At 71.5% G+C, this 57,671-nt stretch carries 43 protein-coding genes, 1 tRNA gene and 1 pseudogene (1 of these 45 running past the window's edge); 20 read left to right on the top strand and 25 right to left on the bottom strand.

All coding sequences use genetic code 11. From position 1 onward, the window contains the following. Together FHU34_RS12015 and FHU34_RS12010 are read left to right on the top strand one after the other, a co-directional pair. Positions 1-1,301 carry the 3' portion of an acyclic terpene utilization AtuA family protein gene (locus FHU34_RS12015; protein ID WP_208744967.1) on the top strand. It extends 73 nt beyond the left edge of the window, so 1,301 of the gene's 1,374 nt are visible here — the last part of the coding sequence; the start codon falls outside the window, past its left edge; its stop codon occupies positions 1,299-1,301. Continuing rightward, positions 1,291-1,626, top strand: a complete 336-nt coding sequence (locus FHU34_RS12010; RefSeq protein ID WP_145780027.1) for a DUF4387 domain-containing protein — start codon at positions 1,291-1,293, stop codon at positions 1,624-1,626. The genes FHU34_RS12015 and FHU34_RS12010 overlap by 11 nt, the downstream gene beginning before the upstream one ends. A 192-nt stretch (positions 1,627-1,818) precedes the next feature. Here FHU34_RS12010 and FHU34_RS12005 read toward each other — a convergent pair whose 3' ends face one another. From FHU34_RS12005 to FHU34_RS11980, 5 genes are all read right to left on the bottom strand, one after another. Then, complete coding sequence (locus tag FHU34_RS12005; protein WP_145780026.1) at positions 1,819-2,124, bottom strand: EthD family reductase; 306 nt, start codon at positions 2,122-2,124, stop codon at positions 1,819-1,821. A gap of 46 nt (positions 2,125-2,170) precedes the next feature. Next, complete coding sequence (locus tag FHU34_RS12000; RefSeq protein WP_145780025.1) at positions 2,171-3,592, bottom strand: dihydrolipoyl dehydrogenase family protein; 1,422 nt, start codon at positions 3,590-3,592, stop codon at positions 2,171-2,173. Between the two features lies 1 nt (position 3,593). Continuing rightward, entirely contained in the window at positions 3,594-4,151 is a 558-nt protein-coding gene (locus FHU34_RS11995; RefSeq protein WP_145780024.1) for a hypothetical protein, read from the bottom strand. Positions 4,152-4,560: 409 nt separating this feature from the next. Further along, on the bottom strand, positions 4,561-5,241 hold the full coding sequence (locus tag FHU34_RS11985; RefSeq protein ID WP_145780023.1) for a helix-turn-helix domain-containing protein: 681 nt from the start codon (positions 5,239-5,241) through the stop codon (positions 4,561-4,563). A gap of 36 nt (positions 5,242-5,277) precedes the next feature. Continuing rightward, positions 5,278-6,183, bottom strand: coding sequence for an oxidoreductase (locus tag FHU34_RS11980; protein WP_145780022.1), 906 nt, complete (start codon positions 6,181-6,183; stop codon positions 5,278-5,280). Between the two features lie 132 nt (positions 6,184-6,315). Between FHU34_RS11980 and FHU34_RS11975 the strand changes: the two genes are divergently transcribed. Beyond that, positions 6,316-7,185: a helix-turn-helix transcriptional regulator gene (locus FHU34_RS11975; RefSeq protein ID WP_145780021.1), complete on the top strand. Its 870-nt coding sequence runs from the start codon at positions 6,316-6,318 to the stop codon at positions 7,183-7,185. A gap of 114 nt (positions 7,186-7,299) precedes the next feature. On the opposite strand, the gene FHU34_RS11970 is transcribed toward FHU34_RS11975, so the two are convergent. From FHU34_RS11970 to FHU34_RS11935, 8 genes are all read right to left on the bottom strand, one after another. Further along, complete coding sequence (locus FHU34_RS11970) at positions 7,300-9,291, bottom strand: amino acid adenylation domain-containing protein (protein WP_145780020.1); 1,992 nt, start codon at positions 9,289-9,291, stop codon at positions 7,300-7,302. Then, positions 9,288-12,170: a type I polyketide synthase gene (locus FHU34_RS11965; RefSeq protein ID WP_145780019.1), complete on the bottom strand. Its 2,883-nt coding sequence runs from the start codon at positions 12,168-12,170 to the stop codon at positions 9,288-9,290. The genes FHU34_RS11970 and FHU34_RS11965 overlap by 4 nt, the downstream gene beginning before the upstream one ends. Continuing rightward, complete coding sequence (locus FHU34_RS11960) at positions 12,167-15,580, bottom strand: non-ribosomal peptide synthetase (RefSeq protein ID WP_145780018.1); 3,414 nt, start codon at positions 15,578-15,580, stop codon at positions 12,167-12,169. Before FHU34_RS11960 ends, FHU34_RS11965 begins: the two co-directional genes overlap by 4 nt. Further along, on the bottom strand, positions 15,580-15,846 hold the full coding sequence (locus FHU34_RS11955; RefSeq protein WP_145780017.1) for a phosphopantetheine-binding protein: 267 nt from the start codon (positions 15,844-15,846) through the stop codon (positions 15,580-15,582). The genes FHU34_RS11960 and FHU34_RS11955 overlap by 1 nt, the downstream gene beginning before the upstream one ends. Beyond that, a complete protein-coding gene (locus FHU34_RS11950) occupies positions 15,846-18,101 on the bottom strand; it encodes a beta-ketoacyl synthase N-terminal-like domain-containing protein (RefSeq protein ID WP_167524805.1) in 2,256 nt (751 codons plus the stop codon). The genes FHU34_RS11955 and FHU34_RS11950 overlap by 1 nt, the downstream gene beginning before the upstream one ends. Continuing rightward, the gene (locus FHU34_RS11945; protein ID WP_145780015.1) at positions 18,094-21,321 is read right to left on the bottom strand and encodes a non-ribosomal peptide synthetase; all 3,228 of its coding nucleotides are present in this window, start codon (positions 21,319-21,321) and stop codon (positions 18,094-18,096) included. The genes FHU34_RS11950 and FHU34_RS11945 overlap by 8 nt, the downstream gene beginning before the upstream one ends. A 165-nt stretch (positions 21,322-21,486) precedes the next feature. Then, entirely contained in the window at positions 21,487-22,326 is an 840-nt protein-coding gene (locus FHU34_RS11940) for an aminoglycoside phosphotransferase family protein (RefSeq protein ID WP_145780014.1), read from the bottom strand. Positions 22,327-22,331: 5 nt separating this feature from the next. Next, on the bottom strand, positions 22,332-23,129 hold the full coding sequence (locus FHU34_RS11935; RefSeq protein WP_145780013.1) for a LuxR C-terminal-related transcriptional regulator: 798 nt from the start codon (positions 23,127-23,129) through the stop codon (positions 22,332-22,334). A 388-nt stretch (positions 23,130-23,517) separates the two neighbouring features. On the opposite strand from FHU34_RS11935, the gene FHU34_RS11930 reads away from it, so the two are divergent. Together FHU34_RS11930 and FHU34_RS11925 are read left to right on the top strand one after the other, a co-directional pair. Next, positions 23,518-24,765 carry an MFS transporter gene (locus FHU34_RS11930; RefSeq protein ID WP_145780012.1) on the top strand — a complete coding sequence of 416 codons (1,248 nt, stop codon included), beginning with the start codon at positions 23,518-23,520 and terminating at the stop codon, positions 24,763-24,765. 542 nt (positions 24,766-25,307) lie between these two features. Further along, complete coding sequence (locus FHU34_RS11925) at positions 25,308-26,567, top strand: glycoside hydrolase domain-containing protein (protein ID WP_244311622.1); 1,260 nt, start codon at positions 25,308-25,310, stop codon at positions 26,565-26,567. A gap of 27 nt (positions 26,568-26,594) precedes the next feature. Here the strand turns inward: FHU34_RS11925 and FHU34_RS34225 are convergent. Continuing rightward, positions 26,595-27,017: pseudogene (locus tag FHU34_RS34225) on the bottom strand (DUF7002 family protein). Between the two features lie 36 nt (positions 27,018-27,053). Here FHU34_RS34225 and FHU34_RS11915 point away from each other — a divergent pair. Both FHU34_RS11915 and FHU34_RS33230 read left to right on the top strand, forming a co-directional pair. Then, entirely contained in the window at positions 27,054-27,650 is a 597-nt protein-coding gene (locus tag FHU34_RS11915; protein ID WP_145780010.1) for a DUF4240 domain-containing protein, read from the top strand. 45 nt (positions 27,651-27,695) lie between these two features. Further along, the gene (locus FHU34_RS33230; RefSeq protein WP_208744965.1) at positions 27,696-28,586 is read left to right on the top strand and encodes a hypothetical protein; all 891 of its coding nucleotides are present in this window, start codon (positions 27,696-27,698) and stop codon (positions 28,584-28,586) included. A 349-nt stretch (positions 28,587-28,935) separates the two neighbouring features. On the opposite strand, the gene FHU34_RS11905 is transcribed toward FHU34_RS33230, so the two are convergent. Further along, a complete protein-coding gene (locus FHU34_RS11905; RefSeq protein ID WP_145780009.1) occupies positions 28,936-29,973 on the bottom strand; it encodes a DUF808 domain-containing protein in 1,038 nt (345 codons plus the stop codon). Between the two features lie 846 nt (positions 29,974-30,819). Here FHU34_RS11905 and FHU34_RS32945 point away from each other — a divergent pair. Both FHU34_RS32945 and FHU34_RS11900 read left to right on the top strand, forming a co-directional pair. Continuing rightward, a complete protein-coding gene (locus FHU34_RS32945) occupies positions 30,820-31,407 on the top strand; it encodes a winged helix-turn-helix domain-containing protein (protein ID WP_167524804.1) in 588 nt (195 codons plus the stop codon). Positions 31,408-31,445: 38 nt separating this feature from the next. Beyond that, on the top strand, positions 31,446-32,675 hold the full coding sequence (locus FHU34_RS11900) for an MFS transporter (protein ID WP_167524803.1): 1,230 nt from the start codon (positions 31,446-31,448) through the stop codon (positions 32,673-32,675). 447 nt (positions 32,676-33,122) lie between these two features. Here the strand turns inward: FHU34_RS11900 and FHU34_RS11895 are convergent, their stop codons facing one another. Then, the gene (locus tag FHU34_RS11895; RefSeq protein WP_145780007.1) at positions 33,123-33,641 is read right to left on the bottom strand and encodes a hypothetical protein; all 519 of its coding nucleotides are present in this window, start codon (positions 33,639-33,641) and stop codon (positions 33,123-33,125) included. A gap of 475 nt (positions 33,642-34,116) precedes the next feature. On the opposite strand from FHU34_RS11895, the gene FHU34_RS11890 reads away from it, so the two are divergent. Then, entirely contained in the window at positions 34,117-34,656 is a 540-nt protein-coding gene (locus FHU34_RS11890; RefSeq protein WP_145780006.1) for an RNA 2'-phosphotransferase, read from the top strand. 544 nt (positions 34,657-35,200) lie between these two features. Further along, positions 35,201-36,025, top strand: coding sequence for a hypothetical protein (locus FHU34_RS11885; RefSeq protein WP_145780005.1), 825 nt, complete (start codon positions 35,201-35,203; stop codon positions 36,023-36,025). 326 nt (positions 36,026-36,351) lie between these two features. On the opposite strand, the gene FHU34_RS11880 is transcribed toward FHU34_RS11885, so the two are convergent. Continuing rightward, positions 36,352-36,897, bottom strand: coding sequence for a TetR/AcrR family transcriptional regulator (locus FHU34_RS11880; protein WP_145780004.1), 546 nt, complete (start codon positions 36,895-36,897; stop codon positions 36,352-36,354). An 81-nt stretch (positions 36,898-36,978) separates the two neighbouring features. Here FHU34_RS11880 and FHU34_RS11875 point away from each other — a divergent pair, with 81 nt between their 5' ends. Together FHU34_RS11875 and FHU34_RS11870 are read left to right on the top strand one after the other, a co-directional pair. Further along, positions 36,979-37,845 (top strand): SDR family oxidoreductase, encoded by an 867-nt coding sequence (locus FHU34_RS11875; RefSeq protein ID WP_244311621.1) that lies wholly within the window; start codon positions 36,979-36,981, stop codon positions 37,843-37,845. Positions 37,846-38,129: 284 nt separating this feature from the next. After that, positions 38,130-38,513 carry an alpha/beta fold hydrolase gene (locus FHU34_RS11870; protein ID WP_167524802.1) on the top strand — a complete coding sequence of 128 codons (384 nt, stop codon included), beginning with the start codon at positions 38,130-38,132 and terminating at the stop codon, positions 38,511-38,513. A 194-nt stretch (positions 38,514-38,707) separates the two neighbouring features. Here FHU34_RS11870 and FHU34_RS11865 read toward each other — a convergent pair whose 3' ends face one another. Both FHU34_RS11865 and FHU34_RS11860 read right to left on the bottom strand, forming a co-directional pair. Then, complete coding sequence (locus tag FHU34_RS11865) at positions 38,708-38,908, bottom strand: hypothetical protein (protein WP_145780002.1); 201 nt, start codon at positions 38,906-38,908, stop codon at positions 38,708-38,710. 688 nt (positions 38,909-39,596) lie between these two features. Further along, positions 39,597-39,680 (bottom strand) — tRNA-Leu (locus tag FHU34_RS11860). A gap of 231 nt (positions 39,681-39,911) precedes the next feature. On the opposite strand from FHU34_RS11860, the gene FHU34_RS34155 reads away from it, so the two are divergent. The 5 genes from FHU34_RS34155 to FHU34_RS11835 all read left to right on the top strand — a co-directional run bounded on the left by FHU34_RS34155 (position 39,912) and on the right by FHU34_RS11835 (position 49,946). Continuing rightward, the gene (locus tag FHU34_RS34155) at positions 39,912-42,569 is read left to right on the top strand and encodes a fibronectin type III domain-containing protein (RefSeq protein WP_341874433.1); all 2,658 of its coding nucleotides are present in this window, start codon (positions 39,912-39,914) and stop codon (positions 42,567-42,569) included. 173 nt (positions 42,570-42,742) lie between these two features. Continuing rightward, positions 42,743-45,367, top strand: a complete 2,625-nt coding sequence (locus FHU34_RS11850) for a fibronectin type III domain-containing protein (protein WP_244311620.1) — start codon at positions 42,743-42,745, stop codon at positions 45,365-45,367. A gap of 27 nt (positions 45,368-45,394) precedes the next feature. After that, positions 45,395-46,390 (top strand): AAA family ATPase, encoded by a 996-nt coding sequence (locus FHU34_RS11845; RefSeq protein WP_088988698.1) that lies wholly within the window; start codon positions 45,395-45,397, stop codon positions 46,388-46,390. Between the two features lie 14 nt (positions 46,391-46,404). After that, the gene (locus FHU34_RS11840; protein ID WP_145780001.1) at positions 46,405-47,574 is read left to right on the top strand and encodes a DUF58 domain-containing protein; all 1,170 of its coding nucleotides are present in this window, start codon (positions 46,405-46,407) and stop codon (positions 47,572-47,574) included. Next, complete coding sequence (locus tag FHU34_RS11835) at positions 47,568-49,946, top strand: transglutaminase TgpA family protein (RefSeq protein ID WP_244311619.1); 2,379 nt, start codon at positions 47,568-47,570, stop codon at positions 49,944-49,946. The genes FHU34_RS11840 and FHU34_RS11835 overlap by 7 nt, the downstream gene beginning before the upstream one ends. 50 nt (positions 49,947-49,996) lie before the next feature. On the opposite strand, the gene FHU34_RS11830 is transcribed toward FHU34_RS11835, so the two are convergent. The 4 genes from FHU34_RS11830 to FHU34_RS11815 form a co-directional block, all read right to left on the bottom strand. Further along, a complete protein-coding gene (locus FHU34_RS11830) occupies positions 49,997-50,533 on the bottom strand; it encodes a hypothetical protein (RefSeq protein ID WP_145779999.1) in 537 nt (178 codons plus the stop codon). Next, positions 50,530-51,609: a hypothetical protein gene (locus FHU34_RS11825; protein WP_145779998.1), complete on the bottom strand. Its 1,080-nt coding sequence runs from the start codon at positions 51,607-51,609 to the stop codon at positions 50,530-50,532. Before FHU34_RS11825 ends, FHU34_RS11830 begins: the two co-directional genes overlap by 4 nt. Positions 51,610-51,838: 229 nt before the next feature. Further along, positions 51,839-52,630: an SDR family oxidoreductase gene (locus FHU34_RS11820; RefSeq protein ID WP_145779997.1), complete on the bottom strand. Its 792-nt coding sequence runs from the start codon at positions 52,628-52,630 to the stop codon at positions 51,839-51,841. Continuing rightward, the gene (locus FHU34_RS11815; protein WP_145785549.1) at positions 52,627-53,610 is read right to left on the bottom strand and encodes an LLM class F420-dependent oxidoreductase; all 984 of its coding nucleotides are present in this window, start codon (positions 53,608-53,610) and stop codon (positions 52,627-52,629) included. Before FHU34_RS11815 ends, FHU34_RS11820 begins: the two co-directional genes overlap by 4 nt. 154 nt (positions 53,611-53,764) lie before the next feature. Between FHU34_RS11815 and FHU34_RS11810 the strand changes: the two genes are divergently transcribed. After that, complete coding sequence (locus tag FHU34_RS11810; protein ID WP_145779996.1) at positions 53,765-54,985, top strand: low temperature requirement protein A; 1,221 nt, start codon at positions 53,765-53,767, stop codon at positions 54,983-54,985. 51 nt (positions 54,986-55,036) lie between these two features. After that, positions 55,037-55,900, top strand: coding sequence for a DUF1028 domain-containing protein (locus FHU34_RS11805; RefSeq protein WP_145779995.1), 864 nt, complete (start codon positions 55,037-55,039; stop codon positions 55,898-55,900). 124 nt (positions 55,901-56,024) lie between these two features. Here FHU34_RS11805 and FHU34_RS11800 read toward each other — a convergent pair whose 3' ends face one another. Continuing rightward, positions 56,025-56,693 (bottom strand): maleylpyruvate isomerase N-terminal domain-containing protein, encoded by a 669-nt coding sequence (locus FHU34_RS11800; protein ID WP_145779994.1) that lies wholly within the window; start codon positions 56,691-56,693, stop codon positions 56,025-56,027. A gap of 7 nt (positions 56,694-56,700) precedes the next feature. After that, positions 56,701-57,588 carry a phosphatase PAP2 family protein gene (locus tag FHU34_RS11795; RefSeq protein ID WP_208745144.1) on the bottom strand — a complete coding sequence of 296 codons (888 nt, stop codon included), beginning with the start codon at positions 57,586-57,588 and terminating at the stop codon, positions 56,701-56,703. Between the last annotated feature and the right edge of the window lie 83 nt (positions 57,589-57,671).

Here is a 57,671-nt window from a genome sequence, read left to right as displayed (position 1 = left end):
ACCGTGGACTGGAGCTCGGTGCCGACGTCATCGCCGTGGACGGAGGGTCCACCGACTCCGGCCCGTACTATCTGGGCACCGGCACGGCCAAGACCACCGCCGCGGCCGTGGCCCGCGACCTGCGCCTCCTGCTCCGGGCGGCGGCGAAGGCGCGCATTCCGCTGATCGTCGGCTCGTGCGGTACCAGCGGCACCGACTCCGGCGTGGACTGGGTCGCCGGGATCGCCCGCGGCATCCTGGCTGAGGAAGCGCTGGACCTGCGGGTCGCCACCATCTACAGCGAGCAGCGCGCCATCGACCTCAAGGACCATCTCGACAAGGGCCGGATCCACCCGCTCCCGCCGGCCGGCGACCTCGACCCGGCGACCTTGGACAGCTGCCAGCACATCGTCGCGATGATGGGCCATGAGCCGATTGCCGAGGCGCTGGCGGGCGGAGCCGACGTGGTACTGGCCGGGCGCGCCACCGACACCGCCCTGGCCGCCGCCTTCCCGCTGATGGCCGGCATGCCGGCCGGCCCGACCTGGCACGCCGCAAAGATCATCGAGTGCGGCGCGCAGTGCACCACGAACCCGCGCTCCAGCGGGGTCTTCGCCACCATCGACGCCACCGGCTTCACCGTCGAGCCGCTCGACCCGGCCGTCGCCTGCACGCCCACCTCGGTCGCCGCGCACATGCTCTACGAGACCGCCGACCCGTTCTCGATGCGGGAACCGGCCGGCACGCTGATGGTCGCCGACGCCACCTACCGGGCCCTGGACGAGCGGCGGGTACGGGTGGAGGGCTCCCGGTTCGAGCCGGCCCCGTACACGAACAAGCTTGAGGGGGCCCGGATCACCGGCTACGAGACGATGTCGTTCACCGCCATCCGCGACCCGCACATCCTCGGCCAGATCACCACCTGGGCACAGCTGCTGCGCCGGGTCACGACGGATCGGGTCGCCCAGACGCTCGGGCTCAGCGCCGACGACTACGCCTTCGACATTCGCCTGTACGGCTACGACGCCGTGCTGGAGGCAAAGGACCCGGACACCCGGACACCCCGTGAGGTCGGCGTGATGCTCCTGGTCAGCGCCGTGGATCAGCAGACGGCCACCGCCGTCGCGAAGATCGCCAATCCGCTCATGCTGCACCTGCCCACACCCGACATGGACTACCTGCCCAGCCTCGCATTTCCCTACTCCCCCGCAGAGACCGAGCGCGGGGCAGCGTACGAGTTCGTCCTCAACCACGTCGTCGACGTGGACTCGCCCACCAGCCTCTTCCGCATCCACCTCCCGGAGGACAGCGATGTCCGATAACGCCCACCCCCGCACCGTCGCCGACCTCGCGCTGGAGGTGCGGTCGAAGAACGCCGGCCCGTTCTGGGTGACGATGGAGCTGTTCATGCGCGACACTGCCGGGTACGCCCTGGTAGCCGACCCAGGCTTCCTGGACGCGCCGCTGATCGCCCGCCTCTACGGCGTACCGGCTGACGCCATCCGCATCTTCCGGATACCGGCGCTGAACGTCGTCAAGATTTCGTTCCCGCGCCCCGTGGCGCAGGGCAGCCTGCGCGACCGCGACATCCACGCCGGGCAGCACCATGTGCCCCTGGCCATGCTCCCGCTGCCGGAGTCGCACTGAGACCAGTGCCAACCGGATCAGCGGGAGCACCTCGGGACTCGCGGGCAGCGGCACTGCCGCGCGCATTCCACTGAGGTTGCGGCAACCACGACGGTGCAAAAGCCGGGCGATTCTGGGCCCGAACAAGCCCGCTGCAGCTGAGGAACCGGGCGTAGGCGTCGTTTCTGCCTACGCCCGGGGATCTTGTAACCCTTAAGCCTGCTCGATGTCCGAGAACAGCCCCTTGAACGTGACCTGCGTCCCCACGAGGGCGCCGAAGACATCAGCTGCAACGGTTGTCGCGACTGCTGCGGAGGCGTCTTCGTAGCTGTCGAAGTAGAGGTCGAGCGTCCGGTACGCGGGGGTGGCGGTGCCATCCTCCTTCGGCCACACCTTCGCAGACTCGAGTCGCTGCAGCTTCGGGAACGTCGCTGCCGCAGCCTTCACGTCCGCGTAAGCCCGCTCGAAGTCGTCGGGGCTCGCAGGGTTGTCGATGATGATTGTGATCTTGGTGGGCATGGGACTCTCCTCGAATTGGGACGGAACTAACGCTGCAGATCTGAATTCAGCGGCCGTAGGTCTCCAACAGCCGCAGCCACACCTCACTGACGGTCGGGTAGGCAGGAACCGCGTGCCAGAGTCGGTCCAGCGGGACCTCGCCGACGATGGCGATGGTCGCGGCGTGGATCAGTTCCGCGACGTCCGGGCCTGCGAGAGTGAGGCCGACGATCACCTTTCGGTCCTCGTCGACCACCATGCGGGCGTGTCCCCGGTAGCCATCGGCGTGCAGGGAAGCTCCGGCCACGGCCCCAAGGTCGTAGTCCACGACGCGGATCCGTAGCCCAGCCGCCTCGGCCGCAGCCGCGGTCAGGCCCACCGACGCGATTTCCGGGTCGGTGAAGACCACCTGTGGCACCGCACGTTCGTCGGCCGTCGCCACGTGCCGGCCCCACCGGCCGTCCTCGACCGTCGCACCCTTCGCGCGGGCCACGATCACGTCGCCCACCGCCCGGGCCTGGTACTTGCCCTGATGGGTCAGCAGCACCCGCCGGTTGACATCGCCCGCCGCATAGAGCCACTCGCCGCCGCCGACGACGCGCAAGGTGTCGTCGACCGCCAGCCAGGCACCCGGCGCCAGCCCGACCCGGTCGAGGCCGATGTCTTGAGTGTTTGGTGTGCGACCCACCGCCACCAGCACCTCGTCAGCTTCGATCCGCTCGCCGGCGGCGGTCTTGATGTGGACGGCTCCGCTGTCGTCGCGGTTGACGGCAACGGCCTCCGCGCCGAGGCGTACGGACACACCGGCCTCGCGCAACGACTCGGTGACCAGTTCACCGGCGAACGGCTCCGCCGACGGCAGCAGGCCGTCGCGGGCCAGCACCGTCACCGACGATCCGAGTGCGGCGAACGCTGTCGCCATCTCGGCTGCCACGACGCCACCACCGATGATGGCGAGCCGACGGGGAACCGAACTGGCCGAAGCCGCCTCGCGGCTGGACCACGGCGCCGACTCGCGCAGCCCCGGGATATCCGGTAGCAGGGCGCTGCTGCCGGTCGCGACGACCACGGCGTGCCGCGCGGTCAACCTGGCCGTGGCCCCGTCGGCGTCGGTCACCTCGACGGCCCGGGTCGACACGATCCGTCCCTGGCCGCGGTGCAGCGCGATCCCCGCCGACTCGAGCCAGGACACCTGCCCGTCGTCCTTCCAGTGCGACGCGAAGGAGTCCCGCCGGCCCAGCACCGCAGCCGCGTCCAGGTCTCCCGTCACCGCCTCCCGCGCACCCGGCAGGTGACGTGCCGCCCGCAACGCGGAGGCGCTGCGCAGCAACGCCTTCGTCGGCATGCAGGCCCAGTACGAGCACTCACCGCCAACCAACTCCCGCTCGACGATCGCGGCGCTCAGCCCGCCCCGCACGACCCGATCGGCCACGTTCTCTCCAACCGGACCGGCGCCGATCACGATGACGTCGTACTCCATGGTGGTCATGTCAGTTGGCCTTCGCGGCGCGACCGAGGCGGACGGCGGCGATGAGGAAGAAGATGGCGCCGGGGATGGCGTAGCCGGCGGCGTTTGTCAGCGACGGGTTGGCCGCCGCAGCGCTGGCGATGAAGGACCCACCAGCCAGAGTCGAGATGCCGCCACTGATGATCATCGGCCACTGGCCGCCCATCCTGCGGCGGGTGACACCCACGACCAACTGGACCAGACCGGCCACGACCGCCCAGGCGCCCCACACCCGCAGGACGGCGGGGATACCGGACGAGCTGGCGACGCCCACTCCGGCGGCGGCGAGCAGGCTGACCGCGATGTTGACGTACAGCAGGGCCGGCGAGCCGGTGGCCCGCGACGAACGAAGGTCGTAGATCGCGGCGCCCACGTCGAACAGCGGGTAGAGCACGAACAGCGCTACCGCGAGCGGACTGATCTCCTTGGCGGTGGCGATCGTCACGAGCGCCCAGACGATGGCGAATGCGAAGCGGGTGAAGTACAGCCGCCGCAGCGCGGAAGCCGTCTGGGAAATACCGGGCGAAGCAATGGTGGTCACGGGTGACCCTTTCAGCGGAGGGGCTGGGTAGACCGATCGTTCTGTCTCATCCAGCATGACAGACCCTCCCCGGATCGTCAAGACCGAACGTTCTATCCGGCGCGATGACGATATGACGTCCACCGCACCCGGGGCCCGGCCCTCCGAGGCGCGCCAGCGGCTCCTCACCACGGCCACCAGGATCTTCTACTCGGAGGGCATCCATTCCGTCGGCGTAGATCGGATCATCGCCGAGGCGCCGCCGCGCGTCACTTCGTCATGCTCCGCGACGGTGCCATGGCAGCCGGATGCCTCTTCGACCCCGTGTTGGTGTCCGAGACCTTCCTCCGTGGCGTGGAAGGACTTCTCCAGATCACTGCCGAGCGGCAGTCGACCGAATGCGCGGGCTAGTACTGCAACGTCGATCGGCTCAAGCTGGCTGGGTGGCGCTGCGGAAGCGGCCAGGTGCCTGCCCATAGGCGCGTGTGAAGGCGCGGCTGAAGGCCGGTACCGAGAGATAGCCGACAGACGCGGCGACCGCCTCGACCGATCCGGAGCCGCCCCGCAGGCGGGCGGCAGCGAGGTCCATCCGCCACTGGGTCAGGTAGGCGACCGGGCTCTGGCCGATGGCGGCCGGGAAACGCCGGGCAAGCGTCGCCCGCGACACCGCGAGGGTGGCGGCCAGCTTCGCGGTCGTCCAAGGGTGCGCAGGATCAGCGTGGAGGTGCTGGAGGGCTTGATGGACGACCGGGTCGGTCAGCATGCCGAGCCAGGTGCCGCGCTGGTCGCCGGGCCGGCCGGGCAGCCAGGCGCGTAGCAACTGGATCAGCATGATGTCGACGAGGTTGTCGAGCACCGCCGTACCGGCGAACTGGGGGTGGGCCAGTTCCCGGGTGAGAAGGCGAACTATGTCGTCGACCCCTTCGGTGCCGTCGCCACCAGGGATGTGAAGCAGGTCCGGCAGGGCAGGGAGAACCTGGGTGCGCGCGGTGTGGTCGCAGTCGTAGAAGATGGTGACCAAGCGCGTCCGAACGGGTGTGGTGCCGAGCCGGGTCACCGTGCCGGGCTCTGGGACTTCGAATTTCGATCGGGCGAATGGGCCTCGACACACGCGACGTGGACCAGGGAGCCCGGTGACCGCCGTAGGTCAGAGATAGCGGACGCCGGTCAGTTCCTCCGCCGCCGCCCACAGCCGCGTGCCGACGGCCGGATCGGCGGCCTCCCGGCTGAGCCGGGCCTCGGTGACCCTGCCTCGCGTCTCCCAGAGCCCGGCCGGGCCGAAGAACTGGCCGCCCCGCACACCGGGATCGGTCGCGGCACGCAACTGCGGCAGTGCGCCCTGCGCCACCGGCTGGGTTGCCAACAAACCGGCCCACGCGATCAGCCGCCCGAACCGGCCACGGTGCTCCCAGGCGCGCGGAGTCAGGTTGGTGCGGGTGAGACCGGGGTGGGCCAGCGCGCTGACGATCGGCGCCCCGGCGGCACGCAGGCGACGGTCCAGTTCGATGCCGAAGATCGTGGTGGCGAGCTTGGATCGGCCGTAGGCGGAGGCTGCCCGGTAGCCGCGTTCGAACATCAGGTCATCGAAGTCCAGGTGCGCGTTCTTGTGGGTGATCGAGCTGAGAGTGACCACGCGGGCTTCCCTCGCAGCGGCCAGGTTGCCAAGCAGCAGGCCGGTCAGCGCGAAGTGGCCCAGCATGTTGGTGGCGAGCTGCAGCTCGAATCCGTCGGCGGAGGTGCGGCGCGGGCCAAGCAGCACTACACCGGCGTTGTTGACCAGCATGTCGATCGCCGGGTGGTCGTCGGCCAGCGTCGCCGCGAAGGCTCGCACGGAGGCGAGGGAGGCCAGATCCAGCTCGCGCACCTCGACGTCGCCGCCGATCCGGCGGGCGGCCTTCTCGCCGGCGGGGGTGTCGCGAACGGCGAGCACGACGTGGGCGCCGTGGCTGGCCAGTTCGGCTGCCGTGACCAGGCCGAGGCCTGAGTTCGCGCCGGTCACGACGGCAACGCGACCCCGCTGGTCGGGAATGCGGTCGGCGGTCCATCCGGTCATCTGCTGCTCCTGGAGGTGTCGGTGTCGCTGGCCCACTGACGTTAGGAGCGATCCGGGCCGGTTCTATCGTTCTCGGTTCCCTAGGTCTGAGGGACCTACCTTCGGCGGTCCGGACCGCTGCACACTTGCGGCATGAACAGCCCTCATCCGTACGCTCGTGAGCTCGGCGACTTCCTACGCGCTCGGCGTAGCCGGTTGCGTCCCCACGACGTCGGGCTGGAGCCGGGCGGGCGGCGCAAGGTCACCGGACTGCGGCGCGAGGAGCTGGCCCTGCTGGCCGGGCTGAGCACTGACTACTATCAGCGGATCGAGCAGGGCCGGGAGGTACGCCCGTCCGACGACGTCCTGGACGCGCTTGCCGGTGCGCTCAACCTCGACGACAAGGAACGCCGGCACCTGTTCGCCCTGGCCCACGCCGCCCGCCGATCGATGCCCGCCCGGGTCAACCGCGATCCGGAGCGGGTGCCGGAGGGCACACAGCGCCTGCTGCGGGTGATGGACACCCCTGCGGTCGTACTCGGCAGGCATCTCGATCTGCTCGACTGGAACCCGATGGCGCAGGCGCTGCTCGGCGACCCGGATACCTACCCGACCGGCCGGCTCAACATGCTCCTGTTGCTGTTCGACGACACGCTGACGGGAGAGCGCGGCTGTCCGGACTGGGAGCGGCAGGCTCTGGACTACATCGGAATGATGCGCGCCGCCGTCGCCACCGACCCCACCCACCCGCGCGCCACCGCGATCGTTGGCGAGCTGAGCATCCGCAGCGCCCAGTTCCGGCGGCTGTGGGCCCAGCACGACGTACGCGACTCGGTCAGCGGCACCAAGACCTTCCGGGTGCCCGAGGTAGGAGACATCGTCCTGGACTGGGACACCTACCCCCTGCCGGGAAGTCCCGGCGCCGTCATGCTCGTCTTCACCGCCGAGCCGGGCAGCGCCCACGCGGACCGGCTGCGGCTCCTGGCGTCATTGCACGCGACCCGCTCAGCACTCGCTCGATGATAGAGGGATGGTCAGTTGTCCCGGAGCGGGCGGCAGTGGATGCGCCGGGGTAGCAGCGCGTCGCCAAATCCCTCGGACCCGTTGCGGACTCCCCCGCTCCCGACGCCCTACGCCCTACGCCCCCGAGGCTGACCCGACCCGTACCGGCCGGCGGACCCGGGCCGGCGGGGCGGGCAGAGCCCTGCGGTCGACCTTGCCGTTGGCGGTGGCGGGCAACTCGGGCAGCACCACGTGGCGCAGCGGCACCATGTGGTCGGGAAGCTGCTCGGCCAGGAACGCCCGCAGCGCCGCCTCGCTCACGTCGCCCGCGTCGGCGTGCCGCTCGGTCACCACGTACGCCACCAGGGTCGGGGCCGCACCCAGGTCGTCGCGGAGCAGCACCACGCTGTTCGCGACGAGCGGGTGACTGTTCAGCACCGACTCGATCTCGCCGAGTTCCACCCGCTGCCCACGGATCTTCACCTGCGTGTCGATGCGCCCGCCGTAGTTCAGGTAACCCTGCGGTGACCACCAGGCCAGGTCGCCGGTGCGGTACACCCGCTGGGGACGCCCGGCGACGTGCACGGTGCCGAACCGCTCGGCGGTCAGGTCGGGCCGTCCGGCGTACCCCCGGGCCAGGCAGTCGCCGCCGACCACCAGTTCCCCGGGTACGCCCAGCGGGGCCAGCGCACCGTCGTCGTCCAGCACGTAGGCCGTGACGTTGGTGATCGGCCTGCCGATCGGGACGGTGGGGTCCGGTTCGGGTCGGCGGCACGGCCAGGCGGTGACATCGATGGCGGCCTCGGTGGGGCCGTACAGGTTGTCCACCCGCACCGTCGGCAGGGTGGCGGTGAGCTTGTTGACGAGCTTCGGCGGCAGGGCCTCCCCGCTACAGATCACCCGGCGCAGGGCTGCGCACGCGGCGACCCCGGGCTCCTCGACGAACAGGGCGAGCATCGACGGCACGAAGTGCACTGTGGTCACCGCCTCGCGCGCGATGACGGCGGCCATCTCCTGCGGGTCGCGGTGCGCCTGGGCCTCGGCCGTGACCAGCGTCGCGCCGGCCAGGAAGGCCCAGAGCAGTTCCCACACCGACACGTCAAAGGTGTACGGCGTCTTCTGCAGCACCACGTCGTCGGGCCCGATGCGGTACTCCTCCTGCATCCACGCCAGCCGGTTGGCCAGCGACAGGTGGGTCATCTGCACACCCTTCGGCGCCCCGGTCGACCCGGAGGTGAAGATGACGTACGACAGCCCGTCCACCACCTCCTCCGGCGCGCGGTAGCCACGCCAGTCGACGGGCACGGCGGGCAGGTCGGCGCCGGCCAGTGGTCGCACCGGAACGGCCGGGGCTCCGCCGGTGCCGAGCGCGGCCCGTCCCTCCTCGTCGGCGAGCGCCAGCGCGGCGTCGGCGGTGGTGAGCATCAGGTCCAGCCGGGCCCTCGGGTGGGACGGGTCCAGCGGCAGGTACGCCGCTCCGGCCAGCAGGACACCGAGCACCGCGACGACCATCTCCGGGCTCCGCTCGGTGCACAGGGCGACGACCGAGCCGGGGCCCACGCCCTCGGCGCGCAGTCGCCCGGCCAGCGCCGCCGCCTCGTCGAGCAGGTCCCGGTAGCTGCGGTCGCGTCCCCCGCCGCGCAGCGCGACGGCGTCCGGGGTGCGCTCAGCCTGCCGGCAGATCGCCTCGTGCACGGGTGTCCGGGGGGCCGGGGTCGGCGCGGGGTTGAAGCCGAGCAGCGTGGCCCGCTCCCGGGGACCGACGAGCACCGCCTCGCGCACCGGGCGGCCGGGATGGGCGGTGAGCCATCCGCTCAGGGCGTCCAGTCGTTCCTGAAGGTGGGTGGGATGACAGTGGTCGCCGGCGAACCAGACCGGCACCGGGCCCACCGTTCCCGCCGCCCCGCCCGGTGGGCCGGGTGTCACCAGCACCACGTCCACCGGGGACAGCTCGGGTGACGGTGTCCGCGTCTGCGCGCGTACCCCGGTCAGTGTCGTGTCCGGGTGCACGCGCAGCGTGTGGTCGCCGTGCGGGCCGCGCACCGTTACCGACGTCGCGCCGGAGAGGCGGTGGACGAGCACGGCCGCCACCGCTGCCGCGTGTGCCAGGTCGGTGTGGTCGGTCATGCCGCCACCAGCTCGGCCAGGACGCGCGGCGTGGGTCGCGCGGACAGTTTTTCCATCGGGATGCGGACGGCGAAGCGGCGCTGCACCTGGTTGACCATGCGGATGAACAGCAGGGACTCGCCGCCGACGGTGAAGAAGTCGGTGTCCGGCCCGATGTCGGGCGAGCCGAGCAGCCGACCCCACAGCTCCACGATCTCGCCCACCACAGTGCTTTCCCCGTTAGCCGCGGGAGGCGGTGACGGTTCGGCGGTGTCCGGGGCCGGTGGCGGTGTCGCCTCCAGCCAGTGCCGGGTACGGGCGAACGGGTACGTCGGCAGCGCCACCCGCCGCGCCGGGGTGTCGCCGCGCACCGCCGCCCAGTCCACCGTCACCCCGGCCGTCCACAGTCCACCGAGCCCGGCGAGGACGTCGGCGGCGTCGGCCCGGGGTGTCGGTCGCGGCTGTACGGCGAACCCGGGCACCCCCCGACCCTGCGGCGTCTGCCGTGCCATGCTGGTCAGCGCGGTGCCGGGACCGACCTCGACGAGCACGGGGTCGGGTAGCTCCAGCGCGGTCAGCAGGGCGTCGTGGTAGCGCACCGGGCTGCGCAACTGTGCCGCCCAGTAGCCCTCGGCACGCGCCTGGCCGGTGTCGAGCAGGGTGCCGTCGACACTGCTGACGACCGGGATGGTGCGGGGTCGATGGGGCACCCGGTCGGCCTCGACGCCGAGCAGCCGGGCCGCGGCGGCCATCATCCGGGTGTGGAAGGCGCGCTGCGCGGGCAGCGCCCGACAGGGCACCCCGGCCGCGTCCAGGCGTTCGCGGAACGCGGCGAGCGGGGCCGGCGGCCCGGCCACGACGGTGACCTCCGGCGCGTTGCGCGCGGCGATGTCGAGGTCGTCCAGGCCCGCGAGGTGTTCCTCCACGGTGCGCGGCCCGGCCAGCACGACCAGCAGGTTGCCCTCCGGGGCGTCCTGCATGAGCCGGCCCCGGGTGGCGACCAGGCGCAGCATGTCGTCGTCGGCCAGCTCACCGGCGAGCGCGGCGGCCGGGAACTCACCGACCGAGTGGCCGATCATCGCCGCCGGGCGGATCCCCCACGACAGAAGCAGCCGGCCGAGCGCCACCTCGTACAGGGCCAGGGCCGGCTGGGTGACGTCCGTGCGGTGCACGACCCCGTGCGGGTCGTCGTCGACGAGGACGTCCCGCAGGTCCAGTCCGAGGACCGGGGACAGCAGCTCCGCCCCGTGGTCGAGGTCGGCCCGCACCGACGGGTAGTGGTCGTAGAGGCCCCGCGCCATGGCCGGGAACTCGGCGCCCTGCCCCGGGAACAGGAAGACCACCCGGGGTCGGCGGGCCGCCGCGCGCACCCGCGCCCGGCGCAGCCCGGCGAGCGCCGCCGGGACGTCCCGCGCGGCCACCGCCAACCGGTGCGGGAAGTGCCGGCGGTACGTCTGCGCCGTCACCGCGACGTCCCGCACGGACAGGTCGGGGCGCTGCCGCACGTACTCGTGCACCTGCTCGGCGGCCTCGCGGACCGCCTCCGGGGTCCGCCCGGACAGCACGATCAGCTCGGCAGGGCCGTCGGCGGCCGATGGCTCCGGCGGGATCGGGCCGTCGGCCTCCTCCAGCACCACGTGCGCGTTGGTGCCACCCAGACCGAAGGCGCTGACCGCAGCGCGGCGCGGACCACCGGCGGCCTCCCACCGACGGGCGACGGTGTCCACTGTGAACGGTGTCGACCCGTCCAGCAGCTCGGGCCGGGCCTGCTTCAGGCCGGCGAGCGGCGGGATCTGCCGGAAGTGCAGGGCCAGCGCGGCCTTGATGAGACCGGCGACACCGGCGGCGGCGTCGAGGTGCCCGACGTTGGCCTTGACCGAGCCGATCGAGCACTGTCGCTCGCCGCGACGGAACACCTCGGTCAGCGCAGCCAGCTCGATGGCGTCGCCGACCTCGGTCGCCGTGCCGTGCGCCTCGAGGTAGCCCACGGTCGCCGGGTCGACAGCGGCGGAGGCGTACGCGCGGGTCAGCACGTCGACCTGCCCGGCGATGCCCGGCGCGGTGTAGCCGACCTTCATCCCACCGTCGTTGTTCACCGCCGACCCCTTGATCACCGCGTACACGGTGTCCCCGTCCCGGCGGGCGTCCGCGACGCGTTTCAGCACCACCAGGGCGACCCCGTTGCCGGGCACGGTGCCGTCGGCCGAGGCGTCGAAGGGCCGGCACGTGCCGTCCGGCGACATGATGCCCTTCGTCTCGTAGAGGTACCCGGCCTGCTGCGGCACCGCCACGCAGGCGCCACCGGCGAGCGCCACGTCCGAGTCGCCGCCGCGCAGACTCTGGCAGGCCAGGTGCACCGCCACCAGCGACGTCGAGCAGGCGGTCTGCACGGTGATGGCGGGCCCGCCCAGGTCCAGCCGGTACGCGATCTTCGCGGCCAGGTGGTCCTTCTCGTTGCCCAGCACGACCGACAGCAGCCCCTGCGACTCGACGACGTCGGGCTGGGCGAACACGTGGTGCAGCGCGTAGTAGTTGAACCCGGCCCCGGCGAAGACGCCGACCCGACCGAACGGCCGCTCGGTGGCGAGCCCCGCCGACTCCAGCGCGGCCCACGCCGTCTGCATCAGCAGCCGGTGCTGCGGGTCCATCGTCTCCGCCTCCCTCGGAGTGATGCCGAAGAAGGCCGCGTCGAACAGGTCCGGGTCGGCCAGGACACCGCGCGCCGGCACGTACGCCGGGTCGTCGAGCCGGTCGGCGGGCACCCCGGCGGCCAGCAGCTCGCCCCGGGTCAGCGCACTGACAGTGGTCTTCCCGGCGACCAGGTTCGACCAGTACTCCCAGACGTCGGCGGCGCCGGGGAACCGACCGGCCAGGCCAACGATCGCGATGTCGTCGTTCATGAGGGTGCGCCTGCTCTCTCGGTCTGCGCGTGCAGATGCCGGGCCAGCGTCTGGACGGTCGGGAAGCGGTAGAGGTCGGTGAGCGGGATGGTCCGGCCGGCCAGCCGCTCCTGGAGCAGCCGACGCACGATCGCCAGGCGCAGCGACTCACCGCCGACGTCGAAGAACGCCTCGTCGACGTCGAAGTCGTCGGTGCCCAGCGCCTCCACCCAGGCGCCCGTCACCAGCTCCTCGAACTCGGCCAGCGACGCCGAGCGCTGGGCGGGAACCCGGGCCAACCCGGCCGAGGTCTCCGGCGGCGCGGCCGAGGTCTCCGACGGCACCGTCGGTTGGGCCAGCGCGCCCAGCGCCCGCAGGTCGACCTTGCCGTTGCGGTCCAGCGGGAACTCAGTCACCGTCACCCACTGCTGTGGCCGGGCGTACGGGGCCAGGTCGGGCTCCACCGCGCGGCGCACGGCGGCCACGTCGACGCCGTCCGGGTCGGGCTTGAGCGCCGCGCAGAGGCGTACCCCGCTCCCCGGGTCACCGGTGAGGAAGACCACGGCGTCGCGGACGCCCGGCTGCGCCCGCAATCGGCGCTCGACGTCGACCGGCTCCACCCGGTGCCCGGCGATCTTCACCTGGCGGTCGTTGCGGCCAAGGAAGCGCAGTTGGCCGTCGGTGCCCCAGCGCACCAGGTCCCCGGTGCGGTAACAGCGTTCCCCGTCGTGGCGCACGAAGGAAGCGTCCGTCCTCGTCGGGTCGCCCAGGTACCCGTCGGCCAGACCGGTGCCGCCGGCCAGCAGTTCGCCGACGGCGCCCGGTGGGACGAGGCGACCCGACGCGTCGACGACGGACAGGTCGGTGCCGTGTACCGGAGCACCGATCGGCAGCGGGTCGGGGGTCGCGTCGGCATGCTCGACGGAGTACGTGGTGGTGAAGGTGGTGTTCTCGGTGGGGCCGTACCCGTTGGTCAGGCGCAGGCCCCGGCAGGCCCGCAACACCTGGCGCACGTGCGGCGGTGACACCACTCCCCCGCCGGTGAACAGCTGCCGCAGCCCGGCGAACGCGTCCGGACGGTGGTCGGCGACCAGGTGGAAAACGCCCGAGGTGAGCCAGGCGTGGGTGACCCCGGCGGCGCTCAGCACGTCGGCCAGCCCGCGTGGCGTCGGGTCCTCCGGCGGGAAGACCACCACCGTGTCACCAGTGGCCAGGGGCACCAACAGCTCCAGGGTGGACGCGTCGAACGCCAGCGGGGACAGCCGCAGCATCCGCATACCCGGCCGCTCGGCGAACATCCCCGGGTCGTCGGCCAGTCGCAGCACCGCCCGGTGCGGCACGACGACGCCCTTGGGCACGCCCGTCGAACCGGACGTGAAGGAGACGTACGCGGTGCGCGCCGGGTCGCTCGGCACCGCCTCGACCGGGTCTGCCCCGACGGGCGTCCGCGGATCGACGAGCGGGCAGTCGACGACTCCCGGCCAGGGCTCGCCCACACCGAGGCGGGCCCGCGCCGCGACGGTCGCCGCCAGATGGGTACGCCACTCGGCGGTGGCGTGCTGGTCCACGGCCACGTAGTGCGCGCCGAGTCGCAGCACGCCCAGCACCGCTACCGCCTCGGCGGCCGAGCGGGGCACCTCCAGGAGAACCGCGTCGCCGGCACGCACCCCGTGGCCGTGCAGCAGGCGGGACTGCTCGACCGCGGCGTCGTGCAGGTCCCGGTAGGTGAGCGTCAGCCCGGTGTGCGCGTCGACGAGCGCGGTCCGCTCGCCCGCGGACTCCGCGTACGCCGCGAACCGGTGCCACACGTCGTCGGCGGTGTCGTACGTCCCGCCCGTGCCCAGCTCGCGTAACCGGGCGCGCTGACCCGCCGAGAGCGTGGTGACGTCCCGCACCGTCGCGTCCGGGTCGGCGGCCAGTTCCCGCACCGCCGCCTGGAACGACTCGACCAGTTCCCCCGCGTCGGCGGCGGTCAGCAGGGCTGTCGCGTACTCCAGCGCGAACCGGGGACGATCCGACCACGACTGGAGGTAGAGCAGGGCGTCGAACACCGAGCCGGCGCAGTGGCCCTCGTGCACCCGCCAGGTACGGTCGCCCGCCACCAGCTCGTCGGGCACCAGCTCGTGGTGGGCGGCGAAGCCGAGCTGGGCCAGCGGGTTGCGGCCCGGGTCGGTGCCGGCGCCCAGCGCGGAGACGACAGTCTCGAACGGCACGTCGGCGTCGGCGACCGCCGCGGCCAGGGCGTCGGCGATCCCGCGGACGAACTCCCGGACGGTGCTGTCGTCGGTCGCCGCGCAGCGTACCGGGACGACCCGGGTGCAGAGGCCCACCAGGCGGTCCATGCCCGCCTCGAACCGGCCCGCCGCCGGCACCCCGAGCACCAGGTCGTCCAGACCGGCGCGGCGGGACACTGTCAACGCCCAGGCTGCCAGGGCCACCGACGTGACGGTCACCCCGCACTCTCGGGCCAACCCGGTCGTCGCCTCCGCCGCCGTCTCGTCCAGGTGGAAGCGCAGCCGGGCGCCCCGCCCGTCGGCCTCGGCGACCGGCGGCAGGTCGGTGGGGAGCGTCACCGTCCACGGTGCCCCGTCCAGCCGCGCGGTGACCCGGGTCAGGGCGGCCTCCAGCGCTCCGGACGACTCCTGCGCGGCGAGCCGGGTGCCGACCCAGTCCGGCGACGGGGCTGCCTCGGCCGGGCCGTCCCCGGTGTAGAACTCGGCGAACTCCCGTGCGAACAGTCCGACGCTCCAGCCGTCGCTGACCGTGTGGTGCACCAGCATGGTGAGCAGGTCGCGCCGGCCGGTTCGGGTCAGGACGAACACGACGGGTGGCTGCGCGAAGGGGCGCAGTAGACGCGCGGCGGCCGGGCCGTACAGGTCGTGCACGGCGCGTACCGCGTCGTCGTCGGGCAGCGTCTGGTGCAGTAGGCGCGGCTCGTAGGGCGCGGGCAGCACGACCCGGGCCTGGCGGGGGTCGCGGACGAAGCGTGTCCGCAGCGCCTCGTGTCGGGTGGTCAGCTCGCGCAGCGCCCACCGGACCCGGCCCGCGTCGAGGGGCCCGTCCGCCTCAACGGTGAACATCAGGTGGTACGGCGCGTCCTGGTCCAGCAGGTGCGCGGCCAGCATGGACCGCTGACCCGGCAGCAACTCCCGCTCGGCAGGCCGTCGTGCGACGACGGGTGGCGCGGTGTCGACGAAGTCCACGGCGCCGGCGAGGGCCTGGGCCAGCGGCAGCGCCGACAGCAGGCGGGCGCTGTCCACGTCCGCCCGCAGCTCGCGTTGGCCCAGCGCGACGAGGGCGATGGCCTGCAGCGAGGTGCCGCCCAGGGCGACGAACGACTCGGTGGCGGCCACCGCGTGGACCTGCTCGGGGGTGCCGCCGAGCACCCGTGCGGCGAGCGGCGCCCAGGCGGCGAGGTCGGGGGCGACCATCAGGCGGTCTCCGCCGCCGGACGCTCCAGCGGCACCTCGCTCGCGACCTTACGCAGGTCGGCGAGGCGGGGGTTTTCCAGCACGTGGCCGAACATGACCGCGAGGTTGAGTTCCTGGCGGATCAGGGTGCTCAGGCGCAGCGCGCTGAGCGAGTGGCCGCCGAGGTCGAAGAAGTCGTCGTCGTCGTCGACAGTGTCGACGCCGAGGACCTCCATCCACAGCTCTTCGAACTCGGCCACCCAGGTCCGGTCTTGTACGTCGCGCATCAGTGTCGCCTCTCTGTGGTCGGGTCGGCTCCGGGTGCGTCCAGGTAGTGCCGGGTGGCCGCGAAGGGGTAGGTGGGGGCGGGCAGCCGGTGGCGGCCGGTGTCGTGCACGGGGTCCCAGGCGTCGGTGAGACCCAGCTGCCACAGCGCGCCGACGGTCGCCAGCAGGCGGGCATGCCGGTTGGCGGGAAGTGCTGGCTGATCGGCGTCCAGGTGCGGGGTGACGCTGGTGCCGACCTCGATCCAGAGCACCGGGTCGGGCACGTCGGGGGGCGGCGTCGACGTCGGGGGGCGGAGGGCCGCGGCCCGCCAGAAGGCGCTGTCGTCGGGCCGCCCGTCGATGAGCAGGGGCAGAGCGGCGGGGTGCAGGCGTACCCCGGGGTCGTCGGTGTCGCGCAGCAGCGCCAGCGCGTCGGCGAGCGACATCACCTCGGCCACGACGGCGGCGGCCACCGCGCCGACACCGTCACCGGCCAGGGCGCGCGGGGTGACGCCCCGGCTGCGCAGCGACCGGGTCAGGCCGACGCAGGCCAGCAGCCGGTCACCGCGTTCCCGGACCGAATCGTCCAGGTCGTGGCCACGCAGCAGCGCGACGCCCTCGTCGACGGTCCGCCGGTACACCGGGTCGGCGTCGTAGTTGGGCCGGTTGCCGGTCACCTCACCGGCCCCGGTGAGGTGCAGCGCCACCCCGCGCGCCCGAGCCGTCGCGTCGACCTTGCGGACCCGGGCCACCCCGTCGGTCACGCCGGTCAGGACGGCGGCCCGCCAGGGCAGCTCGGCGCGGCCGGTCCGCAGTGTGTACGCGAGGTCGGCCAGGTCCCCGGGGGCGGTTCCCGCCGCGAACGCGGTGACCCGGTCCAGGCTGTCCTGCGCCACCGCGGCGGTCTTCGCGGAGACCAGGACGAGCTGCGGGACGTGCCGGCGGGGTCGGGCCGGGATTGGCGGGGCCTCCTCCAGCACCACGTGGGCGTTGGTGCCGCCGATGCCGAAGGCGCTCACCCCGGCCCGGCGTACGCCATCGACAGGCGCCCAGGGTCGGGCGGTCGTCGGCAGCTCGAACACCGAGCCGTCCAGTCGGATCGCCGGGTTGGGCGTACGGAGGTGGGCGATCGGGGGGATCGTCCGGTGTGTCAGGGCCAGGACCGTCTTGATCAGGCCGATCACCCCGGCGGCGGTGTCCAGGTGTCCGACGACCGACTTGACGGCGCCCAGCGCGCAGGGCGCCCGGTCGGGCCGGGCGGAGTCGAACACCTGCCGCAGCGCCGCCACCTCGATCGGGTCGCCGAGCGCGGTGCCGGTGCCGTGCGTCTCGACCAGGCCCACGGTGTCCCTGTCGACGTCGGCCACCTCCAACGCCGCCGCGATGACGGCGGCCTGACCGGTCGGGCCGGGCGCGGTGAAGCCGGCCTTGCGGGCGCCGTCGTTGTTGACCGCGGAGCCCCGGATCACCGCGTGCACCGTGTCGCCGTCACGCAGCGCGTCGGTGAGCCGCTTGAGCACCACCACGCCCGCGCCGTCGCCCGGCACCGTCCCGTCGGCGGCGGCGTCGAAGGCGCGGCAGCGACCGTCGGCGGAGAAGATGCCGCCGGGCTCGTGCAGGTGTCCGCGCCGGGTCGGCGGGGCGACGGTGGCCGCGCCGGCCAGTGCCACGTCGGCGTCGTAGGTGAGCAGCGCCTGCGTCGCCTGGTGCACCGCGACGAGCGACGTCGAGCAGGCGGTCTGCACTGTCAGCGCCGGCCCCTGAAGGTTCAGCTTGTAGGCGATCCGGGTGGCGGCGAAGTCCTTGTCGCTACCGATGATCACGCCCAGGCCACCGGCCGCCTCGACCGCGCGCTCGTTGGGCCACACGTTGTCCAGCAGGTAGACGTTGAGCCCGGTGCCGACGTACACCCCGACCCGGTTGCCGTCGGCGGCGACCGGCGGGTGGCCGGCGTGCTCCAGCGCCGCCCAGGCGCACTCCAGCAGGATCCGCTGCTGGGGGTCCATGAGGGCGCTGTCCGACGGTGAGTAGCTGAACAGCCGGTGGTCGAAGCGGTCCGCGTCGGTGAGCACCGCGCGGGCCGGCACGAAGCCTGGCCGTTCCACCAGATCCTTGGGTACGCCCCAACCGACGAGCTGCTCGGGCGTGAAGACGCTGACGGCGTCGACGCCGTCGTGGACGTGTCGCCAGAACCGGTCCAGGTCGCGTTCGGCGCCGGGGACCCGGATGGCCATGCCGACCACCGCCACCGCGGCGCTGTCGTCCAGCTCAGCCACGGCCGGCTCCCACGCTGCGCCGCCGCTCGGCCAGCAGGGCACGGCCCTGGCGGCGCTGCGCCGCATTGGGGTCCGCGACGACGGGCGCGGTGTGCTGGAGCGCCGCCGCGCAGCCGGCGATCGTGCCGCAGCGGAAGAGGTCGGTCACCGAGACGTCCAGACCCTCCTCGGACATCCGCTGCTGGAGCGCGATCAGCGCGAAACTGTGGCCGCCCAGGTCGAAGAAGTTGTCGTGCAGCCCGACGTCGGGCCGCCGGAGCACCTCGACCCAGCAGGCCCGGATCCGTTCCTCCAACCCGGTGCCGGTCACTGCGGCCGGTGGCCGCGACGGCGCGGTGGCCGTCCGTGCCGCGCGGCTGTCGGCCAGCAGGCGGGCAAGGTCCACCTTGCCGTGCGCGGTGAGCGGGATGGTCGCCACGGTCAGGATCCGCGACGGCACCATGTACGCCGGCAGTGTCTCGCGCAGGTGCGCCCGCAGGTCGTGCTCGGCGTCCGGGCCGACCCCGTGGACCACGAACGCGACGAGTTCGTCGTCCTCGGCGGCCACGGCGCACGACCGCACCGCGGGGTGGGTGAGCAGGGCGCCCTCCACCTCGGCCAGCTCGACGCGGTAGCCGCGCAACTGCACCTGCGTGTCGTTGCGGCCGAGGTACACCATGCTCCCGTCGAGACCCCACTTCACCACGTCGCCGGTGCGGTACATGACCCCGCCGCCGTACGGGTCGGGCGGGAACCGCGCCTCGGTCAGCTCCGGGTTGTCCAGGTAGCCGTGCGCCACGAGCGCGCCGCCGCAGTACAGCTCGCCGGGCACGTTGAGGCCGGTCGGCCGCAGGTCCTCGTCGAGGACGTAGCAGCGCGCCGACGGCAACGGCACGCCGATGGCACCCTCGGGGACCCGGGGCACGTCGGCGGCCGACGCCTGGAAGATCGTGACGTGGATGGTGCCCTCGGTGATGCCGTACATGTTGACGAACACCGTTTGCAGACCCGGCGCGTCCGCGATCAGCGACGCCAGCCGCGACCAGCTCAGCGCCTCGCCGCCGAGGACGACGTAGCGGATGCGGGAGGTCTCGTCGGGGTCGAGCGCCCGCAGGTACGGCGGCAGCAACCGGTAGAGCGCGCCCGGGGTCTGGAACAGCACTGTGACGGCCTCGCGACGCACCAGCCGGGCCAGCCGTTCCCGGTCCACCAGGTCGACCCGGTCGGCGATGACCAGCCGGGCGCCGGTGGTCAGCGCGCCCCACATCTCCCACACCGACGCGTCGAACGAGAACGAGCTGGCCGCCAGCCACACGTCGGCGGCCGTGACGTCCAGGCCCGCCGGGGTCGGGCTGTTCAGGGCGTCCAGGCCCCCGTGCCCGACCAGGACCCCCTTGGGTACGCCGGTCGAGCCGGAGGTGTAGATGACGTACGCCGGGTCGTCCGGCCCGGGGACGGTTTCCTCGATCACGGAGATTCCGTCGAGGGTGTGCGCGTCGGCCAGGGGGGTCCCGCTGTCGCGGGTGAGCGCCGCGGCCGCCTCGGCGGTCTCCGGGTCCACCACGAGCACCGCCATCCCGGCGTTCGCGGCGATCAGTTCGAGGCGCTGGCGCGGGTAGTCCGGGTCCAGCGGCACGTAGACGCCGCCGAGCTTCCACACGCCCAGGATCGCCGCGACGACCGCCGGTGAACGGCCGAGCAGCAGCCCCACCCGGACGCCGGGGCGGACACCGCGGTCGGCCAGGCCCGCCGCGATCCGCCCGGCCCACCGGTCCAGCTCGGCGTAGGTGATCTCGACGTCCCGGTGGCGTACGGCCACCGCGTCCGGGGTCGCCGCGACGTGGTCGGCGAAGCGACGCAGCACCGACGGGTGCGTGACCGGCTCCGACGCGAGCGGCGGGTTCACCCCCTCGGTGAGCTGCGCCCGCTCGGCTTCGTCCACCATGGACGGCTCCCGCTGCTCCTCGTCGACGATCGACCGCAGGAACGTCAGGTAGTGCGCGAGCAGTGTGCCGACGGTCTCCGCCGTGAACAGCTCGGTGCTGTACTCGGCGCGCAGGAACGGCACGTCGGTGGAGACGTCGAGGGTCAGGCCCAGGTCGAACTTGGTGACGTCGATCTCGACGTCGACCTCGGTCAGCCGTACCCCGGCGAACTCGGGGAACGCGAACGGGAAGTTCTGCACCGTCAGCGAGGTCTGGAACAGTGGCGCGTGGCTGAGCTGCCGCTCCCCCACTGTGGCCCGCACGATCTGCTCGAACGGCACGTCCTGGTTGGCGAAGGCCGCCATGCTGGTCCGTCGTGCCCGGTCCACCAGCTCGGTGAAGCTCGGCCCGCCGGACACGTCGAGCCGGATCGGCAGCGTGTTGACCAGGCAGCCGACCAGGCGCTCCTCGGCGTCGTCCATCCGGTTCGCCACCGGAACGCCGACCACCACCTCGTCCTGGCGCGCGTACCGGGACAGCACCGAGGCATACGCGGCGAGCGTCACCGCGAACAACGTCGCGCCCCGCGCCCGCCCCCACTCCCCCAGCCGCCGCACCAGGTCCGGCTCGACCGGGCGGCGCAGCACCGCGCCGGTGGTGCCGAGCACGCTCGGGCGGGGGAAGTCGGTGGGCAGCGCCAGTTGTGGCACGTCGACCAGCGCCGCACGCCAGAAGTCGAGGCCCGAGCTGTCCCGCCGCCACGTCTCGTGCTGCCGCTCGGCGTACGCCAGGTAGGACTCGGCCGGCTCGTCGTAGGCGGCCACGGCCCCGTCGACGGTGGCGTTGTACTCGGCGGCCAGGTCGCGCAGGAGCAGGCCCACCGACCACCCGTCGCAGGCGATGTGGTGCACGAGCACCGCGAGGCCGTGCTCGTCCGGGCCCCAGGAGCGCAGGAAGGCCCGTACCAACGGCCCGTCGGCGAGGTCGAAGGGCTGCCGGGCCTGCTCGGCAACGAGCGTCCGCAGGTGGGCCTCCTGGGTGGCGCGATCGACCCACCCGTCGGCGCTGATGTCGACGTCCACACCGGGCGTCGACGACACCCGCTGGGTGAGGACACCGTCGACCACCGCGAACGTGGTGCGCAGCGCGTCGTGCCGGGCGACCACCCGGGTCAGGGCCGTGCGGAGCGCCTCGGGTCGCAGCGCACCGCGCAGGTGCACCGCGAAGGCCACCACGTACGCCGGGTTTCCGGGCTGGAGCTGATCGAGGAAGTAGAGGCGTTCCTGGGCGAAGGAAGCACGACCGGTACGAACCATGCACCGATCGTGCGGCCCGGCACGTCCCGCGCGGCAGAGCACGTTCTCCTGCCCCACCAGGAAAAGCTCCCGGTCGCGTCGGCGACACGTCGACGCGGGTCCCCGGGCATGGCGCGGCCCCGGCCCGACGCGGGTTGCCGTCGGACCGGGGCGGTGGTCGGCCGGTCAGTACTCGCCGCGCCCGAAGGCCGCCAGCTCGGCGGAGTGCACGGGATTGCTGACGTACGTGGCGCCGATCGGGGCCGTCACCCGGCACCAGGCGTCGAGTCGGCCCACGTCGATGCCGGCGGCGCTCGCCAGCTCGTCGCGGCGGCGCACCATCTCCGCGCGGTCCAGACCCTCCAGCACGTAGTCCACGGCGTCGAAGCAGGGGTCACCGGCGCACGCCATCGGGTCGATCGCCACCAGGCCCCTGCCTCCGCCGCTGAGCACGTTGCCGAGGTGCAGGTCCCCGTGCAGCAGCACGGTGTCGGTGGGCACCGCGAACAGGTCGTCGCGCAGCCGCTTGGACCCGCTCAGGTCGGCGCCCCGGCGCGTCGCGGAGTTGAACAGCACGTCGATCCAGTCCGCCAGTTGACGGGGGGCGGCAGCCGGGTCGCCCGCGCCGTGCAGATCGGTGAGGAAGGCGGCGTACTCCGGCGGTGAGGGCGGCTGCGGCATCTTCTCCACGAGGGTGCCGGGGTGGATCGCTTCGAGCAGGACGGCGCCCTTGGCCGACTCCCGCACCGCCGGCACCCGCCCGCTGGAGGCGAACTGGCGCAGCATGTCCACTTCCTCCCGCACGGCGTAGCTGTCCGGGGACAGCTTGAGCACCGCGTCGCCGAGCGGGCCCACGCACCGGAACACCACCGAGGAGTTGCCGGACTTGAGCGGGTCACCGAGAGTTAGCTCCCACTGCTCGACGAGGTCGTCGAGCCGCTGGCGCAGCGTGCCCACCCAGCGGTGCGCGGCCCGGCCGAACCGTGGCTCCAGTCGGTTGGCGATCGCGTCCAGGTCCAGGCTCATCCCGCTCACCCCCGCACCGACCGCGCGCCGGCGCACGCGGGCGCGCCCGGCGCCACGACACCACGCCTGCCGGCCAGCAGAACGCTGCCACCAGGCACCACTGGTGAATGGCCGGGCGGCCCGGGGCGCCCCAACCGCGCCCGGCGGGCGACCTCGATCGCCTCGTACCGGTCAGAAACGTTCAATTTGCTGAAGATGATGGAAATATGATTGCTGACCGTTTTCGGGGACAGATTCAGCTTCGCGGCGATCGCCACGTTGCGCATACCCGAGGCAATCAGTTCCAGCACCTCCCGCTCGCGGGCTGTCAGCTCCGGGAAGAGCTGCTGGTTGCGGGGCTCCAGGCTCAGTTGCCCGATGAGCTTGTCGGCCACCCGGGGGCCGAGGATGACCTCACCCGTCGCGAGGCCCCGGATCGTCCGGACGATGCCGTCGCCCGGGCAGCTCTTGAGCACGTAGCCCCGGGCGCCCGCCCACATGGCCGCGAGGATCGCGTGTTCGTCCTCGACCGCGGTGAAGACCAGCACCGCTGTCGAGGGCGACACCCGGTTGATCTCCTGGATCGTCACCCCCGCCTGGAACCCCGGCAGCTCGACGTCGAGAACGAGCACGTCGGGACGTGTGGCGGTGGCTAGCGCCAACGCCTCCCGCGCGGACGCCGCCTCACCTGTCACGGCGACCTCAGCCGACGGCGACAGCAGGGCGTGCAGGCCCCTGCGCACCACCGGCTGAGCGTCGGCCAGGACCACCGTCACCGCGTCGGGTTGTGTCTCCGCCGTGACTTCCTCCGGATACCGCCTCATGTTCCGAGTCAGTTCCGAGGCCGAGCCAACGCTGACCATCTATCCACCTCACCCCGTCCGAACGGCCCGCGGTGTCTTAGTCGCGCGGGGAAACGCCGCGGTAGCGCCGACCCCGCGTCGTGATGAACATCTACTCACGGCCAACAGAACAACACAAGAAGTGATCCCGGGAACGGGCTCGGTCAGCCTTTTGACGCAACGAATAGCCGAACCAAACTTTCCGTTTTGGCCCTGACGAAGCCGTCCACAGCGGACCTTCTACGGGCGGTCGACGTGCCGCCGACCCGGGATTCCACGGGCGAATTTCCCGGCCGATCCGGGACGTCGTCCCGCACGCGCTACACCTGTCGCCCTGTCCGCCGGACACCGCCGTCGCCAGGATTGACCCATGCCCTTGTCACGAGTGACGGACGTTGTCGCCGGCCTGGTACCGACCGACCCGCTCCGCAGGAAGCTGATCGCGATCCGACTGGCCGAGTCCATCGGCAAGGGCGTCTTCCTCAGCGGCAGCGTCGTCTACTTCACGCTGCGTGTCGGACTCGACGCCCGGCAGGTGGGCCTGGGCCTGTCGGCCGCCGGCCTGTCCGCCTTCCTCTCGTCGGTCCTGTTCGGTGTGATCGCCGACCGGGTGGGCGCCCGCCGCCTGCTCGTCATCCTGTTCGCCGCGCTGGCGGTCGGATTCGGGCTCTACAGCCTTGTCGACAGCGCGACCGCCTTCTTCGCGCTGGTGGTCACCGTCGGCTTCCTCGAGTACGGCACCGGCCCGACCAACGGGGCCCTCATCGGCAACCTTGTGCCCGCCGAGGAGCGGGTGAAGCTCAAGGCCATGATGCGGTCGGTGTTCAACATCGGATTCAGCATCGGTATCGGCGTGGCGGCCGTCGCCGCCCTGAGCCAACGGCTGCTCGTGCTGATCCCCCTCACCACTGCCGCGTTGATGGCCGGCGCCGCGCTGCTCGTCACCCGCCTGCCTGACGTGCCGCCGCGTCCCGCACCGGTGGGCTTCAAGCGTTTCGCCGCAGTCCGCGACCCACGCTTCCTCGCGGTGATCGGCGTATCGACGATCCTCGCCTCGCACGTCAGCATCATCCTGGTGACGTTGCCGCTCTGGGCGCTCAACCGCACCGACCTGCCGCACTTCCTGATTCCTCTGCTGCTGATCGTCAACACCGCGTTCGTCATCCTGTTCCAGGTACGGGCCAGCCGGGGCGCGGACACCGTGCACGGCGCCGGTCGGCTCGCCCGGCGCTCCGGCTACTGGCTGGCCGGCGGCTGCGCGGTCCTGGCGGTGACCGCGCTCGACGACAACGTGGCCCTGGCGTCCGTGGCGATCGTCGCCGCCGTGCTGATCCTCTCCGTGGCCGAGGTGATGCAGGCCGCCTCCGGTTGGGGGCTCGCGTTCGGCCTCGCCCCCGAGCACGCTCAGGGCGAGTACCTGGGGGCGTTCGACCTGCACGTGATCACGCAGAACATCATCGGCCCGGCGGCGCTGTCCGGCCTGGTCATCGCCTTCGGCTTCTGGGGATGGCTGGGCATCGCCGTCGCCGCGCTCGTCGCATCGGCGCTGATCATTCCGGCCGCCAACCGCAGCGCTGTCACGCTGGTCCGCGAGACGGTCCCGGCCTCCACGACCTGACGCCGCCGAGGCCGAGGTCGATCTCCAACCGCAGGTCCCCGGAGGCCGGGTCCCAAACACGCACCACAGCCCACCCGAGGTCACCAATAGGTCACCGACGGGTCGTCGAAACCGAGATCATCGCGCAGAGGATCAAGCGGGCGGGACCGCTCGTCGCCTCTCGAGCCTGAGCACGGCTTGCTTTCAAGCGCGCTCGAAGCTCGCCCGCGTGGGAGGCTCGGCACCTAGGGGCAGTTGATCAATGTGAGGGACGGGTCCGTCTGAGCCGAGGACGCCGGGGGCGGCCTGCCGCCGGTCGTGCTATGGCACCGCTGACCGCGGAGATGGTGGACAGCAGACGCAGCACACCGGCCCGACCTGCGTGTTGCCGTCGCCAGCGAACAGCGCTTGGGTGCGCGTACCTCATCGGCCTGGCCGGGAACTACGTGGGCCTGCCCCTCAGCTGACGTCGGCGGCGACCCTCTATTGCTGCTCATCGATTCGTGGTAGAAATCTTTCGCACTGTCCGTTCCCGGGCAATAATTCCTTCAGATGGAGGCGACGTGAGAGTCACTGCCGGGTGGCTGGCGAGTCTCACCGTTGCCGCAGTAATCGTGGCGCCCACCGAGTCGATTGCTGTGGCCGCGACACCCACACAAGCATCGACTGCGGTGACGCCGCTGGCCACCGGACCGCAACCCGGCACCTTCACCGGCCGGGGATTCGACACCTGCGCCGCTCCGTCACAGACCACGATGAACGCGTGGCGGGCCAGTTCGCCCTACGGCGCGGTCGGCATCTACATCAGCGGGGCGAGCCGCTCCTGTTCCCAGCCCAACCTCACCGCAAGCTGGGTGGCCAACCAGACCAGCAACGGATGGCGGCTGATCCCCATCGAACTGGGTTACCAGGCACCGTGCGGCACCCGCACACCGAAGATGTCCGCCGATCCCGCCACCGCCCGGTCGCAAGGCGTCTCCGCGGCCAACAGCGCGGCGAATGCCGCCCAGGCACTGGGCATCGGCACGGCGAGCACCATCTACAACGACATCGAGCAGTACCCGTCGAACGCGTCGTGCCGGGCCGCCGTGCTGTCGTTCCTGTCCGGTTGGACCGAGCAGTTGCACGTACGGGGCTACCTCGCCGGCATGTACTCCAGCGGTTCGTCCGGCATCAAGGACGTCTGCGACGCCTACGACAACCCGAGCTACACGCGACTCGACCAGATCTGGATCGCCTGGTGGAACGGGGTGGCTGACACGGACGCCGGAAGTTACTGCGCCGATACCTACTACGCGAATCAGCAGCGCGTACACCAGTACGCCGGGGAGGTCACCGAGACGTGGGGTGGCGTCACGATGAAGATCGACCGCAACTACCTCGACGTGCGGGTCACGCAGACCCCGCCGCAGCAGTGGACCACGGCCATAGACAACAGCGCCTCGGGCGGGTTCATGGCGAGCACCGAATGGGGCACGTCGGCCTACTCCGGCCAACGGTTCGGCACCGACTACCGGTTTACCAGTCCGGTGTCGTCCAGCGACGTCGCCTGGTTCCGGTCGACCATCCCGGCGACCGGAAGCTATGAGATCTCAGTCTGGTACCCGGCCGACGCGGGCTACAACAACCAGACGCCATACCTTGTGGAGACCACCACAGGCAGCAGGTCCGTCTCCGTCAACCAGCGGATCAACGGCGGTAGGTGGGTCTCGATCGGCGTGTTCACCCTGGCAGCGGGCACGGGCAACAAGGTCGGCGTGAGTCGCTGGACCAGCGGCACCGGACTCGTGGTCGCCGACGCGGTGCGGATCACCCGGGTCTGAGCCCCCTCGCAACTGCCGAGTGCATCCCTATCCGACGGCCCGGCCACGAAGGGTGGAGACCCAGTTGAGGGCGCCTTCGATCTTGTCGGTCAGGTCGAGGATGTCAGGGACCGCGCCCAGAACAGTGACCTCGACCAAGGCGCCATCGCGGCCAAACCGACGGTGGTACTCGTCGTAGGGATAGTCGGCGATCGGCACCCAGGATCGGTGCCCGCGCAAGGGGTGGTTCTTCTGCGTCACCGCCCCCGAGTTGAACCGGCAGAGTTCGATCCGCAGGCCTTATCGCTCGACGAGGGCGCGGGTGTCGACGTGCAGGACGACTTGGTCCTCGGTGCGGTACTCCTTCGCCTGACGCAACCGGTCCAGTCGCTCGGCACTGGCCCAAAAGAAGACCCGAGAGTTGATGGCGGCGAGGTACTCGACGCGACTGGGGCCTGGGTTGCAAGGCAAGAGTTGTGTCAGTTGGCCGTGGGAGACTCTCGCGCCGTGGACGTTGACGAGTTTTGGACGGTCGTGAAGTCGGCCGGGGCGGGTCTCGACGGACGGACCGGCGACGACGGTGAGGCCGTTGCCGCGGCACTGGTAACGCGCTTGGCCGCAACATCACCGGAGCGCATCCTCGAGTTCCAGGAGCTGTTCGACCAGCTCCATGACGCGCTCTACCGCTGGGACGTGTGGGCGGCTGCGTACCTGATCGGCGGTGGATGCTCGGACGACAGCTTCATAGATTTCCGGGCGGGAGTCATCGCATTGGGGCGCGAGTGGTACGAGCGTGTCCTGGCCTCGCCCGACGGACGGGCTGACCATCCCGTCGTACTACAAGCGGCGGCCGAGGAAGACGACGGCGGCGCGCTGTTCGCCGAGTCGGTGAACTACGTAGCCAGCGAAGCCTACGAGCAGGTCACGGGTGGTGACGACGACGCCTTCTACGAGGCGATGAAGGCCCGCCAGCACGCTGCGGTCGGCATCGACGAGGCCCGCGAACCCGACATGGGTGAGGACTTCGACTTCGACAACGATGACGAGATGCGGAGGCGGCTACCCCGGCTGGCCGAGCTGTTCCTCCGCCCCGGCGAGGATTGATCTCGGCAGCTCAGCCCGGATGCTTGGAGGCGGTCGGAGGTAGCGATGATTGAGTGGCTTGACCATGTCTGGACTCGAACACGCACCGTGCAGATCGTCGAGGGCGGTGAGGATGCCGGTCCCCTTTGCGGTCGCGTAGTTCTGGCCGAGCTGCCAGACGCTGTGTCTGTCGAGGCGGCGCGCGAATTAGCCACGACAGGTCGCTTCACCGGTGACATCTGCCGTTGTCACGGTGGGCCGACGATCGTGCTCCGCGATGCAACGGGCGACGTGCTCGCCAGCGCGAGTCTTCACGGCCACGGCTCAATCAGCTGGGAGCGGTCGCGGTTCCGTAACGACCTCGTCGTGGCGGATCCCGCGGCGCTGCACGTGTTTCTGGCCGGACACGGAGTACCAAACCAGTTGACCTCTTTCCTGGCACCGTTGGCTGACCTGCTGAACCTGCGCGAGGGTCGTCCGCAGTTCCGGCCCGCCGGCAAGAAAGGCAAGCGGTACCTGGACGAGCGTGGGGTTCCGGACGTGCTGCATTCTGTGTTGGTCGCTGCCACCGGCCAGCAGTGTGGCGAGCTGTCCGATGCGCACGTCGACGACGTCCGTCGAAGGCTCACCGCCGCCATCCCCTCACCCACCGCCAGGGCGGCGATCCTGCTGTCCTGGCTGGGCCGGCTCCCCATCCCCGCCGAGGCCCTGTGGGGTGAAGGCGTCCTGGTACGGCAACTACTCGCCGACCTCAGCCTGCCCGACGTCGCGGCCGCGGCTACCGAAACCCGCACCGGACACGTTGCGACAGGAGTGATCAACCTGATCATGCACTCCGGCGACGACGGCACACTGGCAACGGCCATCGGCCCGACGCTGCGTCAACTGTTCCCACCGGCACTGCTGCCAATACCCTCCGATAGCCGCCGTACGGTCGAACGGCGCAGCGCTCGTTGACGTCGATCGCGCAGCCGTCATCGCCCACGCATGTCGCCGCCATGGAACGCTCGGCCCGCCGCGTCCCACTAACAAAGCGTTGCGGCCGGTAGGCCACGACCCGTGCACGGGTTCTCGGACGCGGTCGCAGATCCCGCACTAGTGACCGGCTGGATCACCGAAACCCAGGCCGAACGGACACGAGCCGAAGCTGATCTTCGAATGACCCAGCAGACAGAGCCACGCCGGATGAGCCACTCCCAGATCGCCGACCTAGTCCGAGCGCTCGGCGACATCGTCGCCGTGCCCCGCGACGCCGACCCCGACGACGAAAGCCGAGGTCTATGGTCGAGTTGCGGTGATTTCGCGGTCAACCGCGCGGCGCTCGGTCCGCAGGAGCGTCGCGACGCTGAGCTGCACGGCTCGGCGGCACGGGGATGGTGCCGTCAGTACGAGTCGTGGCCGGCGCAGTCGCAGCCGCAGCCTTGGGTTTGCGGCGGTGGAGCGTGAGAGTCATGACCAGCACGACCAACGCTCCGACGATCAGCCCGAGGATCGCACTGGCCACCGTGTTGACGAGCCAGCCGACGAGCCCGCCGAGAACACCCGTGGCGTCGTGGGCGGCGACCTCCACGTGGTGCACGGCCTCGTACAGGAAGTGCAGGTTCAGCTCGTTCGTACCTAGCAGCAGGATGTGCCCGCCCACCCACAGCATCGCCGCGGTGCCGACCACCGTCAGCACGGTGAGAACCACCGGCATCGCCCTCACCAGACCGCGGCCGAACGTGGCGACGGCGCCGGAACGTTGCGACAGGCGCAGCCCGGCGTCGTCCATCTTTACGATCAGGGCGACCACGCCGTACACCAGGACGGTTATGACGACGGCGACGATAGCCAGGATCGCCAGGCGGGACCAGAACGGCTCATCGATCACCTCGTTAAGGGTGATGACCATGATCTCCGCCGAGAGGATCAGGTCGGTTCGTACCGCCCCGGACACCAGTGTCGTCTCGTCCTGCACCTCTTCCTCGCCCGCGCCGTCGGCATCGTGATGGGCGATCTTGGCCCACACCTTCTCCGCGCCTTCGTAACAGAGGTAGGCGCCGCCGAGCATGAGGATCGGGGTGAGCAGCCAGGGCACGAACTGACTGAGCAGCAGCACCGCCGGCAGGATGATGAAGTACTTGTTGCGCAGCGACCCCAGGGCAATGCGCTTGATAATCGGCAACTCGCGCTCGGCCGCCAGGCTCCGCACGTATTGCGGCGTGACGGCGGCATCGTCGACGACGACGCCCGCAGCCTTGGCGCCGGCCTTCGCGGCGGCCGCCCCGACGTCATCGATCGACGCGGCGGCGGCACGGGCCAGCACCGCCACGTCATCCAGCAGGGCTACGAGTCCACCGGCCAAGGGAGGGTCCTTCCAGGGTTGCGCAGAGTTCGAACTGACCCATTCTCGCTCAGGTCCCTGTGCGCGGCACGCCACCGCCCGGTCCTATGGGGCGAGGGCTCGAGGTGATCGGCTATCGCGCTCGGCCGACGACCCGCCACCACCGCGCCCGGGCCATCACCTGACGCCAGCTCAGGCCGAACCCGTCCGCCGCAGTCACCGTTAGCCAGGGTCGGCGTAGGTGGAGGCTAGACCTTCGTAACTCTGCTGAGCGGACGTGGGACCTCTACGGTGCCGCCGAAGATGTCTCCAGACTGGAGGGGCGGTCACTGGTGAGCCAGCCGCCATGGGCACTGCGGGCGCCTGCTCATCGAATGATGGGATAACACCACGGCCAACGACACCCGTGAACGCTGACGCCTTCGGGCTCGCCAAGGAGGTCGCCCAGCAAAAGGCCCTGTTCAGCAAGTTGCGGGGGCGATCTGAGTCTTAGCTGACGGACATATACCGGCAGCAGTTTTAGCAGCCCAGAGCAATACATCGAGGCGGGAGGCCCTCTTCCGCGAGCGAACCGATGGGGCAACCAGGACGGACAGATCACCCAGTTCCTCGGCGGTGAACGCACGGCATCGCCGAAGCGATCGGCCCCGATGCCGTTGGCAGTGACGGCTCTGGCCAGGTCTGGGCCAGGCTCATCTCTGACCTCGGCGGTCCGCCGTGGCCACTCAGACGTCATCGACTCTGGCCCAGGCTCGCCGTCGAATCGGCGTCATGCCGTTGGCTGCCCTGTTCACCCCAATCGCTGGCCCTGCCGCCGCCGCAGCCCGAACGGTGGCGGGGATCCGGCGCCGCGGGTAGATTCGGAACATGTCTTCCACATCTGTCACAGATGTCGAAGGGCTGCGCGCGCTGGCTCATCCCGCGCGGCTCCGGATCCTGGATCTGCTCCGCGTCCACGACCGGCTGACCGCCTCGGAATGCGCGGCGCAGCTCAAACTCTCTCCCAAGTCCTGCTCCTACCACCTGCACGTGCTCGCCAAACAGGGCCTAGTGGAGCAGGGCTCTCCACTTGCCGAAGACACCCGGCAGCGACCCTGGCAACGCCGTTTCGACGAGGTATGGATGCCGCCTCCAGGAAAGACCGGTGGCGCGGACTCCGACAATGCCCGCACGGACGCGATCGGCGCGGCGGCCCGGCACGACCTCGCGCTCTTCCTGAGCTTCCTGGCGTCACCGGAGGCAGGGAGCGACGACTGGGCATCGAGTACGACCGTGCACACCCGGACCGTCCTCATGACACCCGCCGAACTCAAAGCCTGGGGCGAGGCGGTCGAGGAGATCACCCGCTGCCACGTGGAGAAGGCGAGCCGGACCCGCCACGACGGACGCAGCCCGGTCCGGCTGGCCGTGCGTGGCTTCGCGCAGACCGCACCAGGGACGGGGACTGCCGAATGACCGGTAACGAGACGACGGGCCTGCGCCGCTACGCCGGAGTGGTCGCGAACCGGCAGATTCTGGCGGCCCTGATCGGCGCACTCGTCGCACGGCTCGCCCAGACGATGTCACCGCTGCTCATTCTTCTGCTGGCCAACCAGCGGTACGGCGGGTTCGCCATTGCGGGCGCGGCCGCCGCCACCTACGGACTCTGCGCGAGCCTGAGCGGGCCGCTGATCGCCCGGCTGGCCGAGCGCTACGGCAACCTCGTCCTACTGATCGCCGGGATCCTGAGCAGCACCGGCCTGTTAGTCATCGTCCTGCCGGGGCAGTCGTGGAACTTCTGGGCCGGAGTCGTGCTGGCCGGTGCGGCGATCCCGCCGCTGAGCGCAACGCTGCGGGCCACGATCGCGACTACCATCGAGGACCCGCAGGAACGCATCGCCGCGTACGGCCTGGACACCGTGGGCACTGAAGTGCTGTTCGTACTGGGGCCTGCCCTCGTCGGGCTGGTCGTGGCCTTGAGCAGCCCAACGGCTGCCCTGGCCGGAACAGCGCTGCTCCCGGTTGCCGGTGCCACCACCCTGCTGATCCAGCAGCGTCGCGTCCCGTCGCCGGAATCGTCGCCGGACGCGCCGGAGCAGGCTGCGGACCGCCGGATGCTGATCCGGCTCCTCCCGTGGCTGGGCGTAGCGACGGTCCAGATGGCCGCGATCGGTCTTGTGGAGGTCGCGCTGATCGCGGTCGCGGTCAGGTTCAGCTCCTCGGCCGCCAGCGGGGTAGTGCTCGCGACGTGGGCGGCGGGCAGTGTTGTGGGTGGATTGTGGTACGGGTCGCGGTCGTGGCACGCGCCAGTGCGCCGGCAGGTACGGCTGCTGCTGCTCGGCAGCGCTGTCGGGTTCGCCCTGCTGCTCGCCGCCCGGTCCGCTCCGGCTCTGTACCCGCTGGCGTTCCTCGCTGGCGTATTCATCACCCCGGCGGCAGCGGCCCTGCTGACCGATCTGAGCGAGAACCTGACGGGCGGGCATCGGCTGACCGCGTTCGCTTGGCTGGCGTCCGCGAACGGGCTGGCCGGATCCTTGGCCTACGCCGCGGGCGGCGTCCTGGTCACCGGCGCTGGGCCGTGGGCGACGATCGCCGTCGCCGCCACCCTTCCCGCGTTCGCGGCACTACTATTCCGAAGCCGTGGCACAGGTCCTGCAGTTCCACAGAGGACCTCTCAGAGTCAACGACCAATGACTAATCATGATCAGCATCACGTGTCGCTGGAAAACGATCACAGTCGTTAATATGTAACCCCAAATGATGGTAATCATCGTCGGTGTTGCGGCGCGTCGACGACGGCGGCGATCATCGGCTCAGTGACGTGGCTGTAGGTGAAGCGGTCGCCGCCTGGCTGCCTGACCGACCACCACGACCTGGTCCACACCAGAACCCAGACCATCAACCAGCTGCACGTGGCACGCGCTGACTGATCGTCAGCCCCCCCGTTCAAGCCGCCTCCACTCCTGGATCGCGATTGTCAACGGCGACAGCCCGGCGACAGCCCGGCGACGGAGGCACAACGGCAAGACACACGTGCCCCGAGGAGAGCCTGTCCTTCGGGGAGTTCGAGCGCCTATGGCGGGATGCTCGTTGGCAACTGGGACGGCAGGCCGGCATCTGACTCGTTCATCCCAATATTGCGCACGTGCAGCGCAGCGCGAACCATCAGCCGTCTACACGAGCGTCGGATATCAGGGCTGGCTCGCGCGGAGGTACACCGTCACGGTGTCTTCCGCATCGAGGTCCACCAGCAGACGACGGTAGGTGCCGTTGGGTCCCGGTGTTTCTTCATCCAGGCCGGAGACTCGAACTGCCGTCTCGGGGTGCCAGCTGTTTCCTCCGCCGACATCGTCCTGTTTGCTCACGGCGCGTAGCCCGGGGGTCAGCCCGGCGGCGAAATCTCCGTCAGTCAGGAAGGTGTCGAGGGCCTCGCGAGGAATCCGGAACCTCGCCGACAGGTAGGTCTCCAGTCCGTTACTCTGGGCGGCCGAGAGGAACACCGTGCCCGGCGGGAAGGTCACGTGGGCGAAGGTTTCGACCTCCGACGCGCTTGCAGGCTGCGGCGGTGACTGAAGCGAATCATCAAAGTCCTCAAGCCCTGCAACGGCTACGAAGCCACACGAGACCAAAGACAGCACGAGGCTCAGGCTGGCCAGGACGAGAGCGATCGTGGCCTTGCGGCTCGGCTTCGACGCCGGCTGGTCAGACACGGGCAGCACGATACGCGATTCATGGCGTGGTGTTGATCCACGACCTCCTGAGGCCGACAGTTGGCGATGGCCCGGATGGGCAGGAACTTGGCCATGCTGAACCATGTCATCCTTCAGAGAGACGCGCGACGCACTCATATCGATGTCAGCGGACGCAGCCCTATCGGCTCCGCGGGGCCAGCGCTGACGTCTTCGGTTACGCCGAAGAGCTCACCAGCCCGAACGGCCAGCTCAGGACGTTGCTTGTGGGATCGGTGTCTTGAATGACGGAACCGCGGCGGACTTCAGCAAGGTCAACCGCAACTCTTCACGTTGGTCTGCAGAGGACCTACAGGCGTGGCGTCAGGCGAGCCGCGGCACCGGCCGGCGGCAGCCTTCCTGGGAGCAGCGGCGCAGGCCCACCGGAGAAAACTCCGGGTTCGGCGTCGTCGGAAACCTCTCGATTCGAGCGACGGGGATCGACCACAATGTCACCGTGGAACGCGAGCACCTGGTGAAGTTGAGTAAACGGATGTCGAAGGCACTTCGGCACGATCCCGACAGGGCCGGCCTGGTGCTCGACCCGGCCGGTTGGACTCCCGTCGACGCTCTGCTCGCCGCGCTACGGATCGAGCGGGCCGAGCTGGACGCGGTCGTCGCCGGCAACGACAAGCAGCGGTTCGCTGTCGAGCCCGGCACCGACGGGGTGCTGCGGATCCGGGCCAACCAGGGCCACTCAGTCCCGGTGGACCTCGGGCTGCCCCCGGTGACCCCACCGGAGCGGCTCTATCACGGCACCAGCGCCAGTGCGCTGGAGTCGATCCGGGCCACCGGCCTGCACCGCGGCGGACGGCACCACGTCCATCTCTCCGCCGACACCGAGACCGCCCACCGGGTCGGTGCCCGACGGGCCGGTCGGGTCGTGATCCTCACCATCGACGCGGCGGCGATGGCCGCCGACGGGCACGTGTTCCACCGCAGCGCCAACGGCGTCTGGCTCACCGACGCGGTCCCTGCCAGCTATCTGCTCGACTGAGCCCTGGCCTGGCCCGGGCCGCTGTTCCGGCCGGGTGCGTACGACCTCGAACGGGATACGGCACGAGACATCCGGCGCGGCGACCCTGGGCCGGGACAGGAGACGGCAGCCAACACGATCGCTCTGCGAAGGCCCACTTCACCCGTCGCGGTTCACGCCGCCGGCCTGCAGCGTGCGGACACGAAGAGCTGCTGTCTGGAAGAGCTGAGCAGGTGCGCGGCGAGGGTCAGGGCCTAAACCAGGTGACCCAACTGGGCCTGCTCGGACTTGAGGAGATGCACGCGCGCGCGAGGACTCCCGTACCCAGGCTTGGACGCATTAGCCTCGGAGGCCGGCCTGCCCAACGTGCGGCGCCGGTACCGCACGTCACTGACCCAGGGATGGCAGCACCGTTCGAGCCGGGCCAGGCTCCGCGGAGCCCGCTCATCGTGAGCGGGCTCCCGAAACGGCTCAACCGAGGCCCAACAGTCAGCTGCAGAGCCGCGGATCGCGGCAGATCCGTGCACCTCTGAAGCGCCGTGGACTGACCGGAGAGGATGTATGCGTGGATCCCACAACGTTGCACTGGGCATCACGCCGGTATCTGACGAGGCGATACGAGGAACTCCAGGGCGAATATGGTCGGCTGCCCAACAGTGGCCGCCAGGCCGATGGGTACCACTACACCACCGACGCGAAGGAGATCTTCCCACGCTACAACGTCGTGGACGCCATCCTCGTGGAGGTGGAGCGGCTCGATCCCGACCGGCTTCCCAGCGGTGACGTGGTGGCCAGCATGATGCTCACGGCTGCCGAGAGTGCGAATTCCCCCTTCACCGAGCCCCCGTACGACGAGGTCCAAGCACTGGCTATGGCCGATGAGCGCCGGCTGTTCGCTGCAAAGGTGCAGCACTGGACGGCGCAGACCGATTTCCGCACCGACCCCGTCCCGTACCGGCGCGTGCTAACGCCCGAGGAGTCGTCAGCCTGGCGGACGTCGCTGCAACGGCGATGGGGGGTGCAGAACGGCTGCTGGCACCCGTTGCTGAGTAGTTCAGTTCCGCACGACGTGCTGGTCCTGACTGGGGAGTCGATGTGGGAGGGCGACGGCGTTGATCAGGTTCGCCGAGTGCTGCGAGAGCTGGGCCGGCGGCGTGTAGTCGAGTTGCGCGAGTATGGGGCCGACTACCTGTTGGATGTGGAGACCGTCGTTCCGAGGTACACCGGGCCGGAGGGTCTCTGGATCGACGAGCATCACGATTGGATTGCCTACGCATCCCACGAGGGAACCGTGGCATTCGGCGGCGCACTCTCCGCCAGGCTCGTGGCGACCTGGCCTGAGGCCGAGAGTTGGCGATGGCCCGGATGGCAGGAACTCGGCCATGGCTGAACCATGTCATCCTTCACAAAGCCGCGAGACGCACTCATCAGCTCCTTACCGCCTTGACCCGCGCACACTCCCCTACCAGCCGACATAGGGGAGTGCTGGTTTCTCTACAGAACCGCGAGCACTCCGCGGAAAACAGCACGCTGCACAGACTCTGACGTCAGCGCGTCTTCGCGGGCGCCGGCAGGTCGGGTAGCAGCGGGGCGTCCGCGAACTCGTCGGTCAGGCTGATCTGCCACCTACGAGTCCCGGCGCCGCCAGCCGGCTGACGCCCCGGGGGGCGATGCCGACGGCGATGACGAGCGACACCGCCGCGGACGCACCAGTTGTCAGGCCTGGAGCGAGCGCAGCATCAGTGACAGGTAGCGCTGGGAATCCGCTGCGGCGTCGGGGCCGGCGGCCAGGACGACGCCGTGGTGGGCGGCGATCAGTAGCCGGAAGTCGGCGACGGTCAGGTCGGCGCGGACGGTCCCGGCCGCCTGGGCTTGCTTCAGGAGCTGGGCGATGACACGTTCGGTCTCCTGCCGCTCGTGGTCGAGCCCGTGCCCGGCGACCACCGCGTCGACGTAAGCCCTGGTGAAGCCTCTGTCCTGCAACTGATATGCGCAGAGCGTACGGATCAGCTCCCGCAGCGCACGCGCCGGATCCGGGTCACGCAGGGCTGCGGCGTGCATGGCCGCGCAATCGTTCCACTGATCGGCGTAAGCGTTGGCGATGAGGCGGTCCCGCGTGGGGAAACGCCGGTAGACGGTGGCGACGGACACGCCGGCATCGCGGGCGATCCGGGCCACCGTGACGTCCTCACCCTTCTCGGCGAAGGCGCGCCGTGCCGCAGCCAGGATTCGCTGTCGCTTCTCCTCGGCGTCCCAGCGCATCGGACGAGCGTACGCGCGGAACCCTCCCCGGCGAGCGGAAGTGCGGCAACCGGAGGTCGCCTTCTCTCAGTGCGTTGCCGCATGGCCAACAGGGGCTGGATGGTCGGTCCGGTTACCGATACGAGGAGCAGGAGACAAGAGTTGAGAACAATGGATGGCACTACCAGCCTCGTCACCGGCGCGAGCCGGGGCATTGGTCGCGCGATCGCCAAGCGTCTCGCCGCGGACGGATCGCTGATCGCCGTGCACTACGGCACGAACGGGTCGGGTGCCGAGGAAACCGTTGCTCAGATCACCGAAGCGGGCGGCGCGGCGTTCGCGGTCGGCGCACAGCTCGGCGTCGCGGGTGACGCCGATCGACTCTGGGCTGCCGTGGACGCTGGGTTGGCCGAGCGTGGCGTACGACCCGGCGTCGACGTGCTGGTGAACAACGCGGCGATCGGCGGGGCCACGCCGACTCTGGCCACCGCACGGCCGGACGATTTCGACGAGCTGTTCGCGATCAACGTCAAGGCGCCGTTCTTCGTGGTTCAGCGTGGAGTGGACCGGCTGCGGGATGGCGGCCGGATCGTCAATGTCTCGTCCGTCGCCACCCGGATCGCGATACCCGACACGCTTGCATACGCCATGACGAAGGGGGCAATCAACACGTTCAGCGTCACGTTGGCGCAGGAACTCGGCGCCAGGGGTATCACGGTGAACGCGGTGATGCCTGGGACCACCGCCACCGAGGTCAACGCGGCGTGGTTCGACGCCCAGCCGGCGCTCCGCGAGGCCGTGACCGGGCTGTCGCCCCTGCGCCGTGTTGGAGAACCGGAGGATGTCGCGGACGTGGTCGCCTTCCTTGCTTCTCCGGCGGGGCGCTGGGTGAGCGGCCAGGTGATCGACGCGTCCGGAGGGGCCCATCTGGGCTTCTCCGTCGGCCAGGGGCCGCCGGAGACTGTGTGACTGCTTCATCTACGGCGTGGGTCGGACCGGCGGGAGGCCGGCCCGGCGCACACGTCCGTTCCGCGTTGAGGCATCAGGGTGCGAGGGGACTCACCGGTCGGATTCTCACGGTGAGGGGGTGACGCGGTGGCACTGCCGGCAGGGCGCGGTGAGGCGAATGCCCGCGCTGCCGGCACGATGCGCATCTGAACACCGACGGCCTCTGCAAGCCCCGCCTGCAAGCGACCCGGATCGACGGCGACGCCGAGTGGGCACTGCAACTACCCGATGCACCGCCACGGCATGTGCAGCTGCTACTCGGCACGGTGCGCGACTACGCCAACCAATCGCGGCCGTTGAACCGCGCGAAGGGCAAGGGTTACATCAAGCCGACGCAGCCCCGAGAGATCTTCTACAGCGACGTCGATCCGGAGATCGCCGAACAGCCCGTTGGGCGACTCGGACTCCAGGCCTGGGCATCGACGCAGCAGCCGCTGACCCAGGCGGCGTGGCACACCATGCCCAGCACCTACATCGTTTGCGAGGCGGACAACGCCCTCCCGCCCTTCGCTCAGGAACTCATGGCCAAGCGGGCCGAACGGGTGCTGCGGATGAACTCCTCGCACTCGCCGTTCTTTTCTCAGCCCACCGAACTGGCCACGCTGATCTGGGCCGAACTCTCCGCCTGACGCTCGCCGCCGCCCGGTGGGGCATTGCCCAAGCGGGCATCCGAACCGGGCGGCGGGCTGCGCCGACGACCTCGCCGAACGCATCGCGTCCGGCGATTTCCCGCATGGCCCCGACGCTGCCATGCGTGGGCGCCTTCGTCGTCGACTATGCGCTAGCGACGCTGCACGCCAGCGACGACACCCAACTGAAAGCATCAGCGGTTCACGAAGCCGGGGTAGGCGTCCACGCGTCCATCAAGCCGCTGCACCATGAGCTGGTCGCCTTTGCGCCAGATCGTCTCGCCGGGGTACACGAGGACCGGTTGATCCAGGACGAAGTGGCCCCAGCGATCAATCAGCGTGAGGCGGTCGGCCTGCGCGCGGAACGATGGGCTCTTCCTCTTGGCCGTGTTCATGCTCGACAGCATCGGCCAGGCGGCAGACGGGCTCAACAGCTGGCCTGACGAGTCCTGACCGGGATCGCAGTGACCTACGAATTACGAGATCAAACTGCCCGTCCCGCCGACCTGGGCGCACGGTGATCTAGCAGCGGAAATACCTCTCGACGTTCTCACACCACTCCCCCGCTGTCCGCCGACCTCTTGCGGACTAGATGCGGACCGTCACTTGCCACGCATTGCTCGCGGCGTCACGAGATGGAGGTCGCCATGGTTCACGTGCGAACCTTCGGTGCACGCCAGCTGGGATGTGCCCCCGGCCGCCTCGTTGGTTGCCGGCGGGAAAGCTCCCTCTGCTACCGCTTCTGAAGCGTGCGCACCAGGCCGGCGATGAGGTTCGCTCGTTCTGCCATGGCGCGCCGACCCGGCGGTCGTCACCGGCTGGATCGCGCAGACCCAGGCCGAACGCGCACTCGCGGAAGCAGATCTACGCACAATCGCAGGCACCACCCCGCGCCGGATGAGCCGAGCAGAAATCACGGCCCTGGTGAACGCGCTCGGTGACATCACCACCGTGCTCCGCGACGCCGACCCCGCCGACAAAGCCGAGGTCTACCGGCAACTCGGTCTCCGGCTGAACTATCAGCCTGAAACGCAAACGGTGCGCGCTGCAATCGATCTCAGCGCGCACCGTTTGGTAATGATGTGTCCGAGGGGGGACTTGAACCCCCACGCCCTATACGGGCACTAGCACCTCAAGCTAGCGCGTCTGCCATTCCGCCACCCGGACCTACACGTTGAGCCTACCTCGCCGACCGGATGATCTTTCCATCCGATGTCGGCACGGCGGGCCGCACGGGGAGTTACTGTACACGCCGCTCGTGGATCATGCACATCGCCTTCCGGTGCCCCGGTCTCGGCGCTCGCGCCACTGCTCAAGTGGCCTCACCCGCCCTCATCAACACCGCCGCCAGGCGTGTCCGGGTAGCGTCCGGCGGCCCTCTGGCGGCAGCATTGCCACGTGTCCCATCCCTCCCCCCTCGCAGCCGTCCAGCATCGGGCCCTCGCCCTGCGCGCCGCGGGCGATCTCAGCGCCGCCCGGCAGCTGCTCGCGGAGGCTGTCGGGTCCCCTCCCCCGCCGTACTCCGACGACCACCCCGAGATGCTGCACACCGCGCATCTGCTGGCGCGGCTGCACCGGGAGGCGGATGATCCGCTCGGCTCCCGCCGGGTGCTGGAGGAGGCGTTCGCGGCGGGTGAGCGGCGGTGGGAGCAGTCCGACCCGGTCCTGCTCGCGATCGCCTTCGAACTCGCCGAGGTAGCCGAGGAACTGGGCAACCGGCACGAGGCCCGCCGCAACTACACCCGGGTGGCCACCGCCGGGCCCGCGGTGCTCGGGGAGCACCACCCGGCGGTACGCGCCGCCCGCGACTACCTCGGCCTGTCCGCGTCGCCCCCGAGTGAACAGCACAACCCGTCGCCGACGCCCGGTGCGGCGCCGGTCAGCGCGCCGCCCGACTCCGGCGCCCGGTCGGCGCTGTCCGGGCCGACGCTGTCCCTGGCGACCCTCGCCGCGATGCGCCCGTCCGCCGGCGGCGCGGCGGCCACCACCTCACCCTGGGCACCGCCGCAACCGTCGGCCACACCCCGGGCAACCCCGCCAGGGGTACGCGCACCCGCCGCACCCAGCGACGCCACGGCCCCGGCTCCGGCACCTGGGGTTCAGCCCATCCAGCCGACAACCGCCCCGCCGATGCGCTCCGGCCCGCCGACACCCTCCCTGGCCCCGCCGTCGCAACCCGGACCCTCTCCTACGGCGAGCCAGCCCTCTGGGCCGACGGTCGAGAGCCAGCAGCCCACGTCGGGTACCAAGGTCCAGCCGCCCGCGCCGACGTCCGGAAGCCAGCCAGCCAGACCGACGACCGAGGGCCAGCCAGCCAGACCGACGACCGAGGGCCAACCGGCCAGGCCGACGTCCGAGAGTCAACTGCCCAGGCCCAGGGCCGAGAGCCAGCCGATGCCGTCATCCGAGCAGCGGCCACCACGTCGACCACCGACCGGATCTCCTGTAGCGCCGCGTCAGCGGGTCGGCGACCACCCGGCCGCCGACGCCGCAGACCACCCGACGGCCACTCCGGCACCCCGGTGGGACGATCCCACGATCCAGGTACGGCAGATCGAGCCGTTACTGGCCGAGGAAGCCGCCCGAACGGGAGTCAGCCCAACCGGAGCGAACGGATCCGTCGACGCACCCGGTGTCGAGGCGACCCCGCCGGGCGGGCCGTTGCCGACCAGCAGGCACCCGGGGCCGACACTGCCGGCTGGCGGAGCACCAGCCCAACCAGTCAGCGCCCCACCCGCTCCCCCACAGCCGATCTCCGCGCCGCCAGCACACCCACATCCCGTCTCCGGGCCATCCGGCCATCCGGTCTCCGGACCATCCGGCCATCCGGTCTCCGCGCCACCCGGACACACCAACCCGGTTTCCGCACCACCCGGGCACGCCGGCCCGCTGTCCTCGTCACTCGCTGCTGGGCAACCGGTCTCCGCGCCTCCCATCTCCGCCCCTCCGACGAGCGCACCGCCCGCTCCCAGGCAAGCGGTCTTCGGACCCCCACAGAGGGCAACACCAGGCCCAGCGCCATCCAGCGCCGCGCCTTCCGTACCCCCGTGGGGGTTGACCGCGCCGCCGTGGAGCCGCAGCGGCCCACCGCACCCGAATACCGACGCCGACGCCGCTGAGCTGTCTGCGACGGACGCCGAGGCCACCGGCGGGGGCGGCGAGTCCGGGCTGGACATCTTCGAGGCCGCGCCGGTGCCGCGGGCCCGGGTCTCGGCGTCCGACGAGACCGTGGTGTTCCCGGCCGTCGCGCCGAGCAGCGGCCCGCCCAGCGGTTACGGCGGTCCGAGCCAACCTGTCACCGCTCACCCGGGGACGGTCGCCGCTCAGGCGGCATCTGCCGCCGCGCCGCTGCGCCCCGCCGCGACGCCGGTCGAACCGACTCCGGCGGCCTGGTCACCGGGCAGTGGTGGAGCAGCGCCGCTACCGGCACCACAGCACCACCAGCCGACCCCAGCCGAGCAGGCCGGCTACCCGTCCCAGGAGCACTACCCGGGGCAGGCGTTGTATCCGGGGCAGCAGTACCACCAGGCACAGGAGGCGTACCGGCCGGCGTACGCCGACGAGGACGGCTCGGCGAGCCGCAACCGGGCGACGCTCATCGGCGCGGTGGTGGCGGCTGGGGTCGCCGTCGTGGCGGTGGCCGGGCTGGGCGCGGTGGTGCTGACCCGCGACGACCCGCCGCCCAGCGGAGCCGCACCTACAGCGGTGGCGCCGACGGGCGTGGCACCGACGGCGGCGGGGCCTCCGCCGGGGGATCTGAAGCTACGTGACAACTCGACCACGATCACGCTGACCTGGACGGACCCGTCCGGCGGGGCGGTGCCGTTCATGGTCGCGGCCGGACGGGCCGGGAAGGCCCTCGGGGTGATGGCCACCGTGGACCCGGGCAAGACCAGTTACACGGTCAACGGGTTGAACTCCCGAGTGGATCACTGCTTCACCGTGTTGGCTGTCTACTCCACTGACAGCTTCGCGACATCGGGCCAGGTCTGCACCGCACGGGAGCGCACCGCCCCGTCGAGCGGGAAACCCTCGGGCCGACCGTCACCGAGCTGACCCGGAGCGTGAGCCGGGCTGAGCTGGGCGTCCACAACGCACACGCTCGGTATCCACAGGGGTGACCGTGCGGGTTCCCCCGTCACCAGCAGCGCCATATGATGGCACCCGGCTCAGGGGAGGGGTTGCCGCGAGGCGCGCCACCTGCCACGACTCAGGGGAGGCAGCCGGCTGTGGCCAGCATCGACGACGCCGTACGGACCGACGCCCCCCGCTCCCGGTCCCGGCTCCGCGGTGGCCTGGTGACTGTCGGCACGGTGGCCGCTCTGCTGGCCGCCATGGGGTTGACGGTTCTCGGGTTGGGCGCGGCCGACAACGCGGTGGCCAACTACGACGCGAGTTCCTGGCTGTGGAGCACGGCGCGCAGCGAGCTGGCCCGGGTCAACGGGGTGACCGCCCGGGTGGACACCCGCACCGAGATTCCCGGTGCCAACCGGCACCCGATGCAGGTCACCCAGACCGACCGGTTGCTGATCCTGCGCGACCTGCAGACGGGGCAGGTCAGCTCCCTGGACCTGGCGACCCTGCAGCTCACCGCGACCACCAAGACAACCCCCGGCCTGGGCGTGAGTGTCGCCCTGCACGAAGATTCGGCGTTCGTGGTCGACGCCGTGCAGGGCATCGTGCGGCAGCTCGACCCGCGGTCGCTGGCCCCGGTCGGGGAGCCGGTCCGCTATCCCCCGGGCATCGCCGGCGGCACCTTCGACGGTGAGGGCCGGCTCTGGATCGCGGTGCCCAGCGAGGGCACCGTCTCGGCGATCACCGCCGCGAAACTGCCGTCCGCGCCGGCCTCGGCCGCGCCCGACGGCGGTGGGATCAAGCCGGAGCGTGTCGAGTCGTACGACGTGGTCGAGGCGAGCCACGAGCTGGTGGTCTCCACCCTGGACGACGGTGTGGCGGTGCTCGACCGCACGGCCGGCAAGCTGGTGCGCGTGCAGCACGGCAAGGTGCACCCGACGCCGTTGACGCTGTCCGGCCCGGCCGCACTGCCCGCACGCACCAGTGGCCCCCGGGTTCCGGTCACCGTGCCCGCCGAACGGCGGGTGCTGGTGGTGGGCGACGGTGGGGAGGAGAAGGCGTTCACGGTGCCGGGCGAGGGGGATCGGCTCAGCGCGGCGGTGGCCTGGGCGGACCGGTTCTACTGCGCCGACGAGGCCACCGGCACGATCTACGCCTTTGACGGGGGCGGTCAGCTGGTCGAGACCATCGGCGGGCGAGCTAACGGGCCGCTGGAGCTGGAGGTCCGGGAGAACCATCTGTTCATCAACTCGCCCGACGCGGCGATCGCCCGGGTGGTGGACGACAAGCACCAGGTCCGCGAGGTCAACAAGTACGCCAACGACGTGCTCGGCGGCGACCCGCCACCGGTTGCCCCGCCTCCTCCCCCGCCGAAGAAGCCCCGGGTGGGTAAGCCGAGTGCCCCGCGCAGCGTGACCGCGTCGGCCGGCAACGCGCAGGCCCGGGTGAGCTGGCGGCCGGCGGCCGCCAACGGCGCCGAGATCATCAAGTACGTGGTGGAGGGTGCCGGCAAGCGTGTGGAGGTGGGCGCGAACCAGCGTGCGGTGGAGGTCAAGGGTCTGACCAACGGCGAGACGTACCGGTTCGCGGTGCACGCCGTGAACGCCAAGGGCGACGGTCCGCCGCGCAACAGCAACCCGGTGACCCCGACCGCCGCGGTTCCGGACCCGCCGGCGAGCGTCACCGCCCAGGAACGGCCCGACGGCACGGTGCTGGTGAAGTGGCCGGCCGCGAACGGGCAGGGCAACACCATCGCGAGGTACGCGGTGACGGCCAGTTCGGCGGGGACGAACGCCCCGGCCGGCGAGTCGACGAAGACGGAGCTGGTGGTGCCGGCCGGTGAACTGGAGTACGGCACCCAGTACGCGTTCACCGTGGTGGCGGTCAACAGCAAGGGCGCCGGGTCGGCGGCCTCACCGGTGAGCAACACGGTGGTGCCCTTCGCAGCGCCGGGTCGGCCGCTCGACCTGCGGGCCGGCACTGTCGCCAACCAGCCGGGCGCGGTGACGGTGCAGTGGGCGCCCGCCGAGGCGAACGGCCGGCCGGTGACGAAGTACCTGGTGGACGTCGGTGGGCGCACCAGCGAGGTGACCGACACCCGTACGACTGTCACCGGGCTGGGCAACGGCCAGAACGTCACGGTGAAGGTGAAGGCTGTCAACGAGGCGGGGCCGGGCCCGGAGGCCACCGCCACCGCACGTACGGTGGCCGAGCCTCGGGTCACGGTGACCGGTTCGTCGGCGACCGCTACCGGGGCGACTGTGACGTTCACAGTGGACGCCGGCGGCGGTCAGGCCACCTGCTCGCTGAGCACGACGGGTGAGCCGGCGAAGGCCGGCGCGTGTTCCAGCATCACGATGACGGGCCTGACGCCGGGCACCAACTACACGTTCACGGTGACGGCCACCAACGCCGCCGGTAAGGGCACGGCGACGAGGGCGCAGGCCACGCCTTCGCTGTACGGGGTCGCGACCTGTCGTAACGGCGCGTCCGGGCCCGAGTCGACCTACTGCGACCGGGACCGGGATGGCCGCAACGGCAACGAGATCTTCTCGGTTGCGCGACAGGACAACGACAAGCAGGTGGGCTGGGCGAAGCCCGGCACCCGGTTGCAGGCGTACTGCAAGAAGTCGGGCGAAGAGGTCTACGCCTACATCTACAACAACGAGAAGCGCAGCACCTGGTGGGTGCAGGTCAACTACGAGGGGAAGAACTACATCCCCTGGGCCTGGCTCAACCTGGAGGGCGGCGACAACATCAACGTCCTGCCCACCTGCTGATCCACCAGGCGAGGAGCACCACCGACCGTGAACACCCACGAGCCACTCACCCAGCCGGAGGTGCAGGGCTTCGCGGCCCTGGCGGCCCGGCTGGCCGAGAACGTCAACGCGGTGGTGCTCGGCAAGCCGCAGGTGGTGCGGCTGGCGCTGACAGCGCTCTTCGCGCAGGGTCATGTGCTCCTGGAGGACGTACCCGGGGTCGGTAAGACGACCCTGGCACGGGCCATCGCCGCCACGGTGAAGGGTGAGTGGCGGCGCATCCAGTTCACGCCCGACCTGCTCCCCTCGGACGTGTCCGGCGTGACGATCTTCAACCAGGCGACCCGGGACTTCGAGTTCCACCCGGGGCCGGTCTTCGCCAACATCGTCATCGCCGACGAGATCAACCGGGCGTCGCCGAAGACCCAGTCGGCGCTGCTGGAGGTCATGGAGGAACGCACGGTCACGGTGGACGGGGTCCGGCACCCGGTGCCGTCGCCGTTCCTGGTCGTGGCGACCCAGAACCCGGTGGAGATGGACGGCACCTACCGGCTGCCCGAGGCGCAGTTGGACCGGTTCCTGGTGAAGTTGTCAGTCGGCTACCCGGACGAGGCGGTCGAGGTGGAGGTGCTGCGCGGCGCGACGGTGCGTTCCCCTGAGGCGCTCGCCCCGGTCACCGACACCGCCACCGTCGGGGAGATGGTCCGGATGGCCCGCCGGGTGCACATCGCCGAGCCGCTCTACGCGTACGCGGTCCGGCTGGCCGCCGCGACCCGTACCCACCCGCAGGTACGCGTCGGGGTCAGCCCCCGGGGTGTGATCGCGTTGACCAGGGCGGCGTGCGCGTACGCGCTGATCGACGGGCGAGGTTGGATCATGCCGGAGGATCTGAAGGCGCTCTCCGAGGCGGTGTTCGCGCATCGGCTGCTGCTCACCCCGGACGCCCAGGTACGCGGGTTGACCGCCGGGGAGGTGCTGCGCCAGGCCATCGCCTCGGTGCCGGTGCCCCTGCCGTCGGGGCAACCCGCTCCGGTGCAGGGCTGACCGGCAGCAGCGGCATGGGGATCACCGCCCGTGGGGTCGGGCTGCTCGTCGCCGCCGTCGTGCTGGTGGGGGCGGGTTTCCGTTTCGCGTACCCCGAGTTGACGCTGCTCGGCGCGGCGGCCGGCGCGGCGGTGGGCTACGCGGCGCTGGTGGCGGCCTGGCGGCCCCGGTTGACGGTGACCCGGCACGCCGACCCGGACCGGGTGGCGCGTGGCGAGTCGGCGAGCATGACGGTGACAGTGCGCAACGCTGGGCGGCTGCGGTCGGCGAACCTGCTGGCGGAGGACCGGTGCGGCGAGCGCACCGTGCCGGTTCCAGTGCTGCGCCTGCGACCGGGGCGGGACACCGAGGTCCGCTACGAGGTGCCGACCCACCGACGGGGGGTCGTGCCGGTCGGGCCGCTGCGGGTCACCCGGCGCGACCCGCTGGGCCTGGTGGCGTTGGCCCGCCCGTACGGTGCGGTGGTGCCGGTCTGGGTGTACCCCCGCATCCACCCGCTGACGGCGGTGCCCACCGGCGCGGGGCGCAGCCTCGACGGCCGGGTGGACGGGGTGCCGCACGGGTCGATCACGTTCGACTCGCTGCGGGAGTACGTGGTCGGCGACGAGCTGCGCCGGGTGCACTGGCGGACCAGCGCCCGGGTGGGCGAGCTGATGGTGCGGGAGAACGTGGACACCAGCCTCCCCCGCCTGGTCGTCCTGCTGGACAACCGTGTCGCCGCGCACCCGCAGCGCGTCGGCGGGGTGGCGGAGTCGTTCGAGTCCGCGTGCGAGGCGGCCGCGTCGGTGGTGACCGCCGCGCACCGCGCGGACCTGCCGGTGGTGTTGCTGTTCGTGGCCGCCGAGGCGGCGGCACCCGGTCAGGAGGCGGACTCCAGGCCCGCCCTCGGTCCCCTGGACCGGCTGGCCGCCGCTGAACTGTCCGACGACGACGACGCGGTACGCGCGGCGACGACCCGACTGCGACAGGACCGGCTCGGCGACACGCTGATCTTCCTGACCGGGCCGGGTGGCCGAGGTGAGCTGGGGCATGTGGGCGCCTTGCGCGGGGCGTACCCCTCGGTGGTGGTCGCTGTGTTCGGCGCGGCCGAGCCGACGCCACCGGGCGCCGCCGGCCTGGTGGTGGTCGACGCGGCGGACGGCGCTCAGTTCGCCGCCGAGTGGGACGGGGTACGCCGGTGGTGACGCACGTCGTGCGGGTGCTGCGGGCGGCCGTCGTCCCGGCGGCGTTGATCGGGTTGACAGTGCTCGCCGGGGTGGCGCTGGGCCGGGTGTACGCGGGTGACCTGCTGACCTGGCTGGTGGGCGGCGCGGCGGCGGGCTCGGTGCTGGTCAGCGTCGCCGCCCGTCGGCTGCCGTCCTGGCTGGTGGCACCGGTCTCGGTGGCCGCGATGGCCGGCTGGACACTGTGGTCGCTGCGGCTGGCCGCCGACCACGCCGAGCTTCCCGGCAGCCTGCTGGAGGTCACCGCGGACGCCGCGCGCAACGGCATTCCCCGGCTGCTCACCGCGATGATTCCGGTGGAGCCCGCACCGGACACGGTGCTGGTGCCCGTCGTCGCCGCCTGGTTGGCGGGGCTGGCGGGTGCGGAGGTGGCGCTGCGCGCCGGCCGGGTGTTGTTGGGTTACCTGCCGGCGGCGGGGCTCTACGCCGCCGCGCTGTACACGGTCGGCCCGAACGCGGAGCCGGCGGTCGGAACGACGGTGGCGTTCGTCGCGGTCGCGGCGGTCGGCCTGGCGGCACCCGGCAACGCGGCGCCGGCCGGCGGGGATCCGGCCGCCGACCTGGCGCCCCGGGTACGCGCGGCGGTGCGACTCCGGCTGGCCGCCAGCGCGACGCTCGGCGTGGCAGTGGTGGTCGGGCTGGTCGCGCTGCTCGGCCCTCTCGTCGCCGGTCAGGTCGACGGTCGGCCGGTGGACCCACGCCGGTACGTGGAGCCGCCGCAGGTGCAGTCGCTGGACGAGAACCCGTTGATCCGGATCTCCGGTTGGGCGCTGCACCCGGAGCAGAAACTCCTCGACGTGAGCACGGAACGCGAGGGCACCCCGCCCGCTCCGCCCGACGCCGCCGCGCCGGACGGCGAGCCGGGAGCCGAGCCTGCGACGGGCGCCAAGGGTGTGCGGATCCGGTTGGCGGTGCTCAGCGACTACGACGGGGTGACCTGGCGGGTCGGAGCGACGTACCGCAACGCGGGCCGGATCCTGCCGGCCGCCACGCCCCCGGAGGCCAGTACGGTCGGCACGGTCCGCCAGCAGATCACCGTGGCGGAGTTGAGCGGTCGACTCCTGCCCGCCGTGGCGACGCCCCGGGAGGTGAGTGGCGCACGGGTGGCGTACGACCCGGCGAGCGGGACGCTGATCCGGCCGGAGGGGTTGACGCCGGGGCTGCGGTACGAGGTGACCTCCGCCGAGGAGCACCCGGACTCGAACCTGTTGGGCACCGCCAACGTGCCCGCCGGCGACGAGGTGGCCCGGGTGTTGCGGGTCGCCGACGGGGTGCCCGATCCGATGCGCAAGTTGGCCGCGCAACTCGCCGAGGAGAACGGCGCCCCGTTCGCACGGGCGTTGGCGATCGAGCAGTTCCTGGCCGAGCACTACCGGGTGGTGGCGGACGCGCCGAGCGGGCACGCGTACCCGAATCTGGGTTTCTTCCTCTTCGGACCCCGCAACGGCGGCGGCCAGGAGGGCACGTCCGAGCAGTTCGCGGCGGCGTTCGCGGTGCTCGGCCGGCTGTCCGGGCTGCCGACGCGGGTGGTGGTGGGTTTCCGGACCGGCGGGCAGGGGCCGGTGCTGGCCGGCGACGCGTACGCCTGGCCGGAGGTGCTCTTCGACGGGTTGGGTTGGGTGCCGTTCGACCCGTTGCCGCGCCCGAACAACGAGCCGAGGCCGGTGGAGGAGGATTTCCGGCCGACGCCTGATGATCCGCCGCCGTCGGAGGCACCGGCGCCCACAGTGGAGCCGTCCGCGTCGCCGGAGCCGGTGGCCGCCCCGGACGGGCCGCCCGGACAGGCTGGGTTGTCCACGCCGGTGCTGGTCGCCGGGGGCAGTGGCGGGCTGTTGCTGCTGGTGGGGGCACTCCTGCTCACCTTGTTGGCGATGCGCCGCTCGTTGACCCGGAGTCGACTCGTCCAGGGTGACCCCGGCCGGCGTATCGCCGGGGCCTGGCAGGAGGTCACCGACGCGCTGCGCCTGGCCGGCCGACCGGTCGGCGACGACCTGGCCGCCACCGAGGTGGCCGGGCACGCCCGCCAGGCCCTCGCCGACGCACAAGCCAGCGTCACCGGCGACGGCCCAACGGGCAGCGGCCCAACCGACGGAGGCCCAACCAGAACCGGCCCGACCGACGCGCCGCCGGCCGTCGACGAACTGGCGGCCCTGCTGAACCAGGTCGGCTTCGCCCCCGCTGCCGCAACGCCGGACCAGGCGGCCCGGGCCGCCGAGGTGGCCACCGCCTACGTCACGACGCTGCGCGCCGCCCGCCCGTGGTGGCGCCGCCTGCTGTGGTCCATCCACCCATCCCCCCTGACCCGCGCCCGCGCCCGCCGCTCCCCGCGGTGATCAAGAGGTTTGCGTCAGAAGGACGCCCGCCGGTGACGCAAACCTCTTGATCAACCCAGGTGGTCGCCCGCCAATGGTCGGCGGGGTCGGACGACACGGCGGCCGTAGTCGGCGGCCACGGCGATGACGAGCGGCCCCCAGGCGACCATCGGCGCGTAGTACCGCAGCACCTCCCCGGTCGGAGCCGGATGCGCCGGATCGTCGCGGCCTATTCCGACCCAGCCGCGCTCCACGACGTGGAGCCTGCTGTTGACGAGGAGATAGACGCAGATGGCGACGAGCACCGAACCGCCGATCAACGCGACGATCACGACCGGGCGCGCCGGCACGGGACGGCCGCCGAGCAGTGGCACCCAGTGCGGGAGGCGTTGTCCCCATCGGTGCACCAGGCCGAGCGTCGACAGCGCCAGCCCCATCGACAGGACGGACAGGAAGATCATGTACCACGAGGTGACGGCATCGTCGGTGACCAGCAGGGTCAGTCGCCAGACCGCGGACGGCAGGACGCACAGCGGGACGGCGTAAGCGGCCCAGACAGCCCAACGTGGTGGTTCGGCGGCCCAGGTGCGGTAGGAGTCGGTGGTCATGAGCGCTCCAATCGTGGACGGGCCGAGCCGGGCAGGGAAGTCGCCGGCTCCGACGGCAGACGCGGCCGGGTGGCGAGGGCGTAACCGGTGGTCGTGACGCCGAGCGACACTCCCCAGCCGAGGAACACCAGCAGGGTGGCGCTGGTCGCCCACCCCTCCCACACCTCCGACCACTGCAGGTCCCCGGTGCGTAGCTGGTCAACGAACACCGCGACGCTCAGCACGCCGTAGGTGACCAACGCGAGCGCCACCACCCCGGCCGGAATCACCGCCAGCAGCCGGGGAACCCGTCGACCGCCCAGTCCCGGCACCCAGCGCGGGAACTGCTGACCCCACCGCTGCACCAACCCGAGGACGAGCAGGCCGGCGAGCGGCGGAACGAGGGTGATCGCGAGGCCGGTCTCCGTCGAGAGATCCAGCTGAATCTCGTCCAGCTTCTGCTCGGAGATGCCGAACGGAACGCCGAGCACCCACAGCCCGTGCGGCACGGCCCAGCCGACCACGGGCAGGGCGACAGCGGCGTACGCCCAGCGGCGCGTCCACCTCGGCACCGGTTGGTAGCTGGCAGGCGCTGGGCCGCGCCGGGCACCGGAGGCGTTCGCGAGCCCGGCGAACAGGACGCCACCGGCTACCAGCGCGAGCCGGGCGCCGAGGTCACGCCAGTCCGAAGGGCGTCCCGTCAACGCCGCCGGAACCTCGAAGAGCAGGTGCAGCGGGAACGCGACGACCAGGAGCAGCGCGCTCGCCGCCCAACTCGCGGCCGACGCGGCGCGGCCAGGGGCCCGGATCGCGAACACAATGATCATGGCCAGCGCGACACCGACGCCGACCGCGCCCCAGCCCGCCCAGAAGGGCAGCGTCACCACCCGGTCCGCGCCGCAACCGCCGGCCGGGTCGACCAGGGCGGTGCGATCGCAGGCGGTGTACGCCCACCGGCCGCCCGCGATCCAGGACAGCCGCAGAGCCAGCTCCCCCACGACGAAGACGACGCAGCCCACGGCCCACGCTCGGGCCGCGTCCCGGTTGGCGGATCGACGGGTACGACCGGAGGCTGGCGACCACACACCCACATGCATGGATCAATGCTCTGCGGCGACGACGCGCCACTCCTCCCCGACGTCGGGGGTTTCGCTCCCGCCGTCGGGGGATGGCCGATGAGGCGCTCGACAGGCTTGACCTTGACGCTGCGTCAACCCTCCATGCTGGCGGCTGGAGCGGCCAGCCTAGGGCGACCGGCGACGAGGTGCGTCATGGTCCGGCTCGACCGGTGGTCGCCGTGTAGAGCCGGACCAGAGCTTGGCCGGGTCAGGCGGTCAGACGACGGATGAGTTTGCGCATGCCGGCCTGCCAGCCGTCCGGGTCCTCGGCGCGGCGGCGGGCGTAGTCGGCGACCTCCGGGTGCGGCAGGATCAGGAAACGTTCCTCGGCCAACCCGGCGATGGCCGCGTCGGCGACCTGGTCCGGGGTGAGCACCGCACCGGATGCGGTGATCACGCGGGCGCCGAGGTGACCCTCGGCGATCCCGTCGGCGAGCATCGGGGTGTCCACGCCCTGCGGGCAGAGGGCGCTGACCCGGATGCCCCGGTCCCGGTAGGTGATGGCCAGCCACTCCGCGAAGCCCACCGAGGCGTGCTTCGTCGCGGTGTACGCGGCGTCGCCCACCGCCGTGAGCACACCCGCCGCCGAGCAGGTGTGCAGCAGGTGCCCGCCGCCCCGGGCGAGCATCCCGGGCAGCACCGCACGGGCCGAGTAGACGTGGGCGAGCACGTTGACGCGCCAGGCCCGGTCCCAACCGGCGTCGTCGACCTCCACTCCCCCACCGGTGGTCACGCCCGCGTTGGCGCAGAACAGGTCGATCCGGCCGTACCGCTCCTCGGTGTCGGCGACCAGCTCGCGGACCTGGTCCTCGTCGGTGACGTCGAGGGCTATGGGGTGCGCGACCGGGCCGATGCCCTCGGCCACCGCGTCCGCCGCGTCGGCGTCCAGGTCGGCGACCACCACGGCCGCGGCCCCCTCGGCGGCGAAGCGGCGCGACAGTGCGGCTCCGATGCCGCCGGCCCCGCCGGTGACCACCACGATCCGGTCGGTGAGGTTCACGCGGAGGCTCCTACCGGGTCGACACCCAACTGGGCGATGAGGGTGGTCAGCGCGGTCGCACCGCCGGCGGTCACCTCGGGGGTGGGCAGCAGCGCGAAGACCGGCACGTCCACACCGGCGTCGGCGTAGCGGCGCACCTGGGCGCGGCACCGCTCCGGCGAGCCGTGCAGCACCAGGGCGTCGACCACGTCGTCCGGCACCGCCGCGCTGGCCCCGCGCCGGTCACCGGCGGCCCAGGCCTCCCACATCGGCGCGAGCGTCTCGTCCCGGCCGAGCCAGCGGTGGAACTCGGCGTACGCGGGGACGGTCAGGTAGCTGGTGATGAGCCGCCGGCCCAGAGTCCGGGCGTACGCGGCGTCCTCGGTGGGGCACACGAAGATCCGGGCGGCGACCTCGAAGCCGGGGCGTCGCTCGCCCAACTCGGCGAGGGCACGCGGCACGTCGTCGGCGCTGAGCCAGTTGAGGATGACCCCGTCGGCCTCCGCGCCGGCGAGTCGGAGCATTCCCGGGCGCAGTGCGGCGAGCAGGATCGGTGGCGGCACCGCCGGTGGTCGTTCCAGCGTGAACCGTCGCACGGTGAAGGTGTCGTACACCTCGTCGACGGTCTCGCCACGCAGCGCGGCGCGCAGGAAACGCAGGACGTCACGGGTCCGCCGGAACGGCTCGTCGAACCGGACCGCGTTCCAGTCCCGGACCAGCACGGGCGAGGACGCCCCGATGCCGAGCGAGAACCGGCCCGGCGCGGCCTCGGCCAGCGCCGCCGCGCTCATCGCCAGCAGCCCGGGGCCCCGGGTGAAGACCGGCGTGATCGCGGTGCCGAGCCGTAGCCGGGGTTGCCAGGCGGCGGCGAGGGCCAGCGGGGTGAACGCGTCGGTCCCGGCGACCTCGGACGACCAGACGTCGGTGAACCCGGCCCGGTCGAGCGTCGCGTAGACCGCCTCGTGGTCGGCCAGCGGGATGCCGCCCAGCGGCACCGTCATGCCCCATCGATTCGTCACCGATCGATCGTGCCCGTTGACGGGGCACGCGAGCAAGATCCCCGTACTGGGCAGAATCGCCGGTTTCCGGCGGCGCGTGCCATCGGGGGTGCTACGACTGCCAGGTGGACCGGACCGACGGCGCAGGCCGCTGACCATGGGTTCCAGGGCAGCGGGACGCCTGGAGCCGGTCCCTGCGGCGACCGCTCCCGGCCGGGCCACCTTCCTCGAACTCTTCTTCGACCTGGTGTACGTCTTCGCGCTCACCCGGATCTCGGCCCGCGCGTTCGAGGACCTGACCCAGGAACCGGGCCGGGAACACGGTTGGGGCACTGTCACCGGCAGCGGCAAGACCCTGCTGTTGCTGCTCGCGCTCTGGGCGATCTGGCAGGGCACCGCGTGGACGACCAGCCGGTACGACCCGTACAAGGTGCCCCTGCAGACCGTGGTGATCACCGCGTTGGTGTGCAGCATGGTGATGGGGGTGGCGATCCCCCGGGCGTTCAGCGACACCGCGTTGATGTTCGCGGTGGCGTACGTGGTCGCGCAGGTGACCCGACCGGTGATCCTCTCGATCGCGCTGGGTCCGCACCCGTACCGCCGGTTGAAGGTGCGCATGGCGGTGGTGTTCGCCGTCAGCGGGGTGTTCTGGATCAGCGGCGCGATGTTGAGCACCAACATGCAGGTGGTGTTCTGGACGACGGCGCTGGTGATCGAGTACCTGGCCGCCCGCTGTGGCTGGCCGGTGCCGGGGCTGGGCCGTTCGACGATCTCCAAGTGGGAGATCGCCGGTGAGCACCTGGCCGAGCGGTACCAGCAGTTCTTCCTCGTCGCCCTGGGCGAGACGATCCTGGTGGCCGGTTTCGCGTACAGCAGGGGACCGTACAAGACGGGGCACGCCTGGGCGTTCGCGCTCGCGCTGGCCACGTCGATCATGCTGTGGCGGATCTACGTCCAGCGGGCCGGGCGGATCCTGGGCGAGGCGGTGACGAAGGCCCGGCACCCGGCGACCATCGGTCGGTCGGCGGCCGACACCCACCTGGTGATGGTGGTCGGGCTCGCCGCCACAGCGATCGGATACGAGCTGATCATCGAGCATCCACTGGAACGGATCCCGGGGCCGTGGTTGGCCCTGGTGCTCGGCGGTCCGGCGCTGTTCCTGGCCGGTCGTTCCCGCCTCGAGTACGAGGTGTTCGCGCGGGTCTCGCCGTCGCGCTGGATCGCCCTGCTGACGCTGGCGGTGTCGGCGGTGCCGCTGTTGTTCCTGCCGGGTGTGGTCGCGACAGCGGTCGGGGCGCTCGTGCTGGCCGCTGTCGTCGTCGCCGACGCCCGCCGGGCCCACGGCGCCCCACCGGAGCCGGCCGCACCCCCGTTCTGATACGACCACGCACGTCGATTCGCTGCCGGCGCGACCGGTTAATCTCGGCCGGTGACCTTCTCCATCGTCGCCCGCTCCGCCGACGGCCGTCTGCACGGCGTCGCCGTCGCCAGCAAGTTCCTCGCCGCCGGGGCGGTGGTGCCGGCCGCCGCCGCCGAGGTGGGCGCGCTGGCCACCCAGGCGCACGCCAACCTCGCCTACCGTCCGCAGGGCCTCGCCCTGCTGCGCACCGGCGTGGCGGCGACCGATGTCGTGGCCGGGCTGGTCGCCGCCGACCCGGAGCGGGAGCACCGCCAGCTCGGCGTCGTGGGGGCCAGCGGTCCGGGTGCCAGCTGGACCGGGCCGGCCTGCCTCCCGTGGGCCGGCGGGCGGACCGGCGACGGTTGGGCCGCACAGGGCAACGTACTCACCGGCCCGGAGGTCGTCGACGCCCTCGGCGAGGCGTGGCTGGCGGGTGCGGCGTTGCCGTTCGCCGAGCGGCTGGTCGCCGCGCTGCGGGCCGGCGACGAGGCCGGCGGTGACCGACGGGGTCGGCAGAGCGCCGGGTTGCTGGTGGTCGAGCGTGGCGGCGGGTACGGCGGCACCAGCGACGTGCTGGTCGACCTTCGCGTGGACGATCACCCGGACCCGATCGCCGAGCTGAGCCGGCTGCTCGCCGTCCACACCATGCTGTTCGGTCGGCCGGACCCGGCCACCCTGCTCGACCTGACCGGCGCGGTCGCCGAGGAGGTGGCGGCGTTGCTCAGGGCGCTGGGCCATCCGGTGACCGACGATGGGCCCGAGGCGGCGTTGACCTCCTGGGCGGGGCTGGAGAACCTGGAGGAGCGGTTGGTGCCGGGCCGGATCGATCCGGTCGTCCTGACGCACCTGCGCGGAGTCGCCCCGCACGTCCCCGCGCCCCGGTCCGCGACCTGACCTGTTCGGGCTAGGGCCTGTTTCATAAGGGCGGTCGAGCCGAGGCGGAGTCCGGGCGGCGATCCGGCAAGGCGCGGTTTCGTCCGGGCCCGCCGCAGGCCGGCCAGGTCTTATGAAACAGGCCCTAGCGGCCGAAGGCGAGCCAGCGGAAGCCCGCCGCGTCGATCGCGGCCCGTTCCGGGGCGGTCAGCGCCGCCCGGCCGGTGGTCTTACGGATCACTGTCACCCGATCCCAGCCCAGAGCGGCCGGGGCCGGGTGCCCGCCGGTGAGAAGGTCGGCGATCACCTCGGCCGCCGGGGTGGTGAGCCACGGCGGCCGGTCCAGAGCGGCAGCCAGGTCCAGACCGTGTACGCCCACCTCGACGACCCGGGTCCGCAGGAACTCGGTGAGGCGCATCGCGTCGCCGTGTCGGGTCCGCACCACCCGATCGGGCGGAGCGGCGGCCACCGCCGCGTCGGTGGCCCGCCACGCTCGGTCCACCTCGGCCGCCAGCGCCGCCCGGTCCACCCGGAGCGCGTCACGCCACCCACCGGCGACCCGGTCGGCGTCCACCTGCTCGGTGAACTTCGCCCGGCCGAAGTAACCGGCGGCGTCCACCTCCGCGCGGGCCGGGGCCGGCGCGGCGAGCATGTCGGTCAGCCGGCCGACGCCGGTGCGGACGTGCGCGATCAACTCCACGACGGTCCACGGCGGGCAGTCGGTGGGTCGGTCGAGGTCGGCGTCGACCAGGTCGGTCAGAACCTCGGTGAGCCGGGCGCACTCGGCGGAGAACGCCGCGCGGACGGGATCCATGCCCGGCTCAGCCCTTGACGCGGGGCACGAGCCGGTGCACGACGGTGAGCACCAGCGCCATCACGACCGCCATCGTTCCGGCGATCCCGGCGGCGCTGCCGGCGTACCCGATGAACAGCGGCCGGCGGCTCAACTCCTGCGGTCCGGTGCCGCGCAGCTCGATCAGCCAGGCCAGGGCCAGCCCACAGGCGATCAGGGCGAGCACACCGCCCACCCCGAGCACCAGCGCGGCGATCCGGTGCGCGTCACCGGGGGCTACCTCGGCCTGCTCGCGTTGGGTGACCAGCAGGAGCAGCCCGGCCAACGCCGCCCACACACCCACCACCAGGTACGCGGCGACCGCGTCGCTGGGCCGGTGCCAGCCGGCGGAGAGGGTGGCGACCCCGGCGGCGGCGGCGTAGCCGGCACCGATGAAGGCGCCGGCCGCGCGCACCTTGCGCGGCAGGACGAGCATCAGCGCGATCGCCACCGACGCGGCCACTGTGGTGTGCCCGCTGGGCAGGCTGTTGCCCACCGCGGCGCGCTCCGGGTCGAGGCCGAAGTCGGGGCGGTTCAGCCCGTACTTCAGCAACTGGGTCGAGACGTTCGCCCCGGCGATCAGCAGGGTCGCGGTGACGGCCAGGGCGATCCGCCCCCGGATCAACGCGATGAAGCCGATCATCGCGGTGGCGGCCAGCAGGGAGACCACCGACATCGCGTTGAGGATCCGGTTGACAGGTCCGTCGATGGTGTCGTGCCCGATCCGGTTGCCGGTCAGCGCGACGGTGTCCACCCACTGACCGACCTCGGTGTACACGGCCACCCGCCACACGGCGAGGAAGGCAGCCGCCTGGACAAGGGCCAGTACGACCAACCAGACCGCGGTCCAACCCCGTGCCGTCGCGCGCATCCGCACACCGTAGCGGCCGGCGTCGGCCAGCCGATCGGTGGCCCGCCGCGCGTCGACGGTTAGGTTGTGCCGGAGGCGAGGAGGCGGTG

Origin of the sequence: Micromonospora taraxaci (assembly GCF_007830095.1) — a bacterium.
Lineage (GTDB): Bacteria > Actinomycetota > Actinomycetes > Mycobacteriales > Micromonosporaceae > Micromonospora > Micromonospora taraxaci.
The sequence above is the reverse complement of the archived record's forward strand: the minus strand, read 5'-3'. Positions and strand labels throughout refer to the sequence as shown.

Bases quoted from the DNA above. Each gene is read 5' to 3' on its own strand.
- FHU34_RS12010 (WP_145780027.1), top strand. From the start codon at position 1,291: ATGTCCGATAACGCCCACCCCCGCACCGTCGCCGACCTCGCGCTGGAG.
- FHU34_RS12005 (WP_145780026.1), bottom strand. From the start codon at position 2,124: ATGCCCACCAAGATCACAATCATCATCGACAACCCTGCGAGCCCCGAC.
- FHU34_RS12000 (WP_145780025.1), bottom strand. From the start codon at position 3,592: ATGACCACCATGGAGTACGACGTCATCGTGATCGGCGCCGGTCCGGTT.
- FHU34_RS11980 (WP_145780022.1), bottom strand. From the start codon at position 6,183: ATGACCGGATGGACCGCCGACCGCATTCCCGACCAGCGGGGTCGCGTT.
- FHU34_RS11975 (WP_145780021.1), top strand. From the start codon at position 6,316: ATGAACAGCCCTCATCCGTACGCTCGTGAGCTCGGCGACTTCCTACGC.
- FHU34_RS11970 (WP_145780020.1), bottom strand. From the start codon at position 9,291: ATGACCGACCACACCGACCTGGCACACGCGGCAGCGGTGGCGGCCGTG.
- FHU34_RS11965 (WP_145780019.1), bottom strand. From the start codon at position 12,170: ATGAACGACGACATCGCGATCGTTGGCCTGGCCGGTCGGTTCCCCGGC.
- FHU34_RS11960 (WP_145780018.1), bottom strand. From the start codon at position 15,580: ATGGTCGCCCCCGACCTCGCCGCCTGGGCGCCGCTCGCCGCACGGGTG.
- FHU34_RS11955 (WP_145780017.1), bottom strand. From the start codon at position 15,846: ATGCGCGACGTACAAGACCGGACCTGGGTGGCCGAGTTCGAAGAGCTG.
- FHU34_RS11945 (WP_145780015.1), bottom strand. From the start codon at position 21,321: ATGGTTCGTACCGGTCGTGCTTCCTTCGCCCAGGAACGCCTCTACTTC.
- FHU34_RS11940 (WP_145780014.1), bottom strand. From the start codon at position 22,326: ATGAGCCTGGACCTGGACGCGATCGCCAACCGACTGGAGCCACGGTTC.
- FHU34_RS11935 (WP_145780013.1), bottom strand. From the start codon at position 23,129: ATGAGGCGGTATCCGGAGGAAGTCACGGCGGAGACACAACCCGACGCG.
- FHU34_RS11930 (WP_145780012.1), top strand. From the start codon at position 23,518: ATGCCCTTGTCACGAGTGACGGACGTTGTCGCCGGCCTGGTACCGACC.
- FHU34_RS33230 (WP_208744965.1), top strand. From the start codon at position 27,696: ATGATTGAGTGGCTTGACCATGTCTGGACTCGAACACGCACCGTGCAG.
- FHU34_RS32945 (WP_167524804.1), top strand. From the start codon at position 30,820: ATGTCTTCCACATCTGTCACAGATGTCGAAGGGCTGCGCGCGCTGGCT.
- FHU34_RS11880 (WP_145780004.1), bottom strand. From the start codon at position 36,897: ATGCGCTGGGACGCCGAGGAGAAGCGACAGCGAATCCTGGCTGCGGCA.
- FHU34_RS11875 (WP_244311621.1), top strand. From the start codon at position 36,979: ATGGCCAACAGGGGCTGGATGGTCGGTCCGGTTACCGATACGAGGAGC.
- FHU34_RS11865 (WP_145780002.1), bottom strand. From the start codon at position 38,908: ATGAACACGGCCAAGAGGAAGAGCCCATCGTTCCGCGCGCAGGCCGAC.
- FHU34_RS11840 (WP_145780001.1), top strand. From the start codon at position 46,405: ATGGGGATCACCGCCCGTGGGGTCGGGCTGCTCGTCGCCGCCGTCGTG.
- FHU34_RS11830 (WP_145779999.1), bottom strand. From the start codon at position 50,533: ATGACCACCGACTCCTACCGCACCTGGGCCGCCGAACCACCACGTTGG.
- FHU34_RS11825 (WP_145779998.1), bottom strand. From the start codon at position 51,609: ATGCATGTGGGTGTGTGGTCGCCAGCCTCCGGTCGTACCCGTCGATCC.
- FHU34_RS11815 (WP_145785549.1), bottom strand. From the start codon at position 53,610: ATGACGGTGCCGCTGGGCGGCATCCCGCTGGCCGACCACGAGGCGGTC.
- FHU34_RS11810 (WP_145779996.1), top strand. From the start codon at position 53,765: ATGGGTTCCAGGGCAGCGGGACGCCTGGAGCCGGTCCCTGCGGCGACC.
- FHU34_RS11800 (WP_145779994.1), bottom strand. From the start codon at position 56,693: ATGGATCCCGTCCGCGCGGCGTTCTCCGCCGAGTGCGCCCGGCTCACC.